Annotated in this window: 59 protein-coding genes (2 of these 59 running past the window's edge); 28 read left to right on the top strand and 31 right to left on the bottom strand. The window is 63.0% G+C overall.

Annotated features, from left to right (window positions below; all coding sequences use genetic code 11):
* Positions 1–131, bottom strand: the 5' portion of a protein-coding gene (locus AMK02_RS27985; RefSeq protein ID WP_064808182.1) for a class I SAM-dependent methyltransferase. Its footprint begins 931 nt before the window's first position; only the first 131 of its 1,062 coding nucleotides appear in the window; the start codon lies at positions 129–131; its stop codon lies off the left edge, out of view.
* Positions 132–328: 197 nt separating this feature from the next.
* On the opposite strand from AMK02_RS27985, the gene AMK02_RS27980 reads away from it, so the two are divergent.
* The 4 genes from AMK02_RS27980 to AMK02_RS27965 all read left to right on the top strand — a co-directional run bounded on the left by AMK02_RS27980 (position 329) and on the right by AMK02_RS27965 (position 3,988).
* Positions 329–646: a hypothetical protein gene (locus tag AMK02_RS27980; RefSeq protein WP_064808180.1), complete on the top strand. Its 318-nt coding sequence runs from the start codon at positions 329–331 to the stop codon at positions 644–646.
* Positions 647–907: a hypothetical protein gene (locus AMK02_RS27975; RefSeq protein ID WP_064808178.1), complete on the top strand. Its 261-nt coding sequence runs from the start codon at positions 647–649 to the stop codon at positions 905–907.
* A 12-nt stretch (positions 908–919) separates the two neighbouring features.
* A complete protein-coding gene (locus AMK02_RS27970) occupies positions 920–1,159 on the top strand; it encodes a hypothetical protein (protein ID WP_037145066.1) in 240 nt (79 codons plus the stop codon).
* Between the two features lie 267 nt (positions 1,160–1,426).
* Positions 1,427–3,988, top strand: a complete 2,562-nt coding sequence (locus tag AMK02_RS27965) for a GcvT family protein (RefSeq protein WP_064808176.1) — start codon at positions 1,427–1,429, stop codon at positions 3,986–3,988.
* 57 nt (positions 3,989–4,045) lie between these two features.
* On the opposite strand, the gene AMK02_RS27960 is transcribed toward AMK02_RS27965, so the two are convergent.
* A complete protein-coding gene (locus AMK02_RS27960; protein ID WP_064808174.1) occupies positions 4,046–4,783 on the bottom strand; it encodes a phosphatase PAP2 family protein in 738 nt (245 codons plus the stop codon).
* Between the two features lie 190 nt (positions 4,784–4,973).
* Here AMK02_RS27960 and AMK02_RS27955 point away from each other — a divergent pair, with 190 nt between their 5' ends.
* A complete protein-coding gene (locus tag AMK02_RS27955) occupies positions 4,974–5,516 on the top strand; it encodes a hypothetical protein (RefSeq protein ID WP_010017196.1) in 543 nt (180 codons plus the stop codon).
* An 8-nt stretch (positions 5,517–5,524) separates the two neighbouring features.
* On the opposite strand, the gene AMK02_RS27950 is transcribed toward AMK02_RS27955, so the two are convergent.
* The 5 genes from AMK02_RS27950 to AMK02_RS27930 all read right to left on the bottom strand — a co-directional run bounded on the left by AMK02_RS27950 (position 5,525) and on the right by AMK02_RS27930 (position 10,204).
* Positions 5,525–7,015 carry an HAL/PAL/TAL family ammonia-lyase gene (locus tag AMK02_RS27950; RefSeq protein ID WP_064808172.1) on the bottom strand — a complete coding sequence of 497 codons (1,491 nt, stop codon included), beginning with the start codon at positions 7,013–7,015 and terminating at the stop codon, positions 5,525–5,527.
* Entirely contained in the window at positions 7,012–7,788 is a 777-nt protein-coding gene (locus AMK02_RS27945) for an ABC transporter ATP-binding protein (RefSeq protein ID WP_064808170.1), read from the bottom strand. Before AMK02_RS27945 ends, AMK02_RS27950 begins: the two co-directional genes overlap by 4 nt.
* A 27-nt stretch (positions 7,789–7,815) precedes the next feature.
* Positions 7,816–8,520: an ABC transporter permease gene (locus AMK02_RS27940; RefSeq protein ID WP_004674851.1), complete on the bottom strand. Its 705-nt coding sequence runs from the start codon at positions 8,518–8,520 to the stop codon at positions 7,816–7,818.
* Between the two features lie 10 nt (positions 8,521–8,530).
* The gene (locus tag AMK02_RS27935; protein WP_064808167.1) at positions 8,531–9,256 is read right to left on the bottom strand and encodes an ABC transporter permease; all 726 of its coding nucleotides are present in this window, start codon (positions 9,254–9,256) and stop codon (positions 8,531–8,533) included.
* Positions 9,257–9,361: 105 nt separating this feature from the next.
* Complete coding sequence (locus tag AMK02_RS27930) at positions 9,362–10,204, bottom strand: transporter substrate-binding domain-containing protein (RefSeq protein WP_012490473.1); 843 nt, start codon at positions 10,202–10,204, stop codon at positions 9,362–9,364.
* 191 nt (positions 10,205–10,395) lie between these two features.
* On the opposite strand from AMK02_RS27930, the gene hutC (AMK02_RS27925) reads away from it, so the two are divergent.
* Positions 10,396–11,151, top strand: a complete 756-nt coding sequence (gene hutC / locus AMK02_RS27925; protein ID WP_064808165.1) for a histidine utilization repressor — start codon at positions 10,396–10,398, stop codon at positions 11,149–11,151.
* 26 nt (positions 11,152–11,177) lie between these two features.
* Here hutC (AMK02_RS27925) and hutC (AMK02_RS27920) read toward each other — a convergent pair whose 3' ends face one another.
* Together hutC (AMK02_RS27920) and AMK02_RS27915 are read right to left on the bottom strand one after the other, a co-directional pair.
* Positions 11,178–11,900, bottom strand: a complete 723-nt coding sequence (hutC, locus tag AMK02_RS27920) for a histidine utilization repressor (RefSeq protein ID WP_064808163.1) — start codon at positions 11,898–11,900, stop codon at positions 11,178–11,180.
* 61 nt (positions 11,901–11,961) lie between these two features.
* A complete protein-coding gene (locus AMK02_RS27915; RefSeq protein WP_064808162.1) occupies positions 11,962–13,308 on the bottom strand; it encodes a formimidoylglutamate deiminase in 1,347 nt (448 codons plus the stop codon).
* A 122-nt stretch (positions 13,309–13,430) separates the two neighbouring features.
* Here AMK02_RS27915 and hutI point away from each other — a divergent pair, with 122 nt between their 5' ends.
* The 6 genes from hutI to AMK02_RS27880 all read left to right on the top strand — a co-directional run bounded on the left by hutI (position 13,431) and on the right by AMK02_RS27880 (position 20,317).
* Positions 13,431–14,693, top strand: a complete 1,263-nt coding sequence (gene hutI / locus AMK02_RS27910; RefSeq protein ID WP_064808159.1) for an imidazolonepropionase — start codon at positions 13,431–13,433, stop codon at positions 14,691–14,693.
* On the top strand, positions 14,690–16,225 hold the full coding sequence (gene hutH / locus AMK02_RS27905) for a histidine ammonia-lyase (RefSeq protein ID WP_064808158.1): 1,536 nt from the start codon (positions 14,690–14,692) through the stop codon (positions 16,223–16,225). Before hutI ends, hutH begins: the two co-directional genes overlap by 4 nt.
* Positions 16,226–16,427: 202 nt before the next feature.
* Positions 16,428–17,234: an N-formylglutamate deformylase gene (hutG, locus tag AMK02_RS27895; protein WP_064808154.1), complete on the top strand. Its 807-nt coding sequence runs from the start codon at positions 16,428–16,430 to the stop codon at positions 17,232–17,234.
* Between the two features lie 24 nt (positions 17,235–17,258).
* Entirely contained in the window at positions 17,259–18,932 is a 1,674-nt protein-coding gene (gene hutU / locus AMK02_RS27890; protein ID WP_064808153.1) for a urocanate hydratase, read from the top strand.
* 5 nt (positions 18,933–18,937) lie between these two features.
* Positions 18,938–19,513: a HutD/Ves family protein gene (locus tag AMK02_RS27885; protein ID WP_064808151.1), complete on the top strand. Its 576-nt coding sequence runs from the start codon at positions 18,938–18,940 to the stop codon at positions 19,511–19,513.
* Positions 19,514–19,687: 174 nt separating this feature from the next.
* The gene (locus AMK02_RS27880; RefSeq protein WP_064808149.1) at positions 19,688–20,317 is read left to right on the top strand and encodes a J domain-containing protein; all 630 of its coding nucleotides are present in this window, start codon (positions 19,688–19,690) and stop codon (positions 20,315–20,317) included.
* A gap of 17 nt (positions 20,318–20,334) precedes the next feature.
* Here AMK02_RS27880 and AMK02_RS27875 read toward each other — a convergent pair whose 3' ends face one another.
* From AMK02_RS27875 to AMK02_RS27860, 4 genes are all read right to left on the bottom strand, one after another.
* Positions 20,335–21,036, bottom strand: coding sequence for a DUF899 family protein (locus tag AMK02_RS27875; protein ID WP_064808147.1), 702 nt, complete (start codon positions 21,034–21,036; stop codon positions 20,335–20,337).
* Positions 21,037–21,279: 243 nt separating this feature from the next.
* Positions 21,280–22,182 (bottom strand): NADP-dependent oxidoreductase, encoded by a 903-nt coding sequence (locus tag AMK02_RS27870; protein ID WP_064808145.1) that lies wholly within the window; start codon positions 22,180–22,182, stop codon positions 21,280–21,282.
* 87 nt (positions 22,183–22,269) lie between these two features.
* A complete protein-coding gene (locus AMK02_RS27865) occupies positions 22,270–22,668 on the bottom strand; it encodes a DoxX family protein (protein WP_049733018.1) in 399 nt (132 codons plus the stop codon).
* A 117-nt stretch (positions 22,669–22,785) separates the two neighbouring features.
* Positions 22,786–23,634, bottom strand: coding sequence for a DODA-type extradiol aromatic ring-opening family dioxygenase (locus AMK02_RS27860; protein ID WP_064808817.1), 849 nt, complete (start codon positions 23,632–23,634; stop codon positions 22,786–22,788).
* 128 nt (positions 23,635–23,762) lie between these two features.
* Here AMK02_RS27860 and AMK02_RS27855 point away from each other — a divergent pair, with 128 nt between their 5' ends.
* Positions 23,763–24,662 (top strand): LysR family transcriptional regulator, encoded by a 900-nt coding sequence (locus AMK02_RS27855; protein ID WP_064808143.1) that lies wholly within the window; start codon positions 23,763–23,765, stop codon positions 24,660–24,662.
* Positions 24,663–25,100: 438 nt separating this feature from the next.
* Here the strand turns inward: AMK02_RS27855 and AMK02_RS27850 are convergent, their stop codons facing one another.
* Entirely contained in the window at positions 25,101–25,283 is a 183-nt protein-coding gene (locus AMK02_RS27850; RefSeq protein WP_064808142.1) for a hypothetical protein, read from the bottom strand.
* Between the two features lie 70 nt (positions 25,284–25,353).
* Between AMK02_RS27850 and AMK02_RS27845 the strand changes: the two genes are divergently transcribed.
* Positions 25,354–25,995 carry an alpha/beta hydrolase family protein gene (locus AMK02_RS27845; RefSeq protein ID WP_064808140.1) on the top strand — a complete coding sequence of 214 codons (642 nt, stop codon included), beginning with the start codon at positions 25,354–25,356 and terminating at the stop codon, positions 25,993–25,995.
* On the opposite strand, the gene AMK02_RS27840 is transcribed toward AMK02_RS27845, so the two are convergent.
* From AMK02_RS27840 to pcaQ, 3 genes are all read right to left on the bottom strand, one after another.
* Positions 25,992–26,690: an RES family NAD+ phosphorylase gene (locus AMK02_RS27840; protein ID WP_064808138.1), complete on the bottom strand. Its 699-nt coding sequence runs from the start codon at positions 26,688–26,690 to the stop codon at positions 25,992–25,994. The two genes, AMK02_RS27845 and AMK02_RS27840, sit on opposite strands and share 4 nt — an antisense overlap.
* Positions 26,687–27,199: an MbcA/ParS/Xre antitoxin family protein gene (locus AMK02_RS27835; RefSeq protein WP_064808136.1), complete on the bottom strand. Its 513-nt coding sequence runs from the start codon at positions 27,197–27,199 to the stop codon at positions 26,687–26,689. The genes AMK02_RS27840 and AMK02_RS27835 overlap by 4 nt, the downstream gene beginning before the upstream one ends.
* A 72-nt stretch (positions 27,200–27,271) precedes the next feature.
* Positions 27,272–28,189, bottom strand: a complete 918-nt coding sequence (gene pcaQ, locus AMK02_RS27830) for a pca operon transcription factor PcaQ (RefSeq protein ID WP_064808134.1) — start codon at positions 28,187–28,189, stop codon at positions 27,272–27,274.
* Positions 28,190–28,672: 483 nt separating this feature from the next.
* Here pcaQ and pcaD point away from each other — a divergent pair, with 483 nt between their 5' ends.
* From pcaD to AMK02_RS27790, 8 genes are all read left to right on the top strand, one after another.
* On the top strand, positions 28,673–29,482 hold the full coding sequence (pcaD, locus tag AMK02_RS27825; protein ID WP_064808132.1) for a 3-oxoadipate enol-lactonase: 810 nt from the start codon (positions 28,673–28,675) through the stop codon (positions 29,480–29,482).
* The gene (gene pcaC, locus AMK02_RS27820; RefSeq protein WP_064808130.1) at positions 29,479–29,883 is read left to right on the top strand and encodes a 4-carboxymuconolactone decarboxylase; all 405 of its coding nucleotides are present in this window, start codon (positions 29,479–29,481) and stop codon (positions 29,881–29,883) included. Before pcaD ends, pcaC begins: the two co-directional genes overlap by 4 nt.
* 9 nt (positions 29,884–29,892) lie before the next feature.
* Entirely contained in the window at positions 29,893–30,642 is a 750-nt protein-coding gene (gene pcaH, locus AMK02_RS27815; protein ID WP_064808128.1) for a protocatechuate 3,4-dioxygenase subunit beta, read from the top strand.
* Between the two features lie 2 nt (positions 30,643–30,644).
* Positions 30,645–31,256, top strand: coding sequence for a protocatechuate 3,4-dioxygenase subunit alpha (pcaG, locus tag AMK02_RS27810; RefSeq protein ID WP_064808127.1), 612 nt, complete (start codon positions 30,645–30,647; stop codon positions 31,254–31,256).
* 198 nt (positions 31,257–31,454) lie between these two features.
* Positions 31,455–32,501 carry a 3-carboxy-cis,cis-muconate cycloisomerase gene (locus AMK02_RS27805; protein WP_064808125.1) on the top strand — a complete coding sequence of 349 codons (1,047 nt, stop codon included), beginning with the start codon at positions 31,455–31,457 and terminating at the stop codon, positions 32,499–32,501.
* Between the two features lie 324 nt (positions 32,502–32,825).
* Entirely contained in the window at positions 32,826–33,656 is an 831-nt protein-coding gene (locus tag AMK02_RS27800; protein ID WP_064808123.1) for an MBL fold metallo-hydrolase, read from the top strand.
* Between the two features lie 122 nt (positions 33,657–33,778).
* A complete protein-coding gene (locus AMK02_RS27795) occupies positions 33,779–34,153 on the top strand; it encodes a GFA family protein (protein ID WP_064808121.1) in 375 nt (124 codons plus the stop codon).
* A gap of 2 nt (positions 34,154–34,155) precedes the next feature.
* Entirely contained in the window at positions 34,156–35,025 is an 870-nt protein-coding gene (locus AMK02_RS27790) for an alpha/beta fold hydrolase (protein ID WP_064808815.1), read from the top strand.
* Here the strand turns inward: AMK02_RS27790 and AMK02_RS27785 are convergent.
* A complete protein-coding gene (locus AMK02_RS27785; RefSeq protein ID WP_064808119.1) occupies positions 35,013–35,786 on the bottom strand; it encodes a polysaccharide deacetylase family protein in 774 nt (257 codons plus the stop codon). The genes AMK02_RS27790 and AMK02_RS27785 overlap by 13 nt on opposite strands.
* Positions 35,786–36,874 carry a glycosyltransferase family 4 protein gene (locus AMK02_RS27780; protein WP_064808813.1) on the bottom strand — a complete coding sequence of 363 codons (1,089 nt, stop codon included), beginning with the start codon at positions 36,872–36,874 and terminating at the stop codon, positions 35,786–35,788. The genes AMK02_RS27785 and AMK02_RS27780 overlap by 1 nt, the downstream gene beginning before the upstream one ends.
* A 274-nt stretch (positions 36,875–37,148) precedes the next feature.
* Here AMK02_RS27780 and AMK02_RS27775 point away from each other — a divergent pair, with 274 nt between their 5' ends.
* Together AMK02_RS27775 and AMK02_RS27770 are read left to right on the top strand one after the other, a co-directional pair.
* Positions 37,149–38,864 carry an adenylate/guanylate cyclase domain-containing protein gene (locus tag AMK02_RS27775; RefSeq protein WP_064808117.1) on the top strand — a complete coding sequence of 572 codons (1,716 nt, stop codon included), beginning with the start codon at positions 37,149–37,151 and terminating at the stop codon, positions 38,862–38,864.
* Positions 38,864–39,742, top strand: a complete 879-nt coding sequence (locus AMK02_RS27770; protein ID WP_064808115.1) for an FkbM family methyltransferase — start codon at positions 38,864–38,866, stop codon at positions 39,740–39,742. Before AMK02_RS27775 ends, AMK02_RS27770 begins: the two co-directional genes overlap by 1 nt.
* Before the next feature lie 328 nt (positions 39,743–40,070).
* Here AMK02_RS27770 and AMK02_RS27765 read toward each other — a convergent pair whose 3' ends face one another.
* The 9 genes from AMK02_RS27765 to AMK02_RS27725 all read right to left on the bottom strand — a co-directional run bounded on the left by AMK02_RS27765 (position 40,071) and on the right by AMK02_RS27725 (position 48,582).
* A complete protein-coding gene (locus AMK02_RS27765; protein ID WP_064808113.1) occupies positions 40,071–40,970 on the bottom strand; it encodes an RDD family protein in 900 nt (299 codons plus the stop codon).
* Complete coding sequence (locus AMK02_RS27760; protein WP_064808111.1) at positions 40,967–42,043, bottom strand: stage II sporulation protein M; 1,077 nt, start codon at positions 42,041–42,043, stop codon at positions 40,967–40,969. The genes AMK02_RS27765 and AMK02_RS27760 overlap by 4 nt, the downstream gene beginning before the upstream one ends.
* Positions 42,043–43,362, bottom strand: a complete 1,320-nt coding sequence (locus AMK02_RS27755; protein ID WP_064808109.1) for a DUF58 domain-containing protein — start codon at positions 43,360–43,362, stop codon at positions 42,043–42,045. Before AMK02_RS27755 ends, AMK02_RS27760 begins: the two co-directional genes overlap by 1 nt.
* Entirely contained in the window at positions 43,362–44,318 is a 957-nt protein-coding gene (locus AMK02_RS27750) for an AAA family ATPase (protein WP_064808107.1), read from the bottom strand. Before AMK02_RS27750 ends, AMK02_RS27755 begins: the two co-directional genes overlap by 1 nt.
* The gene (locus tag AMK02_RS27745; RefSeq protein ID WP_064808105.1) at positions 44,305–45,579 is read right to left on the bottom strand and encodes a DUF4350 domain-containing protein; all 1,275 of its coding nucleotides are present in this window, start codon (positions 45,577–45,579) and stop codon (positions 44,305–44,307) included. Before AMK02_RS27745 ends, AMK02_RS27750 begins: the two co-directional genes overlap by 14 nt.
* On the bottom strand, positions 45,572–46,339 hold the full coding sequence (locus AMK02_RS27740) for a hypothetical protein (RefSeq protein WP_064808103.1): 768 nt from the start codon (positions 46,337–46,339) through the stop codon (positions 45,572–45,574). Before AMK02_RS27740 ends, AMK02_RS27745 begins: the two co-directional genes overlap by 8 nt.
* Before the next feature lie 3 nt (positions 46,340–46,342).
* Complete coding sequence (locus tag AMK02_RS27735) at positions 46,343–46,792, bottom strand: DUF805 domain-containing protein (protein WP_064808101.1); 450 nt, start codon at positions 46,790–46,792, stop codon at positions 46,343–46,345.
* 203 nt (positions 46,793–46,995) lie between these two features.
* Complete coding sequence (locus AMK02_RS27730; protein ID WP_064808100.1) at positions 46,996–47,442, bottom strand: DUF805 domain-containing protein; 447 nt, start codon at positions 47,440–47,442, stop codon at positions 46,996–46,998.
* A gap of 234 nt (positions 47,443–47,676) precedes the next feature.
* Positions 47,677–48,582, bottom strand: coding sequence for an NAD(P)/FAD-dependent oxidoreductase (locus AMK02_RS27725; protein ID WP_064808098.1), 906 nt, complete (start codon positions 48,580–48,582; stop codon positions 47,677–47,679).
* 130 nt (positions 48,583–48,712) lie between these two features.
* On the opposite strand from AMK02_RS27725, the gene AMK02_RS27720 reads away from it, so the two are divergent.
* Entirely contained in the window at positions 48,713–49,168 is a 456-nt protein-coding gene (locus AMK02_RS27720) for an Rrf2 family transcriptional regulator (protein WP_064808096.1), read from the top strand.
* A 17-nt stretch (positions 49,169–49,185) separates the two neighbouring features.
* Here the strand turns inward: AMK02_RS27720 and AMK02_RS27715 are convergent, their stop codons facing one another.
* Entirely contained in the window at positions 49,186–49,686 is a 501-nt protein-coding gene (locus AMK02_RS27715) for a GFA family protein (protein WP_064808094.1), read from the bottom strand.
* Positions 49,687–49,726: 40 nt separating this feature from the next.
* Positions 49,727–50,206 (bottom strand): class I SAM-dependent methyltransferase, encoded by a 480-nt coding sequence (locus tag AMK02_RS27710; RefSeq protein WP_064808092.1) that lies wholly within the window; start codon positions 50,204–50,206, stop codon positions 49,727–49,729.
* Positions 50,207–50,330: 124 nt separating this feature from the next.
* On the opposite strand from AMK02_RS27710, the gene AMK02_RS27705 reads away from it, so the two are divergent.
* Positions 50,331–51,506, top strand: a complete 1,176-nt coding sequence (locus AMK02_RS27705) for a DUF3095 domain-containing protein (RefSeq protein WP_064808090.1) — start codon at positions 50,331–50,333, stop codon at positions 51,504–51,506.
* On the opposite strand, the gene AMK02_RS27700 is transcribed toward AMK02_RS27705, so the two are convergent.
* Positions 51,496–52,833 (bottom strand): nucleotide sugar dehydrogenase, encoded by a 1,338-nt coding sequence (locus tag AMK02_RS27700; RefSeq protein WP_064808088.1) that lies wholly within the window; start codon positions 52,831–52,833, stop codon positions 51,496–51,498. The two genes, AMK02_RS27705 and AMK02_RS27700, sit on opposite strands and share 11 nt — an antisense overlap.
* A gap of 461 nt (positions 52,834–53,294) precedes the next feature.
* Here AMK02_RS27700 and AMK02_RS27695 point away from each other — a divergent pair, with 461 nt between their 5' ends.
* Positions 53,295–54,638 (top strand): adenylate/guanylate cyclase domain-containing protein, encoded by a 1,344-nt coding sequence (locus AMK02_RS27695; protein ID WP_064808086.1) that lies wholly within the window; start codon positions 53,295–53,297, stop codon positions 54,636–54,638.
* 155 nt (positions 54,639–54,793) lie between these two features.
* On the top strand, positions 54,794–55,065 hold the beginning of the coding sequence (locus AMK02_RS27690; RefSeq protein ID WP_064808084.1) for an ABC transporter ATP-binding protein. Its footprint extends 1,618 nt past the window's final position; 272 of the gene's 1,890 nt are visible here — the first part of the coding sequence; the start codon lies at positions 54,794–54,796; the stop codon falls past the right edge of the window.

The raw sequence follows: 55,065 nt of genomic DNA, 5'->3' as shown, positions 1-55,065 counted from the left end.
CCATCGGCCATCGTCTTGAACAGCCCCACCTTGTCGCCAAGCACGACCAAGGCCCCTGACACGGCGGCGCCGACATCGCCGACGAGACGGCCGACGAGCGCATCGAGTTTCTGCATATCTGGCTCACGCATTGTTACCTCCCGGGCGTGATAAAGGAGCATTACGTTAGACTTTGCTGATATGCAGTCAATCAACCCTGACGATCGCCCAATGAGGGTGCGCATCAAAGGTCGCAGCAATTTCATGGGCTTGCTTTCTTCGGGCGCGCTCACATCTTCATAGTGCTGCCCCAGAGCCAGATCAGAGTCTCAATGCCAGGTGGATATTCATGCTGTCTCCAGCCCAGTGCCGCGCCGCGCGTGCTCTCATCGCCTGGTCCAAGCAGGATCTGTCCGCAGCCTCCGAGGTAACCAAGGCGACGATTGCCGGCTTCGAGGCCGAGAGGCTTTTTCCGGACGAGCGAACGCTGCGGCATGTCAAGCGCGCCCTGGAAGACGCCGGCGTGCTTTTCATCCCGGAGAATGGCGGCGGCGCCGGCGTTCGCTTGGCAAGACCTGCATCGGCTTCTATAGACACTGACGAGACCGAGACGGTTCAATATGAAGAATATCTGAAAAACGACGCCCCTCCCGGCGCTGGCGGTTGAATGGCAAAGAAACAGAAGCTTGAGCACTCCGAATTGGCAGGGGAATTCACCGATGACGGAGTAACGGTGCTCGTCGACATCTTTCGAACCTCCGGCAGCAATGAGGACTGGACGATGGAAGTCGTCACCCAAGCGGAGGATCTGATCCGCTGGGAGGAGCCCTTTGTGACCGACCGGGAGGCCTTCGACGAATTCCTGGCAGTCGTGGAGCGGGACGGCATCCGATCCTTCCTCGACGATGAAGAACCTTCCGTGCATTGAAGGGCGGCCCCCATGAAAAGCATCAATGATCTCGTCGCCTCGGCGAAAACCGTCTGCGAGCGATACCGGGCCGGGCGGATGGAGCGCGAGACCGTGCGCGAGTGGGTTCTCCGGCTGGGCGCCTATCCCGCGCCGCACGGGGACCGCGTGCGTGACGCCGCCGAATGGTTCCGCCTTCACAATCGCGAACCTGTTTCCGAAGATATCGTGTTGGGGGACATCGACCGGCTCGAGGCGATTTCAGCACCGTGACGGGGGCGTGCGAGCTCTGTCTGGAATAACTTCAGCCCGATCCGGACTGGCGCAATTACGCCGTTACTCGACGGCGTAGGACCAATGACGATTGTGAGCCTTATGCATAATGGCTTATCCAGCTTCGAGAGGGAGAGGTCTGGAGTTTTGCAGCTTCGGCAAATGTGACACGCTCACGAGGCTGACATGGCTCCTGCATCTCACGCGAAGCGTAAGCCAAGCGCGGCTAGGTAGTTTTAATTCGTGCGGAAATAGAAGGAACAGCACGTGGCAGCATTTCCGGAAAAGGCAAAGGTCGTCATCATCGGGCTCGGCGGCATCGTCGGCGCCTCCATCGCGCACCATCTCGTCGAGCGCGGATGGGACGATATCGTCGGCATCGACAAGTCGGGCATCCCGACCGATATCGGCTCCACAGCCCATGCCTCGGACTTCTGTTACACCACCAGCCACGACTATCTGTCGGTCTGGACGACGCAATATTCGATCGATTTCTACGAGAAGATGGGTCATTACGCCCGCATCGGCGGCCTCGAAGTGGCCCGCACCGGCGACGATGCCTGGATGGAGGAAATCAAGCGCAAGCTTTCCTCGGCCCGCGCCTTCGGCACCCGCGCCCATTATGTCAGCCCTGCCGAGATCAAGGAAAAATTCCCGCTGATCGAGGAAGATCAGGTGATGGGCGGCCTCTTCGATCCGGATGCCGGCCTCGTCATCCCGCGCTCGCAGACCGTCGCCGGCAAGCTGGTCGATGCCGCCGAAAAGGCCGGCAAGCTGCAGGTGTTCGGCAACACGCCGGCGAAGTCGCTGATCGTCGAAGGCGGCCGCATCAAGGGCGTCGTCACTCATCGCGGCACGATCATGGCCGACCACGTCATCGTCTGCGCCGGCCTCTGGGGCCGCCTGATCGCCGAGATGGTCGGCGAAGACCTGCCGGTCATGCCGGTCGACCACCCGCTCACCTTCTTCGGCCCCTATAACGAGTTCGAAGGCACCGGCAAGGAAATCGGCTTCCCGTTACTGCGCGACCAGGGCAACTCCGCCTATATGCGCGATACCGGCGACCCGGCGACGACCGAAGGCGGCCAGATCGAGTGGGGCTATTACGAAGCCAACAATCCGCGCATGTGCCATCCGCGCGAGCTTCTCGAAAAACACGAAGCCCGCCTTTCGCCCTCGCAGCGCGACCTCGAGATGGAACAGATCATCGAGCCGCTCGAGCGCGCCATGGAACTGACACCGATCCTCGGCGAACTCGGCTATAACGAAGGTCACTCCTTCAACGGCCTGCTGCAGGTTTCCGCCGCCGGCGGCCCGTCCTGCGGCGAAAGCCAGAAGGTGCGCGGCCTCTGGTATTGCGTTGCCATCTGGGTCAAGGACGGCCCGGGCTACGGCAAGCTGATCGCCGACTGGATGACCGACGGCCGGACCGAAATCGACCACAACAGCATCGACTACGCCCGCTTCTATCCGCATCAGTTGACCGAAGAATTCATCGAAGGCCGCTGCTTTGAGGCCGCCCAGAAGATCTATTTCCCGGCCGTTCACACCCGCGAACCCTATCTATCCGGCCGCAACGCCAAGCGCTCGCCCTTCTACGAGCGCGAAAAGGAGCTGGGCGGCTACTTCATGGAACTGGGCGGCTGGGAGCGTGCGCACGGCTATGCCGCCAACGAGCACCTTCTGGAAAAATACGGCGACCGGGTGCCGGTGCGCGAGAACGAATGGGACAACCGCCATTTCTGGCGCGTCTCGAATGCCGAGCATCTGGCGATGAGCGAGGATTGCGGCATCGTCAATCTCAGCCACTTCCACATGGTCGATATCGAGGGGCCCGATCATGTCGAGCTGATGGAGTGGCTGTGCGCCGCTAAGATCGGCGGCGATGCCAACATCGGCAAGGGCGTTTACACCCACTTCCTCGACGACGAAGGCATGGTCCGCGCCGACTTCACCGTCTTCCGCATGGCCGACCGCTGCCGTCTCGTCAACGGCGCCGATGCCGGCCCGCGCGACCTGCACTATATGAGGCGCGTCGCCCAGGATCGCGGCCTTGACGTGACGATCACCGACGTCTCGGAAAAATTCGTGACGGTTGGCATCTGGGGTCCGAACGCCCGCGAGACGCTGAAAAAGGTCGTGGCCGATCCGGCCGGGCTCGATCAGGAAAACTTCGCCTTCGCAGCCATCAAGCCGATCGAAATATCAGGCAAGACGGTCACTGCCTTCCGCATCTCCTATGTCGGCGAGCAGGGCTGGGAACTGCACATGAAGTACGAAGACGGTCTCGCCGTCTGGGATGCGCTGCGCTCGACCGGCGTGATGGCCTTCGGCGTCGAGACCTATGCAAACTCGCGCCGCATGGAAAAGAGCCTGCGCCTGCAAAACGCCGACCTGCTGACCCAGTACAACCTGATCGAAGCCGATCTCGCCCGTCCGAAGGTCAAGGAAGCCGATTTCCGCGGCAAGGCAAAACATCTCGAATACAAGGCGCGCGAACACCAGCCGGCCATGCTCTGCACGCTTGTGATGACCGAGAATACCGACAAGTCGGGCGTCAAGCGTTATCCGCTCGGCAACCTGCCGGTCGTCGATCCCGCCACCGGCGAGGTCCTGGTCGACGAGCTCGGCCGCCGCTCCTACACCACCTCGATCGCCTACGGCCCGACGGTCGGCAAGAACATTGCGCTCGCCTACCTGCCCTGGTCCTATTGCCAGGTCGGACGCAAGCTGAATATCGAATACTTCGCCGAGACCTATCCGGTGGAAGTCGTCGGCGTCGGCTACAAGCCGATCTACGACCCGGACAACCTGAAGCCGCGCACTTAAGCGCTGAAATCGCTGTGGCGCCCCATGCGGGCGCCACAGTCGTTCTAAGCCTATGTCCTAGTCACCGTCGCCATTGCCGTTTTCGAGGCCATCGCCCGGGGCTCTGCTCGGGACGAAGCGTTTCGAGATCAGCCAGCAGGCGAGCGCCCAGAGCGCGCCCGCACACCATCCGGCGAAGACGTCGGTGGGATAGTGAACGCCGAGATAGATCCGGCTCAAGCCGATGATGACGGCGAGGAAAACGCCAGCGGCCATGACGAAGATCCGCGTCGAGCGGTAACGCTGCGTGCGGGCTAAGAGCGCGCCCAGCGTCAGATAGGTCACCGCCGAAACCATCGCATGGCCCGAGGGAAAACTGAGATCGCTGACCTCGACGAGATGCGGGACGATATCGGGACGCGGCCGGGCGACGAGGATTTTCAGCGTCGTGCTCGCCAGCCATCCTGTCAGCACCGAGGAAAAGACGAAGATCGCGATCGGCCAGCGCCGGTCAAGCAAGAGATAGACTGTGACGAGACCGGTCATCAGCGAGAGAACGGTGATGCCACCGAGACTGGTGATGTCGCCGACGGCATGCGTCAGCCAGCCGGGGCCGATCGGCACGCCAAGCTCACCCGGCCGTCGCAACGCCAGCAAGATCGTTTCGTCGAAACGGAGCGTCTCGCCTTCGAGCACCTCGCTCGTCAGCCGCTGCAGCACGAACAGCCCGCCGGCGATCGATGCCATGGTGATCAATGTCAGCGGTTCATATGCGCCGAGTCTCTTCCAAAATCCGCGTTGTTGAACCTCGCTCATCCCTGAGTTCGAACTCCCTTCTTATCATGCCGCTCTCCGCCAGATCGGCAAGGTGAGCCGCAAATTCAAGACCTTGCGACATTTGAGGCGTGTTCATAATGGCATCCGCTGCCCATCCCGGCGGTCCGGTAGCAAAAGCTCAACCTTCTTTTGCTATCGCTGGAGCGATTGACCTGGAGAGGTTTCGGCGATGAAAATTCTGACCGCGATGGTTCTGATGGCAGCCGCCCTGCCGCCGGTCTCGGCCTTCGGCGAGACCGAATGGATGGGCGGCGCAAGGCAATGGTCGGTCGGCTTTGCCAGCGAGCACCCTGCCTACTGCCGGCTGCAGTGGGACAGCGAACTGGGCAAGACGATGGAATTCCGCCAGAGCGCCACCGAAACCTTCTGGCTGGTCTCGAAGAACACATGGGACATTCCCACCGGCACCACGACCGAGGTGACGCTGACCGATCGAGCGGCAACGAAGGTGGTCGCCGCGGAATTCTTCGACAAGAACACGCTTCGCCTCTGGCCCAAAGGCAGCAAGGGCAGCGGCGGACTGAAGAAGATCATCAAGAATTCCTTTGCTGGAACGCCTGACGTGCAATTGACCTTTGCCGGCGACGAAGGTGACTGGACGCTGCCGCTTTCGCGGGTGGATCAGCTCTATCCAACCTTCGCCCAATGCCTCAAACGGCTCGAGGCCAGCGAGCCGGCCAAGCAGGATTCGGCAACAAGTAAACCTTTCTGACGAGTCGCCTAGACAGCCGGCGGCGCTGTCTCGCGGATCAGATTGCGTACGGCCTCGATATCGCCGTTCAGCGGCCGCTCGTCGCCATAATGAACCACATGTTCACGCACGGCTTGATAGAGGAGCTCCGTGCCTGCCGCCCGCGGCGCGGTTGCCGCCAGGAAATCATGCGCCTGGGCTGCGGCCATCAACTCGATCGCCAAGATATATTCGGCATTGTCGATGACGGCGAGCAGCTTGCCGGCGGCCGCCGTCGGATGGGCGAGAAAATCCTCCTGCAGGCCGGAGGTCAGGCCGCCGTCCATGGCCGCGGGCGCGGCAAGCCGACGGTTGTCGTTGCTCAGCGCGGCTGCGGTATATTGGGCGATCATGAAGCCGGAATGGCTGCCGGCATCGCTCGCCAGAAACGGCGGCAGGCCGCTGACCAGCGGATTGACCAGCCGGTCCATGCGTCGCTCGCTGATCGCGCCGATCTGCGCCAGCGCAACGGCGAGGCTGTCGGCCGCCTGCCCGAGCGCCGGGGCGACGGCATGCGCCTCGGAGGAAACGATCGGCTGCTCCGGCGTGCCTGAGACAGCCGGATTATCCGTCACCGAGGCAAGTTCCTGATCGGCGATGCGGGCGGAATTGTCGAACACGTCGCGGGCGGCGCCATGGGCATGCGGTACCGAGCGAAGGCTCAGCGCATCCTGGGTGCGCCGGCCGAAGGCGGCGGCGACGAGGCCGCTGCCCTGGAGGCGGGCGCGCAAGCTGGCTCCGACCTTTTCGATCCCGGCAGACGGGCGCAGCGCCAGCACCGCCGCGTCGAAGGCGGCGATCTGACAGCCTGCCGCTTCCAGCGTCAGCGCCGCGATGGCATCGGCCCAGTCGAGCAGCCGTTCGGCACGCAAAAGCGCTGCTGCGATCAGCCCCGTGGCGCAGGCCGTGCCGTTGACGAGGCTCAGGCCCTCCTTGGCGCCGAGCACCAACGGCTGCAGGCCGATCGCCGCCAGCGCCTCGCGGCCGCTCATGCGCCGACCGGCCACAGTGGCGCTGCCTTCGCCGATCAGGACGAGCGCGGTATGAGCATTGTGGGTGAGGTAACCGGCCGAGCCTTTCGACGGCACGTCGGGAATGCAGTCATGCTCCAGCAAGGCTGTGAGATGCTGGACGATCTCGCGCCGCACGCCGGAATGGCCGTGGGCGAAATTGGCGATCTGGGCGGCGATGATGGCGCGCACCTCCCGCCCGGCCAGCAGCGGCCCGACGCCGCAGGCATGGCTGAGCACGATGCTGCGCGACAACAGGCTCTGCGAGGCGCGGTCGACCACGGTATCGGCGAGCGCTCCGACGCCGGTGTTGACACCATAAGCGCGCACGCCCGTCTCGACGATGCTGGCGACGATGCGGCTTGCCTGCTCGACCCGCGCCCAGGCGGCCGGCGACAGCGCAAGCGCCTCCCCTGCCCCGACCCGCGCGACATCGCGCCAGGTCAGCACTTTATCGATGGTGATCGTCATTGCCCTGTTCCGAAATGGCCGATGAACTGGCGGAAAGCCGGCGACGCGCCGCCGCCGAACATATCGTCCGGCTTGCCGCTGCTTTCGACCAGCCCTTCGCGCATGAAGACGACGCGGTTCGAGACGTTGCGGGCAAAACTCATCTCATGGGTGACGACGAGCATGGTCATGCCTTCTTCGGCAAGCGCCCGCATGACGCGCAGCACCTCGCCGACGAGTTCCGGATCGAGTGCGGATGTCGGCTCGTCGAAGAGCATGACCTTCGGCTTCATCGCCAAAGCGCGGGCGATTGCGGCGCGCTGCTGCTGGCCGCCGGAGAGATGGGCGGGATAGGCATGGCGTTTGTCCGCGATACCGACCTTTTCGAGCAGCGCTTCGGCCTCGGCGATGCAGTCAGCGCGTGGCCGCTTCAGCACATGGATCGGGCCTTCGATGACGTTCTGCAGGATCGTCATATGGGACCAGAGATTGAAGGACTGGAACACCATGCCGAGTTCGGAGCGGATATGGTCGACCTGCTTCTGGCTGGCCGGCCTTGTCTTGCCGTTCTTGTGCACCATCTCGATGTGCTCGCCATCGACCCAGATCTCACCGTCGCTGGCGGTTTCGAGCAGGTTGATGCAGCGCAGAAAGGTCGATTTGCCGGAGCCGGAGGCGCCGAGCAGCGAAATCACATCGCCGTCCTCGGCATCGAGGGAAATGCCGCGCAGCACTTCGTGCGTGCCGAAGCTCTTGCGGATATTGCGGACCGAAAGTCGGGTTACGCCTGGCATGGTTGCTCCAATCGATTCAGGTTCCGCCTAGACCTTCAGCGCCTGCGGGATCGCGCGGCGGTGTCGGGACAGCGAATATTCGAGCAGAGCCATGCCCTGCAGGATGATGAAGTTCAAAACGAGATAGATGATCGCCGCGCAGAGGAAGACTTCCATCGTGCGGTATGTTTGCGAGATCAGCCGCTGGGCCACACCGGTGACCTCCCAGACGGTGACGAGGCTGGCGAGCGCCGTCGACTTCATCATCAGCACGATCTCGGTGGAATAGGCCGGCAGCGCGTGGCGGAAGGCGATCGGCGCCAGGATGCGGCGCACCATCAGGAAACCGGACATGCCGATCGAGCGGGCCGCCTCGATCTCCTTCGGGGAAACGGCGCGGATGCCGCCGCGGAAGATCTCCGCCGTGTAGCCGGCGGTGCAGAGCGCCAGCGACAGCACGGCGCAGACCATCGGCTCGCGCAGGAACGGCCAGAGGAAGGAATAGCGGATGACGCCGAACTGGCCGAGGCCGTAGAACACCAGGAACATCTGGATCAACAGCGGCGAGCCGCGGAAGACGAAGATATAGCCCTTGGCGAAACCCGACAGATAGCGGTTACCGCTGACCCGCATCGTGACGATGACCAGCGCCAGCAGACCGCCGAAAAAGATCGACAGCGAAAACAGGATCAGCGTCGTCGGCACCGCCTTCAGCAGTGTCACCATGGTCGAAGCGAGAAAGGTGAAATCCATCGTCGCCCCCTTATGCCTGGCCCATGGCGGAGGCCGGCATGCTGCGATTGGCGCGGCGTTCCGCGCCGTTGAAGATGCGGTCGGAAAGGCTGGTCAGGATCAGGTAGAGGCAGCCGCCGGCAATGAAGAACAGGAAATATTGCCGGGTCGAGCCGGCCGCCACCTGGCTGGTGCGCATCAGCTCGGCAAGGCCGGTAACCGAGATCAGCGCCGAATCCTTGAGGCTGAGCTGCCAGACATTTCCGAGGCCGGGAATGGCGAAGCGAAGCACCTGCGGGATGATGATGCGGCGGAAACGCATGCCACGATGCATGCCGATCGCCGAGGCCGCTTCGAGCTCACCCTTGGAGATCGCCAGATAGGCGCCGCGGAACACCTCCGCCTGATAGGAGCCGGAGATGATGCCGACGGCAAGCGCGCCGGCGGCAAAGGACGGCAGGCCGAGGAAACCCTCGTAGCCCATCGCCTTGCCGATCGAAGTGACGGCCGAGGAACCGCCGAAATAGATGAGATAGATGATCAGCAGTTCCGGCACGCCACGAAAGACGGTTGTATAGACGTTGCCCAGCGCGACGAGGAGAGGATTGCCGGAAAGCTTCGCGCCCGCGACGATCGCGCCCAGCACCGCGCCGATCGCCAGCGCCGTCGCGGTGACGGCCAGCGTCATCAAGGCAGCGAGAATGAGCAGCGCGCCCCATCCCGTCGAGCCGAAGCCAAGCAGTTCCAAGGTTGCCATAGCGTCCGTTCCCCGTCCGTGGCAGTGTTTTATCGATCGAGAATAACACGCGGTCTCCGGCGATAAAGCCGGAGACCGGCGCCTGCGGCCATAGGGCCGAAGCGCTTACTGCTGCGGGCTGACGTCGACCTTGAACCACTTCATCGAAAGGTTCTTGACCGTGCCGTCGGCGAGTGCCGATTTGATCGCCACGTTGAACTTGTCGCGCAGATCGGTGTCGGCCTTACGGATGCCGAGGCCTTCGCCCTCGCCCCAGATCGAACCGACGATCTCCGGGCCGGTGAAGTCGAGCGCGCCGTTGGCTGCCTGGAAGGCATTGGCGAAATAGACGGCGTCGTCGAATCCGAGGTCGATACGGCCATTCTGCAGGTCGAGGTCGCGGTCGGCGCCGGTCTTGTATTCGCGGATCTCGGCAATATCGCCGAAATTGTCATAGACGAACTTGGCGTAAACGGTCGCCGCCTGGATGCCGATCGTCTTGCCCTTGAACGCTTCCTTCAGCGCGTCGATCTCCTTCACGCCGGTCTGGCCAGGCGTCATCTTGATCGTGGCGCCGGTGCCGGCGGCTTTCGCCAGCGGGCTGTCCTTGGCGGTGGCGAAGGCGGCGGGCGTGGCGGCATAGGGAACGGTGAAGTCGATGACCTGCTTGCGCTCCTCGGTGATCGACAGCGCATCCATGATGACGTCGAACTTGCCGGCATTCAGCGCCGGGATCATGCCGTCCCAGTCGGAGGCGACAAGCGTGCATTCGATCTTGGCGCGCTCGCACAGCACCTTGGCAAGCTCCGGCTCGAAGCCGCCGAGCGTGCCGTCGGCATTGGTGAGGTTCCACGGCGCATAGGCGCCCTCGAGCGTGATGGTCGCCTTCGTCCAGTCCTTGGCAAAGGCGGGGGCGGCAAAGGCGGAAAAAGCGGCGACGCCGCAAAACAGGATGGCGCTAAATTTCATTGATGAATTCTCCTCTGGAGTTGAAACAGACCTTGCGGCACCGCCGATCTCCGCCGGCTTGCCCTTTCCGTCCTATTTTTATCTCGAGGACCGATTGGGAGGTTGTATATGGTACCATATGAGATATTTTGTGATATGCAAGAGGAAAGTCGATTATGTGGCAAATTGCATCCGTGCAAAAGGAATAGGCAATGAAGCGTTCCGGCGAGATGAAGCGCGACCTGGCGGGAAATGACAGCACGCCGCTTTACGCCGGCGTCAAGCAGGTGATCCTCGACCGCATCCACAGCGGCGAATGGCCGCCGAAATACCGCGTGCCGTCGGAAAACGAGCTGGTCGTCGAACTCGGCGTCAGCAAGATGACCGCCAACCGGGCGCTACGCGAACTTGCCAATGAAGGCGAACTCGTCCGCATCCAGGGCGTCGGCTCCTTCGTCGCCGAGCGCAAGGGTTATTCGGCACTGTTCGAGGTGCGCAACATCGCCGAGGAGATCGCCGAACGCGGCCATATCCATGAAGCCTCGGTCGTGGTTCTGGCCCGGGAAACCGCCTCTCCGGAGATCGCCGACGCCCTGGAGCTGGCAATCGGCGCCGCCGTTTTCCACTCGCTGATCGTCCACAGCGAAAACGGCGTTCCGGTGCAGATCGAGGACCGGTTCGTCAATCCGGAGGCCGCTCCCGAATATCTCGAGCAGGATTTCACGACGCTCACGCCGAACGCCTATTTGACCGCCGCCGCCCCGCTCAGCGGCTCCGAGCACGTCGTCGAGGCGGCGATGCCGCAGGCCTGGGAATGCAAGCTGCTGACCATCCTCAAGAGCGAGCCGTGCCTGACGATCCGCCGGCGCACATGGTCGGCGAAACAGGTGGTTTCGACCGCCCGTCTCGTCTATCCCGGCTATCGCTACCGGCTCGAGGCGCGCAGCGGCAAGATGTTCGAAGACTAAAACACCCGCGATGTTGTATATGGAACTTACTGCGACGCCGGTGTGAACCGCGCCACCAGTGCGTGACGATCGCCGGGATAGGTGAAGCGCACGTGGGTCACCGGTCCGGCGCCGCTCCAGGTGCGGCGCTCGACCACCAGGCAGGCGGTGTTGCGGGCGATGTCGAGGGCGGCCGCCACCTCGGCGCTGGCGGAAACGGCGTGAATCCGGTGTTCGGCGGTGCTCCACGGCACCTGGTTGAGCAGCCACGGCCCCGGCGCCACCGTCAGGAAATCGGCATCGGCCGCCTCCGGCACGGTCGCGAGGCTGATCAGCCGTTCCTCCAAACAGAAAGGCCGCGCGCCGGCATTGTGGATGCAGACCACTTCGACGACCGAGGACGCCAGAGGCAGCTCCAGCCGGCGGCTGTCTTCCGCCTTGGCCTTGCGGCTCGTCTTCTTCGACACCGCATAGGAATAAGGCAGGTTCAGCGACTGCACCTCGGCCTTGATGTCGTGGATTTCGAGAACCGCCGATTGCGCCTGCGGCTGTGTGACGAAACTGCCGGATTTCTTGCGGCGCTCGATCAGCCCAGCCTTGGCGAGCTGGGTCAGCACCTTGTTCACCGTCATCCGTGAGACGTCATACTGCGTGGCGAGATCGACCTCGAAGGGAATGCGATGCCCCGGCGGCCATTCGCCCGAGACGATACGGCCTTCGATGTCGCCCAGGATGCGCTGATGCAAGGTGGGATCCCTGCTTTGATTCATCGCCACGTTCCGATTGGTTTCCCGATCTAGTCCGAATGCCCCGCTCATGAAAAGCTCTTTTTCAGGCGGCCAGCAACTCACCCATCGCGGCAAGGAAGCGACGGTCGATGGCGTCACGCTTGCGATGGCGACCGCCCTCCACCTGCTTGCGGCCGCGCGCCCAGACGCAATCGACGGAGATGCCGCCGGCAAACAGCCAGTGATCGAGGATCTGATCGCCGGAGAGATAGGGAACGGCTGACGTATCGAGCGAAACGAGATCGGCGTGATGGCCCTCGACGAGACCGGCCGGGGCTTTCAGCGCCGCGGCGCCGCCGGCAAGCGCCTGGTTGAACAGCGACAGCGCCGTTGAACCACCGGGCGCAGCCACGACATTGCGGGCGCGCAGCGCCAGACGCTGCGAATATTCGAGCTGACGCAGTTCTTCCGACAGGGAGATCCGCACGTTGGAATCCGAGCCGATGCCGTAACGGCCGTCCTCTTCGAGGAACAGCGGCGCGGCAAAGGCGCCGTCGCCGAGATTGGCCTCGGTGATCGGGCAGAGGCCGGCGATCGCCCCGCTTTTCGCCATCCGCCGCGTCTCGTCCTCGGTCATGTGCGTCGCATGGATCAGGCACCAGCGTTCATCCACCGGCATATGATCGAGCAGCCATTCGACCGGCCGCGCGCCGGACCAGGCGACGCAGTCCTCGACCTCCTTCACCTGCTCGGCCACGTGGATATGGATCGGGCCGTCGCCCGCCATCGGCACGAGCTTCGCCAATTGCTCGGGTGTGGCGGCGCGCAGGCTGTGCGGCGCCAGTCCGAGTTCGGCGCCGTCGAGTCGGCCGGTCACGCCACGGCATCCCTCCATCAGCCTTTCGAAGCTTTCGAGCGAATTGATGAAGCGCCGCTGGCCGTCGATCGGCGCCGCACCACCGAAACCGGAATGGGCATAGAACACCGGTAGAAGCGTCAGGCCGATGCCGGTCTCCTGGCTCGCCGCACCGATACGTTCGGCAAGCTCGACGATATTGGCATAGGCCGCGCCGTCCCTGTCGTGATGGAGATAGTGGAATTCGCCGACGCGGGAAAATCCGGCCTCCAGCATTTCCGCATAAAGCTTGGCCGCGACCGCCTCGACATGGTCCGGCGTCATTGCCAAAGCGAATTTGTACATGACGGTGCGCCAGCTCCAGAAGCTGTCGTTGGTCGGGCCGCGCACTTCGGCAAGACCGGCCATCGCCCTTTGGAAGGCGTGGCTGTGCAGGTTGCCCATGGCCGGAACGATCAGGGCATGGCGCTCATCGCCGGGCGCGGCGGCGACGCCGACCTCGACCCGGGCGATGCGCCCGGCCTCGAGCGTCAGCCGCACGTCCTTCTGCCAGCCTTGCGGCGTCAGCGCCGTCCTCGCGTGAAGTATGGTCATGGCCTTTTCTCCCCTTCTGCCGCGCCGCCGATCTTTCTTTTCCAGAAGAGCGCGCAAAATTTCTCTTGTCACCTGCTTATTATGTATATACATGTTTCGGCATAAGGAAAGGCGCAAAGCTGATGACCGGGAACAATTTTTCTGACGAAACCCCATCCGCCGACGTCAGGCCGGTGCTGTGGCGCAATGCGCGGCTGGCGACGCTCGCGTCTGGCAGAGCCGGGCTCGGCATTGTCGAAAAGGGCGCCGTTCTGATCGAAAACGGCCGCATCGGCTTTGCCGGCGCCGAAAGCGAGCTGCCGGCATCGGCCATCGAACGCTCCGACATCGTCGATCTCGAAGGCCGCTGGGTGACACCCGGTCTCGTCGACTGCCACACCCATATCGTTCACGGCGGCAATCGCGCCCGCGAGTTCGAGATGCGTCTTGAAGGCGCGACCTATGAGGAGATCGCGCGGGCCGGCGGCGGCATCGTCTCCTCCGTCCAGGCGACCAATGCGCTGTCGGTCGAGGAACTTGTCGCCACGGCGCTGCCGCGGCTCGATACGCTGCTTGCCGAAGGCGTGACGACGATCGAGATCAAATCCGGTTATGGCCTCAACCGCAGCGGCGAAGTGAAGATGCTGCAGAGCGCCCGCCTGCTCGGCCATGTCAGGCCGGTGCGCGTCGCCACAAGCTATCTCGGTGCCCATGCGACGCCGGTGGAATATAAGGGCCGCAACGACGACTATCTCGACGAAATCGTGCTGCCCGGCCTCGACGACATGTATAATCTCGGCCTTGCCGATGCCGTCGACGGCTTCTGCGAAGGCATCGCCTTTTCGACGGCCGAGATCGCCCGCGTCTTCGACAAGGCCAAGGCGCTCGGCCTGCCTGTCAAGCTCCATGCCGAGCAGCTCTCCAATCTCGGCGGCGCCAAGCTGGCGGCCGCCTATGGCGCGCTTTCCTGTGATCACCTCGAATATCTCGACGAGCAAGGCGTTGCGGCAATGGCCGCTGCCGGCACCGTCGCCGTGCTGCTGCCCGGCGCCTTCTACGCCATCCATGAAAAGCAGAAGCCGCCGGTGGAGGCACTGCGCCGGGCCGGCGTGCCGATCGCGATCGCCACCGATTGCAATCCGGGCACCTCACCGCTTACCTCGATGCTGCTCACCATGAACATGTCGGCGACGCTGTTCGGCCTCACCGTCGAGGAATGCATCGCCGGCGCCACCCGCGAAGGCGCGCGCGCGCTCGGCCTCATCGGCGAGACCGGAACGCTCGAAGCCGGCAAATCCGCCGATCTCGCCGTCTGGAATATCGAGAGCCTTGCCGAGCTCGTCTACCGCATCGGCTTCAACCCGCTTCATACACGCGTCTTCAAAGGCGAAAGGAACGGTCGATGACCATTACGCTCCACCCGGGCTCCGTCTCGCTCAAGGATCTGGAAATCATCTATTGGACCGGCGCGCCGGCAAGGCTCGATCCCGCCTTCGATGCCGGCATCGCCAAGGCCGCCGCGCGCATCGCCGAGATCGCCGCCGGCAACGCGCCGGTTTACGGCATCAATACCGGCTTCGGCAAACTCGCCTCGATCAAGATCGACAGCGCTGACGTCGCCACGCTGCAGCGCAATCTCATCCTGTCGCATTGCTGCGGCATCGGTGCGCCGCTGCCGGAAAATATCGTCCGACTGATCATGGCGCTGAAGCTGGTGTCGCTCGGCCGCGGCGCCTCCGGCGTACGGCTGGAACTGGTGCGGCTGATCGAAGGCATGCTCGAAAAGGGCGTCATTCCGCTGATCCCGGAAAAGGGCTCGGTCGGCGCCTCCGGCGACCTCGCACCGCTCGCCCATATGGCCGCGGTGATGATGGGCGAGGCCGAAGCCTTTTTCGCCGGCGAACGTCTTTCGGGCGCCGAGGCCCTTGCACGGGCCGGGCTGAAACCGGTGGTGCTCGCCGCCAAGGAAGGCCTGGCGCTGATCAACGGCACGCAGACCTCGACGGCGCTGGCGCTCGCCGGCCTCTTCCGCGCCCATCGTGCCGCGCAGTCGGCGCTCATCACCGGCGCCATGTCGACCGATGCGGCGATGGGGTCCTCGGCGCCCTTTCATGCCGATATCCATACGCTGCGCGGCCATAAGGGCCAGATCGATACCGCAGCGGCGCTTCGCGGCCTGCTCGAAAATTCCGTCATCCGCCAGAGCCATATCGAGGGCGACGAGCGTGTGCAGGATCCCTATTGCATCCGCTGCCAGCCGCAGGTCGACGGCGCCTGTCTCGATCTGCTGCGCTCGGTCGCCCGCACCCTCGAAATCGAGGCCAATGCCGTCACAGACAATCCGCTGGTGCTGTCGGACAACTCGGTTGTGTCAGGCGGCAATTTCCACGCCGAACCCGTCGCCTTCGCCGCCGACCAGATCGCGCTCGCCGTCTGCGAGATCAGCGCGATCTCACAGCGGCGCATCGCGCTGCTGGTCGATCCGGTGCTTTCCTACGGCCTGCCGGCCTTCCTCGCCAAGAAGCCCGGCCTCAACTCCGGCCTGATGATTGCCGAGGTCACCTCGGCGGCGCTGATGTCGGAGAACAAGCAGATGTCGCACCCGGCCTCGGTCGATTCGACCCCGACCTCGGCCAACCAGGAAGACCACGTCTCGATGGCCTGCCACGGCGCCCGCCGCCTGCTTGGCATGACCGAGAACCTCTTCGGCATCATCGGCATCGAAGCGCTGACCGCGGCCCAAGGCGTCGAATTGCGCGCGCCGCTGTCGACGAGCCCGGAGCTTGGCAAGGCGATCGCCGCGATCCGCGCCAAGGTGCCGAGCCTCGATAACGACCGCTACATGGCGGGCGACCTCGCCGCCGCAGCCGAACTGGTGGCGACGGGCGCGCTGAACGCCGCAGTTTCCTCGGGCATTCTGCCGGTTTTGGAGGGTTGATGGTGATGAATGTGCACCTGGCACCCCCCTCTGCCCTGCCGGGCATCTCCCCCACAGGTGGGGAGATCGGCTGGGCGGACCCGCTCGCTCCAACATCGATTGTTTGGGGAAGTCTCATCTACTTGCCGATCTCCCCCCTTGTGGGGGAGATGTCCGGCAGGACAGAGGGGGGTAACGCCCCAGACGCCGGAGCGCTCTGCCCATGAGCACCCCCGTCTTCGAAATCCACCGGGGCACCTCCCCCGTCATCCTCGCCTTCCCCCACACCGGCACCGACGTGCCGCCGGCGATTTACGACCGCCTCAACGACAACGGCCGGATCCTCGCCGATACCGACTGGCACATCTACGAACTCTATGACGGCCTGCTGTCCGACGCGACGACCGTGCGCGCCACCTTCCATCGCTACGTGATCGACGCCAATCGCGATCCAGCGGGCGTCAGCCTCTATCCCGGTCAGAACACCACCGGCCTCGTTCCTGAGACGGATTTCGACGGCAAGCCGATCTGGAAGGACGGGCAGGCGCCCGACGAGGCCGATATCGCGGCACGGCTCAGGGATTTTCATGCGCCCTATCATGCGGCTCTTGCAGCCGAGATCGAGCGCGTCAGGGCCATCCATGGCGTGGCTGTCCTTTATGATTGCCACTCGATCCGTTCGCACATTCCCTTCCTCTTCGAAGGCAAGCTGCCGGATTTCAATATCGGCACCGATATGGGCAGGACCTGCGACGGCGCCATCGAGCAGGCGACGCTGACCGCCGTCGAAGCCGCGGCTGGCTATGACAGCGTGCTCAACGGCCGCTTCAAGGGCGGCTGGACGACCCGCCATTACGGCAAGCCGGAGACCGGCGTGCACGCGATCCAGATGGAGCTCGCGCAGTCGACCCATCTGCAGACCGAGACGCCGCCCTTTGCCTACGACACAGCCAAGGCGGACCGGCTTCGCATTCATCTAAAAGACATTCTGGTGCGCATCGAACAGATCGCCCCAGGCCTGAAACGATAACGATCACTCGACAGGGGAACCGCCATGAGCAATCCACGCCATAACATCCGTGAAATCCGCGCACCCCGCGGCAACGAGCTCAATGCCAAGAGCTGGATGACCGAAGCGCCGCTGCGCATGCTGATGAACAATCTCGATCCCGACGTCGCCGAAAATCCGAACGAGCTCGTCGTCTATGGCGGCATCGGCCGCGCCGCCCGCACCTGGGAGGATTTCGACCGCATCGTCGCCACGCTGAAGACGCTAACGGAAGAGGAAACCCTGCTCGTGCAGTCCGGCAAGCCGGTCGGCGTCTTCCGCACCCACAAGGATGCGCCGCGTGTGCTGATCGCCAATTCCAACCTCGTGCCGCATTGGGCGACCTGGGATCATTTCAATGAGCTGGATAAGAAGGGCCTTGCCATGTACGGCCAGATGACGGCCGGCTCGTGGATCTATATCGGCACGCAGGGCATCGTCCAGGGCACCTACGAGACCTTCGTCGAGGCCGGCCGCCAGCATTACGGCGGCAATCTCAAGGGCAAGTGGATCCTGACCGGCGGCCTCGGCGGCATGGGCGGCGCCCAGCCGCTCGCCGCCGTCATGGCCGGCGCCTGCTGCCTCGCCGTCGAATGCAATCCCGACTCGATCGATTTCCGCCTGCGCACCCGCTATCTCGACGCCAAGGCCCAAACGCTCGATGAAGCGCTCGAGATGATCGACCGCTGGACCAAATCAGGCGAAGCCAAATCCGTCGGCCTGCTCGGCAATGCCGCCGAAATCCTGCCGGAAATGGTCCGTCGCGGCATCCGCCCCGACATGGTCACCGACCAGACCTCGGCCCACGACCCGATCAACGGCTACCTGCCGAAGGGCTGGACGATGGCCGAATGGAAGGCCAAGCGCGAAAGCGATCCGAAGGCGGTGGAAAAAGCGGCGCGCGCCTCGATGCGCGAGCATGTCGAGGCGATGATCGCCTTCTGGAATGCCGGCATTCCGACCCTCGACTACGGCAACAACATCCGCCAGGTCGCGAAGGAAGAAGGCCTCGAAAACGCCTTCGCCTTCCCCGGCTTCGTGCCGGCCTATATAAGACCGCTGTTCTGCCGCGGCATCGGCCCCTTCCGCTGGGCCGCCTTGTCCGGCGATCCGGAGGATATCTACAAGACAGATGCCAAGGTGCGGGAGCTGACCCCCGGCAATACCCACCTGCACAATTGGCTCGATATGGCCAGGGAACGCATCGCCTTCCAGGGCCTGCCGGCGCGCATCTGCTGGGTCGGCCTCGGCGACCGCCATCGCCTGGCACTGGCCTTCAATGACATGGTCAAAAACGGCGAGCTTTCGGCACCGATCGTCATCGGCCGCGATCACCTCGACTCGGGCTCCGTCGCCTCGCCGAACCGCGAAACCGAAGCGATGAAGGACGGCTCCGACGCCGTCTCCGACTGGCCGCTGCTGAACGCCCTGCTCAACACCGCCTCGGGCGCCACCTGGGTATCGCTGCACCATGGCGGCGGTGTCGGCATGGGCTTCTCCCAGCACTCCGGCGTCGTCATCTGCGCCGATGGCACCGACGATGCGGCAAAGCGTCTCGAGCGGGTGCTCTGGAACGATCCGGCGACCGGCGTCATGCGCCACGCCGATGCCGGCTACGACATCGCCCTCGATTGCGCGAGGGACAAGGGCCTGCGCCTGCCCGGCATTCTCGGGAACTGAGCCCCATGCGGATCCTGCGCGCCGGCGATCACAAGCGCATGCCGTGGAAAAACGGCGGCGGCGAAACGGTGGAGATCGCCGTTTCGCCGGAAGCGGCCGGCCTTGCCGGCTTCGACTGGCGCGTCAGCATGGCAACCGTCGCCGCCGACGGGCCGTTTTCGATCTTCCCGGGCATCGACCGGACGCTTGTGATCCTCGACGGCAACGGCATGGTGCTCGACATCGAAGGCAGCATACCGGTGCTGCTGACGACGGCGAGCGATCCCCTCGCCTTCCCGGCAGATATCCCGGTGGCTGCCAGGCTCCAGGACGGCGCGATCACCGATCTCAACGTCATGACGCGCCGCGACGGTCTCGCCCACACGCTGATCCGCATCGACATCGACGGCGGCACGTCCGTGCCGCTGACGTCGTCGACATGCCTGCTGCTCTGCCATCGCGGCGCATTGTCGTTCAGGCGGGACGGTGAGAGCGGCACGCTTGCGGCCGGCGATGCGCTGCTGATTGCGGATGCGGCTGGAACCGCACTGGAAATCGACGGCGAGGCCAGATGTTATCTCGTCTCGATCGCCACGCCCTGATCTTCGCACAACGGCTTGAAAAAACGGGACAATCGAAAAATGGCTTGGGCCTTCGCAGCGACGATTGCGATTTCCGGCCATGGACGTCATTCCTACTTTTGGTCTAAACTTCGCCTTGCTGATGCAGAAGAAGACCTAGACTGTCCGGACGTGCCGGGTAGCAATGGAGCAGGCGTGACGGATCCCTACGATATTCTCGGAGTTGACCGCGATGCGGACGAGGCCCAGCTGAAGGCCGCCTATCGGCGCCTGGCGAAGGTTGCCCACCCGGATTCGGGCGGCGATTCGCAAGCCTTCGACAATCTGCAGAAGGCCTATGCGCTGCTTCTCGACCCGGTCCGCCGCAAGGTTTACGACGACACCGGCTATGATGTCGAGTTCGCCGATGCCGCCGAGCTGCAGGCGCTTGTCATCATTGAGAAGCTCGTCACCGACGCGGTGCTCGACGAGCGCGCGCCCGGAAGTTTCGATCCCGTCGCCGTGATGCAGGACAGCCTGTCGGAGGAACTGCGCAAGGCGCGGTTCAGCAAGAGTGAACTGGAACGCCACGCCTCACGCGTCGGCCTGCACCTGGAGCGGCTAGAAAAACAGTCCGGCCGCGATGTGCTCGCCCATATGTTCCGCGCCCGCATCGAAGCGATCGCCAAGGCGGTCGCGGAAACCGAGGCGAAGATCAAGGCGACCGAACGCGCCGCCGACATGCTGAGCGGCTATGTCTACGACATCGATCCGTCGCTGTTGCCGGAGGCCTCGGTCACAAACCTCGAATGGATCGAGCCCTCCAGAAACCGCTCCACCGGCTGACGAAGCGCGCTGACGCGTCAATAGGACAGCTTCGGATACCAGTCCGGCGCGCGGCCTTCCGGCGTCGTGTCGATCAAGGTCCAGAGCGGCATCAGGTCGGGGGCGCCGCGCGGGTCCTCGCCGGGATCCGAGGTGACGTCGCCCATTTCCTGGCTCCAGAAGTGGCGGATGGTGCCGTCGCGCCGTGTGAAGACGTTATAGGCAGGGTCATCGCCGCCGCCTTTGCCGATGGCGTTGTAGTCGCGGCTGTAATCGCCCGTCGTGTCGGAATAGAGCGGCAGGTGATGCCAGCCGCGTTCCTTCTTGAAGGCAAGCAGCTTTCCGATCGGCGAGCGGGCTACGACCGCAAGGGCGGCGCGCTGCTGGATGTCGGGCACCTCGCCGTCCCAGGCCGAGAGCAGCGAGGTGCACATCGGGCATGGGCGTTCGCGCTCCGGCCCGAACATGTAGCTGTAGACGATCAGCGTCTCCTTGCCGGCGAAGAGTTCGGTGAGCGAGATCGGCCCGTCGGCGCCTTCGAAGCGGTAATCCTTCTTCACCGCGCCGCCCGGCGGCAGCGCCCGGCGCTGTCTCGCGACGCGCTCGATGTGCCGGCGCAATTCGATCTCCTCGGCAAGCAGCGCGTCGCGGGCTCTGCGATATTCCTCGCTCTCGTTGGGAAAACGGACGCCGTTTTTTGCCGCGAGCACGGCGGCGGGTACCAGCTGTTGATCATCCATCACATATCCTCCTTCTATCGTCGCGCGTCTCTGGCGCTCAAAGGATGTGCCGCGATCGCAACGGATTTCCAGCACATCGTTAGAATGACGATCCGCAGATGCGAAAATCGACAGGACCGGCTGGAAAAATCCGCCTTCGAGGAGGAGTGGAACAGAAAACCGCGGTAGCGACCGAGGCGACCGGCATGAAGAACTTCATGCCGGTGCTACCGTTCGCGTGATGCCGTGCCGCTTCTCTGTCTTTCAGTGCTTGAGAACGACCTTCCCGGGAGCGCCTGCCGCAACCGCGTTTTGGGCGAGGCCGATCTGGTCCAGGGTGAAGGTGTAGGAAATCGGGATCACCAGCTCACCGCTGGCGGCGGATGCCAGAATAGCGTCGAGCATGGCCGCGTCGGTGCGGTGGTAAAGTTCACGGACGACAACGCGGCCTGCTGCATTGGCGCCTTCCGGCACCGGAACGATGCTCGCAACCGTGCCACCGTCGCGGACATGACCGATGAGGTTGCCGGCCACCGGGCCGGCCGTGCTGATCGCATAGTCGAAGCTCGAGCTTGCGGCGGCAACCGTGATGTCGAGCGCTTCGCCCGCCAGCCCCCGGCCTTCGTTCAGCCGCTCGGGCCGGACGCCGGCAACCGGCTGGGCGCCGATCTGCTTGAGGTATTGAATGGCGGACCGTCCGACCGTGCCGAGGCCACCGGAAACCAGAACCCGGTCGCCGGCCTTGACGCCGAGCGCTTCGACGGTCTGCCGGCCGGTAAGACCTGCCTTGACCAGCGAGGCGCCCTGCTCGAAGCCGAGTGCGGCGGGCAGCCTTGCGATGGATGTCGAGGGAACGACACCATACTCTGCATGGGCGCCTTTGCCGTTTGCGGCAAAATCGGCGACGACCCGCTCGCCGACCGCAAAACCGGTCACGCCTTCGCCGAGGGCCGAGATGGTGCCGGCGGCGTCACCGCCGAGCACGGCCGGCAGCGGAAGCGGGATATACTGGGCCATGAGGCCCTGGCGGAGAATGAGATCGAAAGGGTTGACGGCGGATGCCTCGATCTTGATCAGGACTTCGCCCGGTCCGGGCTTCGGCGCCGGAAGGTCCGCGATTTCGAACTGGTCGATATCACCGTAGGATTTGAGAAGTGCCGCTTTCATGGCGTCTCCAGAATTTCAGCGTTTCGTTGCGCCTATGCCCAACTGCCGCCCGACAGCCGGGCATAGGCGATTTCGGATGGCGCCGTCTCAGGCCGTGGCGGGACGACGCGTGTTGTCGAGCGTCCAGGCTCCGCCGCCGGCAAAGGCGATATAGAGGAAGATGAAGCAGAACAGGATGGCGCCTTCACCCATGTTCAGCGCGGGCCAGAAGCCATACGGCATGTGGCCCATGAAGTAGGCGGCAGCCATTTCGCCCGAAGCGATGAATGCTGCGATGCGCGTTTGAAATCCGACGAGCATCAGAGCAGAGGTGATCACCTCGATTGCGCCTGCAACCAGCAGGAGGGCGGGCAGCGGATAGGGTACGCCTTGAATCGGACCCGGAAACTGCAGAAATTTCATGGTGGCATGTTCGAGGAAGAGCAGGGCCGCCATGATACGCAGAAGTGCGAGGACGTATGGCGTCCATTTGCCGGTATTGATCATCGAGTTTCTCCAAAGAGGTTGATGGGAGGTCAGGCGGCGGAGGCCGCCTTCTTGAGTTCCTGATTTTCTTTCCAGAGCCTTATCGACACGGCGAAGACGGCCTGACGGTTCCGCTGGTCATTGCAGGTCTCCGTTCGACGGCGCGGCTGCGGGGACGCAGCCGAAACGGAAGCTCGATGCGGTGAGCCCGCCGGCGAAGTCCTTCTGATGATAGGTGGTGGCGCCGGCTTCGTTCTCGGCCGCGCCGACCACCACCATCAGCGGGATGAGATGGTCTTCGCGCGGATGCGCCGCCCGGGCAGCCGGCGCCTGCTGCCATTCGAGCAGCCGCTCGGTGCGCTTGTCGGATGGCGTGTGAACCAGCGTTTCCTGAAGCCAGGCGTCGAAGCGGCGGGACGGCTCATATCCGCCCGTGCCGCGCATGGCCGAAAGGTTGTGATAGCTGAGACCGCTGCCGATGATCAGGACGCCCTCGTCACGCAACGGCGCCAGCGCCCGGCCGACGCTGATGTGCAGCGCCGGATCGTAACCCGCATCCAGCGAAAGCTGCACGACAGGGATGTTCTCTTCCGGATAGAGCGGCTTCATGATGCTGAACGTGCCGTGATCGTAACCGCGGGTCGGATCGAGCGCCGCCTCGATGCCGTTCGCCCGCAGCAGATGCTGCACGCGGTTTGCGAGTTCGGGCGAACCGGGGGCATTGTAGGTGATGTGATAGAGGTGTTCGGGAAAGCCGTAATAGTCGTAGACCATGCCCGGCTTGACGCCCGACGATATGGCAAAACCTTTCTCCTCCCAGTGACCCGAGACCACGAGGATCGCCTTCGGCGCATCGCCGAGTTCGGCGCGCATATCGACCAGCGACTGTTCGAGCACATCGAAATTGCGGCGGAATTCACCCGTCATATAGGGCCAGGGGCCGCCGCCATGGCTGACGAAATAGGTCGGGAGTCTGGAATTTGTCATCGGAATTGTCCTTCGCATCATTGCCACGAGCATTGGAGCAGCGCTTCGATGGGAGGATTTTGATTTTTTCTCCGTTATTGATCAATGTGGCAGATATTGAAGAACCATTTCCTGGATGTTGATGATAAATGGATACGATGACGAGCCTGCGGGTGTTCTGCACCATCGCCGAACTGAAAAGCTTCACCGCTGCCGCCGATCGCCTTGGCGTTTCACCGGCAATGGCGAGCAAGCATGTCATGCAGCTCGAGAACCGGCTGGGGACGCGGCTGCTCAACCGAACCAGCCGCCATGTCAGCCTGACGGAGAGCGGCCGGCTTTATTTCAACCAGACCAGGGAGATGCTCGAACGGCTCGACGAGGTGGAAGATGCCATCGGCAATGTGACGGTGGCGCCCCGCGGTACCCTGAAATTGAGTGCGCCGGTTTGGGCGGCAACCGGCTATTTTACAGACATGCTGGCAGCCTATAACCGGCGCTACCCCGATGTCTGCCTGGACCTGGATCTCAGCGGCCGGCTGGTGAACCTGGTTGACGAAGGTTTCGATCTTGCGCTGCGGGCAACGTCGCAGGACCGGCTCGATCCCGGTCTCGTCGCCCGCCCACTGACGAATGTGCAGTTTCGTCTCATGGCCTCGCCGGATTACCTCGCGCGAACCGGGCGGCCTCAAAACGTCGCCGACCTCAACGGCCATGCATTGCTTCGCTACTCCGGCGTCAACCTCGGGGAAAGCATGTCGCTGGAAGGTCCTGACGGACCACACAAGATCACCTTCCGCACCGTGATGCTGAGCGACAACGAGACAATTATGCATCTCGCGGCCCTGCGCGGCATGGGCCTCGCCTTCCTGCCGGCGTGGATGGCTGAGCAGGATATCGAAGCCGGCCGCCTGGAAATCGTGCTTCCGGCCATTATGCTCGGCTTCAACAGCACACTTTACGCCGTCTATCCGAGCCGCAAATATCTCTCGGCCAAGGTCCGCACCTTCATCGATTTTCTGACGGTGAGCACGCGGGAGATGGGATAATCCTCGCCCTCATTGGAACCGTAGGCCATCTTGCCTCCAGCACGCCAGCAGCGCGAAAAACGGCGGCATGAAAAAAATCTCACTTCGGAATCCCGAAATTCCCCCGCTTCGGGATTCCGAAATTCGCCGCGTTTTCCGCCCCGTCGGCGTAAGAAAATACGCAGTGATTTCAATGATGCAGCCAATTTCGGGATTCCGAAGTGCTATATAGATTCTGGTGGGAGTTGCTCGCTACCGCCACCAGGCAATGATTCCACCCGAGGTGCGAGAAGCAAAAAGGGCGCTCGACCCTTGCGGGGAGCGCCCTTATCCTGTCGGACAGCGAACAGCTCGACGACGTCGATACCGGGCGCATCCATTTTTCAGGCAGGGCCGCTATATGGACGCTCGCATTCGTCATTTCAAGGGGTCTTTTGCATCATCGTTGGCGAACGGCTGCTAAAGGGCGACGCCGGTCACGGGATTGACCACCGGCCGCTCGCTTTTGTCGCCTTCCCCAGCCGACTGCACGGCCGGCGTCGCCATCGATTCTGCGTCGCCCGGCTCCGGTTTTTCGGGAACGGTTCCGACATCCTTGGGACGGCGCTGCTCGGGCTTTACGTTTTCGTCATTCGTCGACATTGTCTGTCTCCTTTCCAGAGAGGAAGTCGGGGCCGTCGACATGGTTCCGGCGGTGAATGGAGGACTGCCGATGTTTGAGAGGTTTCTGCTGCAGGGGCCGCCGGATGCGCGCGTCACCATCCTACTTGCCCATGGCGCCGGCGCGCCGATGGATTCGGCGTCGATGACAGCGGCGGCCGACGCGCTTGCCGGCGTCGGCTTTCGCGTCGCCAGGTTCGAATTCGCCTATATGGCCGCCCGCCGCACTGCGGAAGGCCGCAAGCCGCCGCCGCGCGCCGAAACGCTCAACCCCGAATATCAAGCGGCGATTGCCGCGCTCGATGCCGGCGGTCCCCTCATCATCGGCGGCAAGTCGATGGGCGGACGGGTTGCGAGCATGGTCGCCGACGATCTCTATGACAGTGGAAAGATCGCCGGCCTGCTCTGCCTCGGCTATCCCTTCCATCCACCTGGCCAACCGGAGAAGCTGCGTACCGGCCACCTCAAAAGGCTCGCGACACCCACGCTGATCTGTCAGGGTACGCGCGACGAGTTCGGGACAAAGGACGAAGTGCCGGGCTACGATCTCTCCGACAGGATCGAGATCCTCTGGCTCGAGGACGGCGACCACGACCTCAAGCCGCGCAAGAAAATCTCCGGCTTCTCCGCCGCCGACCACCTTGCGACGATGGCGAAGATGGCAAAGGCATGGGCCGAACGCCTACCGGTCTAGGCGCCGGCTTTCGGCGGTCGCCGTCGGGTGGAAAGCTTCCTCACATCGATGCGCCGGTCGGCGGCGAAAACGGTGATTTCGAAATGATCGGCCTGCACCACGTCGCGGATATTCCTCGGCCGGTGCGCCGCGACGTTCACCCCGCCTCGCAGCCGCACACTGTCATAGAGAATGCCGGCGCCGCCGCTTAAGCGCACCGCCTCGCCGAGCAGCTGCGATGCCGCATAACTCGTCCCGTCATAGATATCGGGCCGCAGCGCCTGTTCGCCGCGAATGTCGAGATAGTCACCGGTCAGGGTGGCGGCATAACTTCGATAGGTGCGCGCCATCGTCGCCACCCCACGCGCCACAGCCTCGCGCCGGAGATGATGACCGACCTCGGCGGCGGCCGTCTTGAGATTGTCGGCGGCATACCAGGCGCCGAGATCGGGACCGTTGAAGCGCATGCCGCCCGGTGCGACATGCAGGAACGCCGCCATCACGATACTGGCGTTCGCACTGCCGTAAACCCACTCGTTTTCGGGAAGCCGCCGGATGCGGTCGGCGACGAGCCGGTCGTTGGTCCATCCCACAAGTTCCATCACGGCTTCGAGATCGGCCGCCCTTGCCACCGTATCGAACAAACCGATTGGCGGAAATTGCGACGGGATCAGCCGGTAGGATGGGCGCGGCGCCTCGGCAAAACGATCGCTCACCGGAAGACGATGTCCGTATCTTCGTACGGCGTGAATGCCTCGTCGAGCCCGTTCGGCGGCATGTAGAGCCCGCCGCGCGCAGCGTCGAGGAACCGGCGCACGGTCATCAGCCCGTCCTGGGTTCCGCTTGTGACGATATCGAGTGGCGGATGGCCGCCGAAAACAGGCGCCTGATGCGGCGTGCGCAGCCAGTCGACGCCTGAGCGTTCGTCGGCAAACAGCACGCGGAGCGCCTGGTGGATGCCGAGCACGGCGGAGATGCGGGTCAGCGTATCGACATCGAGAGTGAAAGCGCCGTGCTCGCGCGCCTGCTTGGCCCAGCTGTGATAGGTCGAGCGGGAGGGATAGCCGAGCACGAGCAGGCGCTGCTCCTCGCTCAAACCCCAGAGATCGGCGATCGCCAGAAAGGTCCGCAAAGCCGGCGGACTCAGCCGCCTTCGATTGGCAGGTGCAAACCGCTCCGTTTCAAGCCGCTCCGGCTCCTGCTCCCTGCGTCTTGCCTGCTGCATTAGCAATCTCCTGTCTTAAACTAGATTTAGTCCAAATCTGGGCATCCGGCAAGGGAATTGGAAGAGGGGAGTTCAGGAAAGCTCCGCGGCCGCTTCCCGGATTGTCTGCATCAGGATCGATTGCGGCGCCGACGGCACGGCATCGGCCCGCATCGTAAGCCCGACCGGCCCTTTAGTCTCACCGGTATCGACCGGCAGCAGCGCCAGCCGCCCATCGGCGACATCGCCTGCTACCACGCCGTGGGAAATGATCCAGATGGCGTCGCTTGCCTTGAGAAAGGCACGGCCGAAGGAATCCGACACCGTCTCGATCTGGTTCGGCAGGCTGGAGATGCTGTTGGCAATGAGGAAATTTTCGACGACCGGCCGGATGATCGAGCCTCGCGTCGGCATCAGCACCGTATAGTCGCCGAAGCCCGAAAACAGCGATTGCCGGCTGTTCAGCAGCGGATGGCCGGCCCGGACGGCAAACACCACCTGTTCGGAATAGAGATGTTCGAAGGAGAAGCCTGCCATCTTCTCCGCCCCGGCCAGACGGCCGACCACGAGGTCGAGATCGCCGACGCGAAGCTCTTCCAGCAGCACGGCGTTTTCGCCGGTGACGATCTTCACCCGGCTTCGGGTATTTTCCTTGAGGAAGAGCTCCATCGCCCGCGGCATGATGCGCGATGATACCGTCGGCAGGGCGCCGATCCGGATCGGCGGCGCATCGGCGAACTGCTCCTGCGAGACGGAATCGAGACCCTGGCGCAGCGCCGTCAACGCGGCGCCTGCATGGCGCAGGAAGACCTCGCCGTAACGGGTGATCTTGATGCCGCGGCCGTCGCGCTCAACGACGTTGACGCCCAGCACCTGTTCCAGCTCGCGGATCGTCTTCGTCACCGCCGGCTGGCTGACATGCAGCAGTTCCGCCGCCTTCATGACGCTCTTCTGCCGCGCCACCTCGACAAAGGTCTGCAGATGGCGAAACTTGACGCGGCTGTCGATCATCTGTTTTCATAACTCCAGAGTTATCGAAAAGCCGTAAAATATCATTTTACCTAACCGGATCAACCATTCAGTTTTGTCGTCAAGAGATGGTGGCGAGAAGGCTAACCCCAAATTCCGTCACCTCGGGCTTGACCCGAGGATCCATGCCGCGGGTGTTGGTGGGCGCGTATGGACGCTCGGGTCAAGCCCGAGCATGACGGAGGGTGGGGAGGCATAAGGAGCCATTCGCGGCGTTGTCGCCTGTGGCCGGATTCCTGTGATGAGAATAGGAAAGAAAGTGCGGCTTGGTGAAACACGCGATGCGATGTGTCACTGTTGGACGAGATCAGTTTGGCGGGAAGGCTAACCCCACATTCCGTCATCCTCGGGCTTGACCCGAGGATCCATGCCGCGGCTGCTGGTGGGTGCCGTGTGGATGCTCGGGTCAAGCCCGAGCATGACGGAGGGGTGGTGTGCGCGGACTTGAACAGGGAGGAGAGCGGCATGCAATTCGCCCGCATAAACGACGTAACGATCCATTATCAGGTCATCGGCGCGCCCGCCGACCGGCCGGTGGTCGTCTTTATCAATTCGCTCGGGACGGATTTCCGCATCTGGCGCGATGTCGTGGTGCGACTTGCCGGCGACTATGCCGTCGTGTTGTACGACAAGCGCGGCCACGGCCTTTCCGATGTCGGCCAGCTGCCCTCGTCGATCGAGGACCATGCGACCGATCTTGCCGGCCTGCTCGATCTGCTGTCGGTGAAAAATGCGGTCATCTGCGGCCTATCGGTCGGTGGCCTCATCGCCCAGTCGCTGGCGCAGCGCCGGCCGGACCTCGTCGGCGCTCTCATTCTTTGCGACACCGCCCATAAGATCGGCACGGCAGAGAGCTGGAACGCCCGCATCGCCGCCGTCGAAGACAAGGGCATCGGCAGCATCGTCGACGCCGTCATGGAGCGCTGGTTCACGCCGGCCTTCCGCCGGCCCGAGAACACCGCCTATTCCGGCTATTGCAACATGCTGACGCGCCAGCCGGTCGAGGGTTATCTCGCCGCCTGCGCCGCCATCCGCGATGCCGACTTCACCGAAGCGGCGAAGGCGATCGCCGTTCCGACGATCTGCATCGTCGGCGACCAGGACGGCTCGACGCCGCCGGATCTCGTGCTCTCCACCGCGCGGCTGATTCCGGGCGCCCGTTATGAGGTCATCCGCGATTGCGCCCACATTCCCTGCGTCGAGCAGCCGGAGGCGTTGACGGCGATCATCCGCGCCTTCCTCACATCGATTTCGCCTGGAGAAAGCAGCCCATGAACGAGACCGCCTCCCCCTCCGAACGCTACCGGCAAGGCATGGCGACCCGCCGCGCCGTGCTCGGCGACGCCCATGTCGACCGCGCCGCGGCCGGCGAGACCGGCTTCGACCGCCCCTTCCAGGAGCTGATCACCGAAGCCGCCTGGGGTCATGTCTGGTCGCGCCCGGCGCTGACCAAGCGCGAGCGCTCGATCGTCACGATCGCCCTGCTGGCCGCACTCGGCCAGGATGAGGAGGTCGCCATGCATGTGCGTGCGACCGCCAATACGGGTGCGACGCGCGAAGATATCTGCGAGGCGCTGTTACATGTGGCGATTTATGCCGGCGTTCCCGCCGCCAATCATGCGATCAAGATTGCCAAGCAGGCCTTTGCGGAGATGGACGCCGAGAAGGCGGCCTGAGGGGGAGAAATGTCCGAACGAGCAAACAGCAAGCCGGAGACCGGCGCCTTCTTCGCCCGCGACCGCGCCTGGCACGCGCCGGCGCTGACCCCAGGCTACAAAACCTCGGTCCTGCGCGCGCCGCAGCGCGCGCTGCTGTCGCTCGACGGCACGATCTCCGAGACGACAGGTCCGGTCTTCGGCCATTCGATCATCGGCGAACTCGACAACGACCTGATCCTGAACTATGCGCGCCCCGGCGAAAGCGCCATCGGCGAGCGCATCATCGTCCACGGCCGCGTGCTCGACGAGCGGGCAAAGCCGGTTGCCGGCGCCCTGGTGGAATTCTGGCAGGCCAATGCCGGCGGCCGCTATCGCCACAAGAAGGAAACCTATCTCGCGGCGATCGATCCGAATTTCGGCGGCTGCGGCCGCGCCATCACCGATGAGGAGGGCCGCTACCATTTCCGCACCGTGCGACCCGGCGCCTATCCCTGGCCGAACGGCGTCAACGACTGGCGCCCCGCCCATATCCACTTCTCGATCTTCGGCCACGGCTTTGCCCAGCGGCTGATCACCCAGATGTATTTCGAGGGCGATCCGATGATCTGGAAATGTCCGATCGTCGGCACGATCCCGGACAAGGCGGCGATCGAGCAGCTGATCGCACCGCTCGATTGGGGCAACACCATTCCGATGGATTCACGCGCCTATAAATTCGATATCGTGCTGCGCGGCCGCCGCTCGACGATGTTCGAAAACAGGCTGGAGGGCAACTGACCATGCAGCAGCTCGGCTATCTCAAGGAAACCCCGTCGCAGACGGCCGGTCCCTATGTGCATATCGGCCTGACGCCGAATTTCTGCGATATAGCGGGCGTCTACGACAGCGATCTCGGCACAGTGATGCTCAACGACAAGACGCTCGGCGAACGCATTACCGTCACCGGCCGCATCTTCGACGGTGCCGGCGCGCTGGTGCGCGATGCCGTCGTCGAGATCTGGCAGGCCGACAGCGCCGGCCTTTACAACAGCCCCTCGGAACTGCGCGGCGCCGCCGATCCGAACTTCGCCGGCTGGGGCCGCTGCCCGACCCGCGCCGAGGACGGCGTCTACAGCTTCGAGACCATCAAGCCCGGCCGTGTCCCCTTCAAGGACGGCCGCAGACAGGCGCCGCACATCACCTTCTGGATCGTCGCCCGCGGCATCAATATCGGCCTACATACGCGGATGTATTTCCCGGAAGAGGCCGAAGCCAACGCGGGCGACCCGCTGCTGCTGCGCATCGAACATCGCGAGCGCGTCGCAACCATGGTCGCCACCCGCGACGGCACGATCTGCCGTTTCGATATCCATCTGCAGGGGCCTGACGAAACCGTGTTTCTGGATATTTGATTGTATGCGGGCTCTTTAATAGGAGAGCTTCGCGCAAGTGGCCCCCTCACCCTGCCCTCTCCCCGACGGGGAGAGGGGAACAGTGCCATACGAGATCGCCCGCTCATAAACACCAGGGCCGCGCCCCGAGTCCCTTCTCCCCTGGGGGAGAAGGTGGCGGCAGCCGGATGAGGGGGCCACCACCACAACGAGCCGACCATGACCGCATCGCCCTTCGACCACCCCTTCCTCTCCGACCTCGTCGGCGATGACGAAATCGCACCCTATTTTTCCGCCGAAGCCGAGATCCGCGCCATGCTCTCCTTCGAGGCCGCGCTCGCCAGGGCCGAAGCCGCGCACGGCCTCATTCCCGCAGAAGCCGCAAGGAAGATTGCCGAAGCCTGCACCGGTTTTTCTCCGGATCTCGCCAGCCTTCGCTCGGCAACGGCGAAGGACGGCGTCGTCGTCCCCGACCTCGTCAAGCAGCTGCGCGCTGAGGTCGGCGAGGAAGCGGGCAAAAACCTGCATCTCGGCGCCACCAGCCAGGACGTCATCGACACCAGCCTGATGATCCGCCTGAAAGCGGTGGCCTTCCTGTTTGCCGCCCGGCTTTCCGCCATCCTCGCAGCGCTCGACGGGCTCGACCGGCAATTCGGCGGCAACCGGCTGATGGGCCATACCCGCATGCAGGCGGCGATCGCGATCAGCGTCTCCGACCGTCTCAACACCTGGCGTGCGCCGCTCGCGACCTATCGCGACCGCCTGACCGAGCAGAGTTTTCCCGTCCAGTTCGGCGGTGCTGCCGGCACGCTCGACAAGCTTGGTCCACAGGCTGTGGCCGTCCGTGCTTCGCTCGCCCAGGAGCTCGGCCTCTCCGACACCAGGCAATGGCAGAGCGCGCGCCTGCCGATCGCCGATATGGCCGGCCTGTTCGCCTCGATCTCCGGCAGCCTCGGCAAGATCGGCCAGGACATCGCCCTGCTCGCCCAGATGGGCGGCGAGATCGAAGTCTCAGGCGGCGGCACCTCCTCGGCGATGGCGCACAAGCGGAATCCGGTTGCCGCTGAAGTCCTGGTCTCGCTCGCCCGCTTCAACGCCACGGCGCTCTCCGGCATCCACCAGTCCCTCGTCCATGAACAGGAACGCTCCGGAGCCGCCTGGACGCTCGAATGGCTGCTGCTGCCGCAAATGACGATGGGAACCGCTGCGAGCCTGCGGCTTGCCCGAGAGCTGACCGGAAATATCAAGCGGCTTGGTACGGGCTGAGGCCGCAGCTGAAGGCTGGCGCGGCGGCAAAGGAATGCGGCGGGATGGCCACAAGCATAGCGATTTGCTTTTTCAATCGTGCGCAACCATCTAATAGGCATGACTTGCGGAAAACGCCCCGCCCGAGCAGCCCATTTACCGAAAACCAACCATACTGGGTTGCTTTCCGAAGCGAAAGCCGATTGCTTAGGAGAATATACTTCTTCTTCCGCTAGCGGTTAGGAGAATGAAAGGGGGCGCAGGCAAACCCGTGGAATTCTGCTGCTTCGCATCGGGATAAACTACGATTACGATGGCGATGCGGGAAGGCCGGTTTGAAAAACGATGACGACAGAACTGTTTCAGATAAAATTTTGGGGCGTCCGCGGCAGTATTCCCGTATCGGGCCCCGAGTTCGATCGCTACGGCGGTAACACTTCCTGCATCGAGATTCGCTGCGGAAAACATCGGTTGCTTTTCGACGCAGGTTCCGGCCTGCGCGAGGCGGGGTTGTCGCTGCTGGCCGACGGCGTCAGTGACGTCGATCTGTTCTTCAGCCACTGCCATTACGACCACATCATCGGCCTGCCCTTCTTCAAGGCGATCTATTATCCCTCGATCAACGTCAACATCTGGTCCGGCCATCTCGACGGCAAGATGAGCACGCGTGAGATGGTCGAGCAGTTCATCAGCCCGCCCTGGTTTCCGGTGAAGACCGACATCTGTCAGGCGACGATGAACTTCCGCGATTTCCATGCCGGCCAGATTCTGACCCCGCATGAGGGCATCGAGATCAAAACCTTCACGCTGAACCATCCGGGCGGCGCTATCGGCTACCGCATCGAATGGCAGGGCCGTTCGATCGCTCTGATCTACGATATCGAGCATATCCCCGGCAGCTATGATCCGGTCTCGCTGGAGATGATGCAGGACGCCGATCTCGTCGTTTACGATTGCACCTACAATGAAGACGAGATGCAGCGCTTCAAGGGCTTCGGACATTCGACCTGGGAGCACGGCACCGAACTGGCCAAAATGGCGGGCGCCAAGCGCTTCGCCCTGTTCCACCACGCGCCCTCTCGCACGGACGAACAATTGGCCGAAATGGAAGCGCAGGCCGAGGCCGCCTTCCCCGGCGCCTTCGCCGCCCGCGACAATCAGACGGTAGTGATTTAGAACACCAAGTCTCCTGCGCCGGCGCAAGCAGGCGCCGGCCCGTTCGCGCTTTGCTGACGGAACAGATGCCGGGTCCGACCGTTTCCCCGGCAGCGCAAGATCGATGAAACGGGGTACCAACCATGACCGTGCTCTCCGGACAATGCCTTTGCGGGCAGGTGAAACTTTCTGTTCGTGGCGAACCGCTGCGCGTCGGCATTTGCCACTGCACCGACTGCCGAAAGGAAAGCGGTTCGGCCTTTACCTTTTACGGGGTCTGGCCCGCCAGCCAGTTTGAACAGTCCGGTGAAACGGGCGAATTCCACGGCCGACGCTTCTGCACCGGCTGCGGTTCGCGGCTGTTTTCCGCCGATGATCAAGAGGCGGAAATCAAGCTTGGCATCCTCTCACAGGCGCCGACGCCGCTGGTGCCGCGCTATGAACTTTGGATCAAACGCCGCGAGACGTGGCTGCGACCCGTGGAGGGCGCAGAGCAGTATGAAGAGGACCGAATGTGAACCTGGCCACGCTCGTCCGGCATAAGCTCGTTACGATCGCAGGCATCGAGATCTTTTACCGTGAGACTGGTCCGCCTGATGCGCCGGTCCTGTTGCTGCCGCACGGCTATCCCTGCTCGTCCTACGAATTTCGCAATCTCATGCCGCGCCTTGCCGACCGCTGGCGGCTGATCGCTCCGGATTTTCCCGGCGCGGGCTATAGCGGCACGCCCGATGATTTCGACTACAGCTTCGGTGGTTATGCCGCCTGGCTGGAGGCTTTTATCGGCGTGCTCGATGTCGACCGCTTCGCCCTCTATCTCCACGATTTCGGCTCGCCGATCGGAGCGCGGCTGGCAATCAGAAACCCCAGCCGCATCGCGGCGCTGATCATCCAGAACGGCGATATTCCCTATGAGGATGCGCTCGGCCCCAAGTATGCTGACATCGAGGCGACATGGGCGCTGCCGCACGCGGAGATGAGGAAGGCGCTGGCGGAAGCAATCAGCGAGGAGACGTTTAAGGAGGAGTTTCTCAACGACCTGCCGCCGCCTCTGGCCGACACGATCCCGCCGGATCTCTGGAGGCTGCACTGGTCGCTGATCACGCCGCGGCGCAAGGAAATCGCCATCGACCTGATCGCCGGATTGAAGGAGAACCGCGCCTGGTTCCCCGAGCACCGGAAATATCTCAGACAGTACCGGCCGCCGACCCTGATCGTCTGGGGGCCGAACGACCACTATATGCCAGAAAAGTCGGCACGCGCCTATCTCCGCGATCTGCCGGAGGCCGAACTGCATCTGCTCGACGGCGGGCATTGGCTGTTGGAAACGCATTTGGATGAGGTTGCAGAACTCATGCGGGATTTCCTCGGGCGTGTTCACGCCGGATGATCGATAGCCCAATCTTGCAGGAGTTCGGGCGCCGACGACCAAGCGACGGCAGGATGATCGGCCGTCGCCGCAAACAAGGCCGACAGGAAATCCCAGGCTGCATGATCATGCACCAGATGATGGGTGAGCACGCCGATCGGCTCGTCGTTGCCGGCAAACCGATCGCGGAGTTCGGCAACCAATTCGGCCACCAGTTCCTCCGCGCTGCGGCCACCGCGCGTGCCGTGCCAGTCGATAATGTCGATATGGGTGTTGAGAAGCGGGATCGGCCCGCCCTCTCTTGCCCGCCCGTACACCGAGAGCGCTGCAAAGCCGAGTTCGGGCAATGCCGGGATCAGCGTGGCGTCGATCCGGTTCCACGGCGGCACCAGCACCGGCACGAAGCGTGCAGGATGGAGCCGCTTCAAGCGCTGCCATCCTGCACGCAACTCGCCGAGCACCACCTCGGCCGGCCGTTCGCCGCCGAGTTCCTGTTTCTTGCGCTCCTGCCCGGCGTGATTGCTGTGCGACCAGCCATGCACAGCGACAGCAACGCCCGCTTCCGCCGCCAGCTGCGCAGCCAAGGCCTCGCCGGTCAGGGCAGGAATAACGGCAAGGGTCAGCGGAATCCCGTTCCCGCCGGTCAGCGCCAACAGCTGCTTCAGATCAGGCGTCGGCTCGACGGCGTCGTCGTCGCGCAGCCAGAGCCGCGCCACGCGACCAGCGGCACGCCAGCGGTCGAGCTCGCGGCGCAGCGGTTCCCAGCTCATCCCTTCGCTCATCACCTCACTCCTGTTCCTGCGCTGTTGCGCAAAATCTCGTCCAGGGCGCGGGCAGCCGTCGCAAGCGAGCGCTCCTCGAGCACGAAGCGCCGCGCCGCCTGTCCCATCGCGTCGCGTTTTTGCCCGTCGCCAAGCAGGGCCGCGATGGCCCCGGCATAGGCGGCGACATCGCCCTCTGGCGTCAGCAGGCCGGTGACCCCGGCCTCGACCACGGCAGGCACGCCCGCCGTTTGCTGCGCCACGACAGGCAGGCCGGCGGCCTGGGCTTCGAGATAGGCAAGGCCATAGGCCTCGCCGCAGCCGGGCCAGACATAGATGCCCCCGCGCGCGAGCAGGCTGGCGATCTCAGCTTCACCTTGCTCGCCCAGCCATTCGATGCGGCCGGCAAAGCCGGCAAACAGTGCCTCCACCTCCCGGCGCATCGGCCCATCGCCGATGACCGCCAGGGTCCATGGCCGGCTTTCGATCAGCCGCAATGCTTTTGCGAGCATCGCGTAACTTTCCATCTTGTCGCCGGCCCGCATCATCGCGACGGTCATCAGCCGGCTGGGATCGGGCGCCGGCCGCACCGCCTCGAACAGCGCCGGGTCGATGAACGGCTTGAGAGCTGCAAGCCGCGCCTGCGGAAAGGCGGCGGAAAGCCCGGCCTGATCACGCTCGGTGAAGCTGATATTGACCGCCGCCTGCATGACCGCCTCGCCCACGCGTTTCTGCCGGGCCGCCCAACCGGTCCGGTCTCGTTTTGCCGCATAGGAGGCCTCGGCCGTGACATAGGGAATGGCGAATTCGACTGAGATCACCGGCCCGAAGGAATCGGGGGATTTGTAGTAAGGGTGGTAGCAGAACCAGAGATCCGGCCGGGGCTCTTCTTGCCATTTCACCCGCAGCCGCGCCAATTCGGCTGAGATCGCGGGTTCGAGCGCCGCGGCCGCCTCGGGCGTCGCGGCATGGGTGCGGAATTCGGAGACGACCTCGACCTGATGCCCGGCAAGCTGCAATGCCCGGATCAGCAGCCGCGCCATCAGCCGGTCGCCCGAGGGCACCGGATGGTTCGGCGATTTCATCGGCGCATAGAAGGCGACCCGCATGCGCATCCCTCGCATAGACACACTGTTTCCAATCAGTTTCCACGGGCGATCATAGATTATTCGAATCCGTAACCAAATCAGTTAGATGGATGAGGAGGTCGCATTCAGCCCGCCCATGGTTTGCGCCATCGTAGCCGGCGGCGAAAAAATCCCTTATTGCTGCCTTCCCGAAAACTTGCGCATAAGCATATGCAATGTGATCGCAATGGAAGCAATTCCGCCTCTTTCCCCCCTCTCTATGGGCCTGCGATTGCATCGGCAAGAACGGGAATGAATGACGACGGTCTCGGCCACAGGGATTTTTTCGGAACGCTCGATCAGAAGGGCAAGGCTCGGTTCCGGGCTGGTCATCTTTGTCTTCGTCCTCTTGCATTTGTCGAACCATGCGCTCGGACTCGTTTCGATTGCCGCAGCCGATAAGGCTCGCCACCTTTTCCTGGCCCTCTGGCGCAATCCCCTCGGCACCGTCCTGTTCTATGGATCGGTCCTCGTCCATGTGACCCTGGTGCTGCGCGCCATCTACATCAGGCGCAGCCTGGTCATGCCCAAGGGGGAAGCAACCCAGATGGTGCTCGGCCTGCTGATCCCGCTGCTTCTCATCGATCACGTCATCGGCACCCGCATCGCTCATGAACTCTACGGCTATATCGACAACTACGAGACGATCGTCGGCATGTTGTGGCTGCGGACGCCGGCGACGGGCGTGCGTCAGGCACTCGGCCTGATCGCGGTGTGGTTCCACGGCTGCATCGGCATCCATTACTGGCTGCGTTATCGCCCCTGGTACGGCGGTTTCGCACCGCTGTTGCTGGCGCTGGCGATCCTCGCGCCGGTGCTGTCGCTGCTCGGCTTCGTCGAAATGGGCCGCACACTCGCCGACCCCGCCTATCAGCTGACCTCGATCGAGCCTTACGCGACCACGGTGAATTCCCACTATGTCTCCGACCCCGCGATTCGCAGCCAAATCGCCATGGTCCGCGCCGGACTCTACGGCGCCTTCTCGGCCTCGCTGATCATCGTCGTTGCCGCCCGCACCCGGCGCAGGCTGAAGGAGCGTCTCGATCAGGTCGCCGTGCACTATCCGGGCGGCGAAGTGATCCGGGTGCCGCGTGGGTTCACGGTGCTGGAGGCGAGCCGGCTCGGCGGCCTGCCGCATTATTCGGTCTGCGGCGGCAAGGGCCAGTGCTCCACCTGCCGGGTGCAGATTCTTGGTGATTACCAGAAGCTGCCGCCGCCCGACAAGCTGGAACAGACGACACTGAAACGCATCAATGCCGGCCCTGATGTCCGCCTCGCCTGCCAGCTTCGGCCGGATGCCGACGTCGCGGTCGCGCCCCTTCTCGTACCAGCCGTCGAGGCGGCTATTCCCGCCAACAGCCAGGAGACGAGCCCTGGCCGTGAGCGTGAAATCGTCGTGCTCTTCGTCGATATCCGTCATTTCACCACGCTGACGGAAACCCGCCTGCCCTTCGACGTCGTCTTCCTGCTGAACCGCTATTTCGCCATCATCGGCAAGGCGGTGGAGCAGGCGGGCGGCCGGCTCGACAAATTCATCGGCGACGGCGCCATGGCGCTCTTCGGCCTCAACGCCGCGCCGGAGGAGGCCTGCCGCCAAGCGCTCGACGCGGCGGCGGCGATCGTCGCGGGAATCGAGAAACTCGCCGCCGAACTGGCCGAAGAGCTGACGCTGCCGCTGCGGATCGCCATCGGCATCCACACCGGCCCGGCCGTCGTCGGCACGATGGGCTACGGCCGGGTCCGCAGCATGACGGCGATCGGCGATACGGTGAATGTCGCGAGCCGGCTGGAAAGTGCGGCCAAGGAATTCGACGCGGCGATCGTCTTCTCCGAGCCGGTTGCCAGGCTTGCCGGCGCCGATCTTGCCGATGTCGAAAGCCGTGAAATCAGCGTGCGCGGCCGCGCCCTGCCCTTGAAAGTCTATGTCGTTCCGAGAGAGAAAGCGGCAGAACCGCTCGAAGGAAAAGCCTAATGCCCGGCAAGCCGTGGCTCACCGCCAAATATTGGAGCCGCCGCCTGCGCAAGGCGCGCAATCGCGCCGCCTCGCGCTTCTTCGACAGTCGCCTCGGCCGTCGCCTGCTGATCGAGAATATCGGCCCGCGCGTCGTCTCGATGACAGTCGATGCCGGTGATCACCTGATGACCTTCTCGCCTTCCGACTATATCGGCCGCAAGGTCTTCCGTAAGGGCCACTTCGAGCGCGACGCCGTCGACCGACTGATCGTCATCCTGCGCGAGCGCGGCCTACTCAGAAAGGATGCGACGCTGCTCGAGATCGGCGGCAATATCGGCACCCAGACGATCTATTTCGCCTTGAGCGGCACCTACGCCGATATCGTGAGCGTCGAGCCCGATCCGCGCAATTTCCCGCTGCTTGAACTCAACATCCGCCAGAACCGGCTGGAGGAGAAGGTTCGGCTCGTCAACTGCGCCGCGGGGGAGCACGCAGGCGAGATCGACTTTTTTCTCAACCTCAATAATCACGGCAAGAGCAGCGCCATTCGCCAGAGCCCGACCGACCGGAAGATCAGCGTGCCGGTGAAGCCGGTCTCCGAAATCCTCGCCGGCCTCTCGATCGATCCGACCGCAATCGGCCTTGTATGGATGGATATCGAAGGCTACGAGCCGGTCGCCTGCCGCTCGATGCAGCCGCTGCTTGCCCGCCGCGTGCCGCTTCACATGGAATTCACGCCGCTGTTCTACGGGCGCGAGGGAACGAAGGCGTTCATAGCCATGCTGTCAGGATTTTACGAAGATTGTGTCGTGCTGTTCGAGGATCGCGAGGTGGAGATGAAGGTGCGGGATCTGCCTGACGAGTTCGATCAGTACAATGTGCTGTTTTTGCCCTAGGCTTACGCCCTAAAAGCGGACCATTGGCGCCGTGCCGTGCAGCCCTGCGGGCCACCCGCTGGGGAGAAGAGCGAGCAAGCCGCACCGGCATGCCTGCACGAAACAACGCCTACTAAAGGGGCCCCGCCCAAGCTGGCGATGACGAACCGGCGTTCTCCCTTCTTCTCCCCAGCGGGGAGAAGGTGGCCCGCAGGGTCGGACGAGGGGGGCATCAGGGCACGCCTTTCATTTCGGGGCGGCGTATTCCGGCGTCGGCGTCCGTGAATTTCCGCGGTCAATTGGCTGCAGCTCAAAACCACGATTCTTTCACGTTTCGATCGGTAGACCCTCAAACGAGTTTCTTCGCCTCCGTCCGCGTATGCTCATGATACTTGTTCTCCCGCAGCGTTCCAAAAAGCTTTAAGCTCTCCAGATGCTCGCGCTGAGCGCGGTAGAAGTCATTGAGGAATAGGAGCTCCTGGCCCGGCCTCACAACGTCTTCATACCGGATCTTTCGAGTAATGGTTCGCACGATCTGTATGATCTCTTTATGGTCTGACGTCTTCACCGAGTCGCGAAGCACATCCTCCAGCGTCTGCAGCTCATATTTGCCGTAGACATCGAGATGTTCCGGCTGGAAATCGAAGGCCGGCTGCGACGAGGCGGCGGCGGGTGCGGACAAAGCAAGGTCCGCGAGCAGCACGGAGCGCGGCGTGTCCACGACCAGCGTGCCGGCAATGATATCGCCGAGCCGTTGCCGGCGTCGGTTTGCCAGCGGAACGACCACCACCACCAGAAGCCAGAGGCCTGCCAGACCGTTCTCCCAAGCTCCCTGGGTTTCCATGCCCGCCAATAGGCCCATCGGACCGAAGATCTCGACCTCCTTCATGAGGTTGCGTGCGGTCACCTGGTGCGGGGTGAGCCGCCGCCCGTCCATGTTGACGACGCGGATACCGGTAATTCTTTTCCCGAGCGTGCGGCCGTTCCAGATGAGCTCGGACAGGATGTAATAAGGGGTGCGCAAGAGAAAGCCGAGCAAGGCGGCGAGCATCAGATCGGCGCTCACCGGCAGAAACCCCGTGAAGATGATAACGGCCGCGCAAATGAAGATGATGAGCGCCGTAAAGAGGATGTCGAGGAATTGCGCGCCGAAGCGGCTCGCCAGCGAGGCGATCGCGAAATTGATCGGCACTCCTTCGGGCGGGATGAACTGTTCGGTGCGCCTGCCGTCCGTCACTGGCCGATTCATCGCTTCGGCCCCCGCGAAATCTTGCTTTCGCGTCCGCTGAACAGCAGCCAGCTCACCCAGAAGACACCCATACCCCAGCCGATGCCGAGGCGCCATATCGGCTCCTGGATCGTCTGGCGAAGAACCCCTTCGATGAAGGCTGCCACGATAAGCATCAGAGCCGCGAGGATCGCGAGTTTGACGGCATCATGCGCCTGGTGGCGCAGGGCTTCCCTGCGCGTTCGCATACCCGGAACGAGAACGGCAAGGCCGAGCCTTGCACCGCCCGCACAGGCAATGGCGATTGCTGCAAGCTCGGTCACCCCGTGAATCGAGAGCCAGGCGAAGATGTCATAGCCCAGCCCCTTGCGAGAAAACATCGCAAAAAACGCGCCCAGCATCAGGCCATTGTAAAAGGTCAGGATGAAGCTCGGCACCGACATGAAAACGCCGAGCGCAAAAATGAAGACGACGATGGTGGTGTTGTGGGAAAAGAGAAATGCGGAAAATGCCGCGAGCCTGTCGCTCGCATGCCGTTCATCGCCGTAAAGCGTCGAGCGGAGAAAATCGACCGATGCTGCCGGGGTGCGCTGATCGGCCATGTCGGGCGGCACGAAGGTATAGAACCAGCTCGGGTCGTGGGTGAAGAGCCTGTATCCGGCGGCCGCCCCGAGGATGAGAGCCAGGAAGCCGATGAACAGGGGCAATGCCGATCGGCGCACCGCCTGAGGAATGCCCTGGACCAGCAGGCGGGTAATCAGCCCCCCGAGACTTTCCTGCGGCGCATAGACGACCAGATAGGCTCGGGCGCAGAGGCTCTCCAGATAGGCGACGAGGGCGCGATCGAGGGAAATGTCACGCGCGACGCTCAGCGAGTTCATCGCCTGCCTGTATCCGGCGGCGAGGTTGCGGACATCGTCATAACCGAGCATCGCTGCGCCACCCTTCTCCGCCCGCGTCACGAGCTCGTCCAGCTGACGCCAGTGCGCCTCGCGCTCCATGCGAAAGCGCGCCGAGCGCAGCAAATCGGTCTGGATGGCGCCGACGTTTACCGACGCGCCCGTCTCTGTCCTGCTGTCGATCCCAAGATCCATCATATCATCTCGCGGGATTTGATTTCGATGTAGCGCGCAATGAGATCCGAAGTCAGCGCCTCCGGCGTGCTGTCGAGGCAGAGTACGCCGAGACGCGCCAGCTTTTCCATGACAGTGCGCCTCTCCTGAACGATCTGACGCGCTGCCACGGAGCGGGCGACCGCGTCCAAGCTGATTTCCTCCGGTTCCGTCAGCTTTGCGAGCATCGGATCGCGCAAGGCGACATAGACGATGAAATGATGCCGGGCGAGGACCTGGATGTTCTCGATCATCAGCTCCGCCGTGATGCTGTCGACGAAATCGGAGAATATCACGACCAGCGAACGTCGCTTCAGCCGTCCCGACAAATGCGTCAGTCCGAGCGTATGATTGCTCTCCTGGGTCTCATAGCGTAGCTCGGCGCATTTCGTCTGAAGCCGCGGAAAGGCCGCTCTTCCGGGCAAGGCAGGCACGAACAGCCGCGGGCGGCTATCGAAGCTGTAGAAGCCCACGAGATCGCCGGCAAGCCCGGCCCCCCAGCACATCGCCAAGGCGGCGTTGATGGCGCGATCGAGCTTGGTGAAACCGCCGAGCTGCTCGGCCATCAGCCGCCCGGAATCGATGCACAGGATGATCTGATGGTTTCGTTCGGCCCGCATCTCGCGCACGACGAGATTGCGCATCCGGGCGGATCGCTTCCAGTCGATGCTGCGGGGGTCCATGCCGCTGGCAAACTCGCGCAGCTGATGGAATTCCGATCCTTCGCCGCGCAGCCGCAAATCCTTCTGGCCGGCTTCCAGCGGCAGGATCTGGGTCCTTATCGCTCCCGACAGGACCGGCGATATGTCAGGCAGGACGGCGATCTCCTTTTCCACCGGCATCTGCGCGATAATGTCCAGCAGCCTCAGCCGCGATGGCCATTTCAGCCACAGCACATGGATCGCATACCGCCCCCGTCGCGTCAGACGAAGATTCACGGCGGCTCTGACATGGCTTTCTCCGGCGACGGACGCAGCACGCGCCAATCTGCCTTCGCCGACGGCAAGCTCGGGAGCACAATCGATCCGAATCTCGACATTGTCGGGCACCGCGTCCTTCTGCGGCCGGATCGCCACCGCAAATACAGCGGTGTGACCGACAAAACCTTGCGGCGGCAGATCGAATTCCACCCTCATCCGGCCCGATGAGGCCGACATCGCCAGATCGCCTGCCGTCAATGCCGCAAGCGCGACCCACAGCATCAGCAGCGGATAACCCATATCGCGCCACCATACGCTGACGAAGACCGTCACCGCGGCCAAAATCAGAACGAGCGCGATCAGGTAACGGGATGGCCGCATTAACGAGGCGCATCCACGCGGTTCATGATGCTGCGCAGCACCTCGTCGGGGGTACGGCCATCGATTTCGGCCGAAGGCGAAAGAACGATGCGATGGCGAAGCGCGGGCACCAGCAACGCCTGGATATCGTCCGGCAAGCCGTAATCCCGGCCTTCGAAGGCCGCCCGCACTCTGACCGCCGAGGCAAGGGCGTCGGCAGCGCGCGTGGATGCGCCGTAGAGAATATCGGGATCGGAGCGCGTGGCGCGCACCAGATCGACGACATAGGTCAGGGTCGTCTCATCCAGATGGATGGCGTCGATCAGCGCCCGCCCCTCGGCAAGCGCTGCGCTGGTGACAAGCGGACGGATGCCGGCATTGCGCATATCCGATTTCAGCGCCTGCCTGGCGTGCTTGGAAAGGATGGCGATTTCGGTGTTGCGGTCGGGGAAATCGACGACGAGCTTGAACAGGAAGCGGTCGAGCTGTGCTTCGGGCAAGGGATAGGTGCCCTGCTGCTCGATCGGATTCTGCGTGGCAAGCACAAAGAAATCCGACCCCAGCAAATAATCGGTCCCATCGATCGTCACCATCCGCTCGTTCATCGCCTGCAGCAGGGCGGATTGCGTCTTCGGCGGAGCGCGATTGATCTCGTCGGCCAGAAGGATGTCGGTAAAGACGGGGCCCTTGGTCAGGTGGAATTGATTGGTCTGGAAGTTGAAGAGATTGACGCCGAGCACATCGCCCGGCATCAGGTCGGGCGTGAACTGGATACGGCGATAATCCAGCGCCATGGCCGCGGAAACCGAGCGGGCCAGCAGGGTTTTGGCCGTGCCGGGAGGCCCTTCGACAAGGCAGTGCCCGCCGGCAAAAATCGAAATCAGAACGAGATCGATGATCGCGTCCTGTCCTTGCACCACCTTGCCTATTTCCCCACGAACCGTAGCGATAAGATCGCGAAACTCACCTAGATCCAAACTCAAAGCTCCCTAGCAATTTTCTGAATGTCTCGAGATTGCGATGCAGATCCGAGCGCGTCATGATATGTCCGCGTTCGATCAGCGCCTCGGCTGCGGCGTGCAAGGCCTGTGCGGCTGCCTTGTCTTGACGCGCCAGGCGTTGGAACAATCGTGCGATGCCTGCCTGATTGCCGGCGCCGGAGCCGAAGAGCAATTGTGCCTTATCGGCGAGCAGATGCAGCACGAACTGTCCCGTCATCCGGCCGTCATTGCCCGAAAGCCGCAAGAGCCGCGCCGTGGCTTCGATCGCGGCGGTCTTGGACAATTCGATATTTCCGGAGACCTCACGCAAAGGCGGCCCGAAGCGATAGGCGCCCCGCCAGAAGCAGATCGCCGCCACAACCAGCACGGTTCCCCAGATGGCCGATAAGGGATAGGCGAAAAAGCGCTTCAGATCGGTGGTGGAGCGCTCATAGGATTGCCCCTCGTCGACGGTTGCCTCGCTATCGAGAGGTTCGCCCGATGTATCCAGATAGATCGGCCGCGACTCGCCGGCGGCGCGGAGAGACTGGACCAGTGAGACGGCAAAGGCGGCGTTATCGGCCAACGCCAGTCCGTGGTTATTCAGCAGATCGGGATCCGACAGCAGATAGACGGTGGGATCGGCCGCGCAGTGCAGAAGCAGCACACCCGATGGCGTACCCACGACCTCCCCGCAGCCGCTCGGCAGGCTCGACCGCTCGAAGGTTTGCGCCCGATAGAGGGCAATCTTGATCGGCTGGCCCGGTTGCAGCTGCGGCTGCGCTTCCTCAAAACTTGTCTCACTGCGGGCGAAGCCAAAATCCGAGTAGCCGATCTTGTCAAGTTCATTGCTGATGTCGGCGAGATCAATCAGCCCCGATTTGCCGGCGACGCCTTCCGTCGATACGCTGCCGCGCCATTTCGGCAAAACGATCAGCGTCGGCAGGGCGTATCGGTCTGCCTCCACAACGGGGTTTTCCGGGTCCAGACCGTCCGTTTCATCGTGTGACCGAGGTGTGACAGCCTCGCCTTGGCGTATCGACAGGGGAACGATGCGCAGCGAGATTTTGGAACGCGCCTGGACAAGATGAGGGTCGGAACGGACGACCGGGATACCCTTGGTCTGCAGCCACAATTCCAGCCCCTTGCTGCCAAGAGGCGAACGGTCGTAATCGCTGCCCCGCGACACCGCAAAGACCGCCAGTGCAGCCAGCGCGAGCACCAGCCCCAGGATTAAAACGGGGGCGGATTTACGCATGGGCCACTCTGCCTGCTGCAAGCAGATCGCGCCCGGTCGCAAGAAGAACGCTGAAATGGTTCTCCGCAACGGTGCGGCCACCGTAATGAACGAGTTCCACCGCCGTCAGGAAGCTGGCAAGCCGCTCGCGGCCGGGCATGGTTTTCGGCAAGCGGGCAAAGACGGCACGTTCCGTATCGGCGCGGGAAAGCCGCGTATCCGTGATGTCGGCGGCGTGGAGCAGACAATGCCTGAGCAGCAGGACAAGCGCCTGCCTTCGATCGGCCATGGCCGCAATCCGCTGCAGGAAATCGCTTGGCTTTTCCTCAACCTCGTCGGCGCCGGTCCGCCAACTTTCCGGCGCCTCCTGGCGCTGCTTGATGTCGCTCGGAGCAGACGACAGCAGGACGCCGCCGTTTCCGAAACGCATCCACAAGCCGATTGCCGCTGCCAAGCCGACGAGCACGACGGCAACGGCCAGAGGGCCGCCGCTGATCACCGGCTCCCGCGGGAAAGATGACGGCGCGCGTCGCAGCGGCGGCTTGTCTTGAGACGACGTCGTACCCGACGCCGCTTTGGCCTGATCGGACGCATCGCCGTAGACGAGCGTGCAGCGCAGGCCGTTCAGCAGGCACTGCGAGGCATATTCCGTCCCGACGGCGCTGATCGGCTGATGGCTGTCGGCGGGCTGACCGCCGCTGTCCTGCGCCCAGACGGGCGGAAATGAAACCGAGGCGGCGAGGAAAAGGGCCGCCAGCAGGCCGGCGTTGCGGGTGGTCATGCTCTAGGCAAAGACCTCTGCTCGCGCTTCGGGACGCAGCGGATCCGGCCCGAACTTGTTTGGACCTTCCGTGCCCTTCCTCGCGGAAAGAACCGCAACTGCGATGCCCGTAGCCCGACCGATAAAGGGAACAGTGCCCGCCAAAATAATAATTGCGAGGTACCACCAACCGGACATGTTGCAATCATGAAAGCGGCGAACCTGAAGGGAGAGGATCGGCAAAACCAATGCAAGCCCCAACAATCCGCCGATGGCCCCGAAAATAAAGATCACCGGCGAAGATTCATTCTGATTAACGGAAAAAGCGCCGCTCAAGGCGGCCAGAATTACAAGTATGATCGCTATAAGCATATAGAATAGCTGAAACCACCAATACTCCGAGCGGGAGGCCCTCCCAGAGAAAGTTGCATATTTCTTCGTTAGAACTGTTCGAACAGCTTCAGTAAACCCCATATTAACCCCTCAATCCTGCTTGCTGCAGCACAGCGAACCTTACATCGCCTTGCCACAATAGTCACTTCTATGAAAACAGCTACAATTCAAACGCATAAATTGCAATAAGCCCCCTTCTTGAAAGGGGGCGTTATGCAGGCGGAAAACTGAGCCCGTAGGCAGCAGCAGAGCTAAGGGCAGGCCGGAGTGCGGGTGGCCACGCGCTAGGCAAAGACCTCAGCTCGCGCCTCGGGGCGCAACGGATCAGGTCCGAACCTGTTGGGCCCCTCGGTGCCGGGAAGCACACTGATCACGAGGACTGCGATACCCGCAATGAAACCAACGTAGGGAACGAAACCACAGACAAACAGTGCGAGATACCACCAGCCGGAAATGTTGCGATCATGAAAGCGACGAACCTGAACGGCCACCTGTGGCAAAAACATTGCGAGCCAAATCAATCCGCCGATGAATAAGAGAAGGGCGACTGGGGGTGGAACGCCGTCTCGAAGATCGGAAAAGCTGGCGGTCACAAGACAAGCGAGCCCGATTGCGAACAGCACTAGAAAATAGAATAAGACAAACCACCAATATTCCGAGCGGGAGGCCCTGCCGGAGAAAGTTGCATATTTCTGCACCAGCGCCATTCCGGCAGCCTCAGCAAACCCCACTTTAACGCCCCATTCTTATTTGCCGCAAATCTGTTGATGTCTCACCAGCGTCGGAACGAAGATCATTCCGCCGGAAAGTGACTATAATTTAAACGCAAAAATTGCAATATGACCGGGTTGGCGCAGCCTTAGAAACCGCGCTTGTACTTTTACCACCCAGCGATCCGCGCAGCTGGGCCTCGGGTCTCTAGCCCACTGGTGTGAACTCGACCGGTATTGCTGACTGCGCCTGCGTTAAGCCGCGGGCTGCACGATAAGCGACTGATGGCAGTGCACGCCAGCGAGGACACCCGAGGCGGAGGCGAGCGTGCCGCTGTGCATGGAGCTTGCGGCATCGCCGGCGGCGAAGACGCCCTTGACGCTGGTCTCCTTGTTTTCGCCCGCGCGGATGACCGGCCCGAAGGCACCGTCGTCGAAGGCGCAGCCGAGCTGTTCGGCGATGGGGCTCGCCATCGCCGTCTTCGGCGCGACGAATATGGCGTCGAGCGGAACGATACGGCCATCGGCGAGACGCACCGCCTGGAGTTTCGGGCTATCGCCCAACAGCTCCACGATCGGGCTGCGCTCGATGCGTACCCCACGGGCAGTCAGCCGTGCCAGCTGCTCTTCATCGGGCTCGAACAGTGCCTGGGTGAAGAAGGTGGTCGCGCCCCAGTCCGGGATCATCATGGCGGAATGGGCCGAATGCGGATGGTTTGCAAGGACACCGAGTTCGCCGCCGCTTACCTCATAGCCGTGGCAATAGGGGCAGTGCAGCACCGACCGGCCCCAGCGGTCGCCAAGGCCGGGGATGTCGGGCAGCGTGTCGCTGACGCCGGTTGCGAGAATGAGGCGGGCAGCGCGTTCTTCACCGCCGCCTTCGACGGTGACGACGAATTCCTCGCCCTCCTTCTGGGCGCGGATAACTTTGGCGTCGCGCAGCGTTATGTTCGGATAAAGCGAAAGCTGCCTCTTCCCCTCACCCATGATCGCCGCCGGCGCTTGACCGTCCTGTCCGAGAAAACCGTGCGAAGCCTGCGAAAATCGGTTTCGCGGCGCGCCCGCATCGACGAGCAGAACCCGCCGCCGCGCGCGGGTGAGCTGCATGGCTGCCGACAGGCCGGCAAAATTGCCGCCGATGACGATGACTTCGTAGGACATGCGCTGACTCCTTCGATATTGGCTCATGAATCATCATAAGTTACATGAAACGGAGCAGTCAAGACTCATGTCACTTGTCTTGTTACAAACTGGCTGCGATAATGGCGCGCTCGGTCGACAGGATAGAACCATGCGCAACGACAGCCGCCTTTCCCGCATGCTGCACGTGCTGATCCACATGGATCGGCATCAGGATGCGGCGACCTCCGAAATGATTGCAAAGATGCTGAACACCAATCCCGTCGTCGTCCGCCGCACCATGGCGGGGCTTCGCCAACAGGGCTATGTGCGTTCGGAAAAGGGCCACGGCGGCGGCTGGACGCTGGTGCGGCCTTTGTCAGAGATCACCCTGCTCGACGTCTACAACGCGCTTGGCGAACCGCACGTCTTTGCCATCGGCCCCGCCGACGATCAGCCCAAATGTCTGGTCGAACAGGCGGTGAATAACGCGCTGGCCGATGCGATGAAGGAGGCGGAGGCGCTGCTTTTGAGGCGGCTAGGCAGCGTGACGCTGGAGGAAATTGCGGCTGAATTCGAAGCAAAACTGACGGCGCGTTCGGCTGCGGCTTATTCCTGTGCCTCGTGAGCGGACGCTCCTAGGACTCAGCCGTCACGCCCCCTCACCGTCCACGAGGCGGTATCGCGATCGGGGTGCTGGTTGTTACTCGCCCTGATCGCCGCGGCCCAGTCGGCGCCGTTGGTTTCGGTTGCACCGGTATTTTCTATGTCCGTGATCGTCTCGAACCATGCCACCATGTTCTCGGTGCAGGTATTGGCAAGCGGCGCGAAGGGATGAGGATTGTCCAGCGAACCGATCATCAGGTTGGTGCGACCGTTTTCCAGGTGGTGGAAGAACAATGGGGTGCCGCAATTGGCGCAGAAGCCGCGCTCGACAAGCTCCGAGCTCTTCCAGACGCTCGGCTTGCCGCGTGTCCAGCTGAGCGCATCGTCGGGCGCGGCGACGAGCGCGGCAAAGATGTTGCCCGAGGCCTTCTGGCACATGCGGCAATGGCAGAGATGCGAATTGTCGAACATGGCGGTGGCGTGGTAGCGCACGGCACCGCACTGGCAGCCGCCACTCACTTCCGTCTCGATGCGTTTCATTTTCTCCTCCTTCAAGAGGCGGGTGGGGCTTACTCTCCCCTCACACCCGCCGATACAGAAAATACCGTCCTTCCTTGATCCCCTCCGGCAGCGGCAGTGCGGTGAGCTCCGGATGCTCCAGCGGCAGACCGCTGACCGCGATCCCGTTCGGAGCGAGCACGCCGGCCATCAGCTGCGGCAGCCAGGTCAGCGTCACGGCGTCAATCTCGTCATGGCCGGTGCCGATATCGGCATGGGCAAGGGCTGCGCCGATGCCGAGGAAGGCTTGGCCGGAGTCGCGGATGTTGCCGGTCACCATATCTTGCGGCTCTGGGGTCGAGGCCGAATAAGAGCGGACCTCCCAGTCAAAAGCGATGATGCGGCGGTCGGGGAATTTTTCGCGCAGATGATCATAGGTGCGGCCGTTGCCGAGGCCGAACTCCAGCACCGGACCTTCGATGTCCTCGACCAAATCGGCGATTGCGTTCAGAATGTCGCGTTGGGCCGTCAACCGGCGAATGAAGCTGTCGAGGCGGCTCATCGAAATCCGTATCCGTGATGAAAATCGTGAGCGCGTGCTAACACATGAAACCTTGCCAAGTCGATTGCCGTAAATGGGAATTGGCGTTGCAGCAGCGATATGTGTCTGTGCTAAAGTCGATGACATGACAACTGAGACCGACGAAGAATTCTTTGCGAACGTGCCGCTCTTCAGCGCCTTCGAGGGCGTGACCGATGCCGACAATTACCGGCCGCTGCCGGAGGGATGGGTGCTGGCGCTTGCCGATATCGTCGGCTCGACACAGGCGATCGCCGGCGGCCGCTACAAGGACGTCAACATGGCCGGCGCCAGCGTCATTTCGGCGGTGCTGAATGCCGTCGGCAAGGGCGACTATCCCTTCGTCTTCGGTGGCGACGGCGCGCTGATCGCGCTTCCGGGTTCGCTGGAGAAGGCGGCGCGCGATGCGCTCGCCGCCGTGCAGGTCTGGGTCGAGGAGGATCTCGGCCTGATGCTGCGCATCGCCATCGTGCCGGTCGCCGATACCCGCGCCGAGGGCCTCGACGTCCGTGTCGCGCGCTATTCCGCAAGCCCGCACGTCACCTATGCGATGTTCTGGGGCGGCGGCACGAGCTGGGCGGAACGACAGATGAAGCTCGGCCGCTACGGCATCGAGCGCGCCGCTCCGGGAACGCGGCCGGATCTCACCGGCCTTTCCTGCCGCTGGAGCCCGATCGAGGCCGAGAACGGCGAGATCGTCTCGATCATCGCCGTGCCCGGCGAAGGCCGGCCGGGCGAAGAATTCCGCGATCTCGTCAACGGCATCGTCGCCATCACCGCCGAGCAGAACCGCGGCAGCCATCCGGTGCCGGCCGACGGCCCGAAATTCGCCTTTTCGCTGAAGGGTATCAATCGCGAGGCCAAGGCGACTGCGCCGGCCGGCCGGCGTCTGTGGCAGAAGCTCTTCATCTTGCTGCAGCTCGCCATCGTCGTTGTCTGCTACAAGCTCGGCGTTCCGCTCGGACGCTTTGATGCCCGCCGCTATAAGGGCGACGTCGCCGGCAATTCCGATTTCCGCAAGTTCGACGATGGACTGAAGATGACGGTCGATGTCGACGCCGCCCGCTTGAAACGGATCGAGACGCTGCTGGAAGAAGCGCGGGCGAGAGGCATTGCCCGCTACGGCCTGCATCGCCAGTCCTCGGCGCTGATGACCTGCTTCGTGCCGACGCCGATCTCGCGCGACCACATGCATTTCATCGATGGCGCATCAGGCGGTTATGCCGTCGCCGCCAGCCGGATGACGGGCAAATCGCTTTCGGCCGTTTCCGTCACGCCTTGATGACGTGAGAGGCCGAGAGGCCGAGGCGGTCGAAGACGTTGCGCGTATCGACGATCAGCGCCGCAGTTTTGGCGAGCATCGTATAATCGATCCTGTCATGGTCGGTCGCGACCAGCACAGCATCGTAGCCGGCCACCGCCTCCGGAGTCAGCGTCACCGACTTGCGGCCCTTCAGGGCCTGGTGTTCGCGCGTCGGCGGGATCTCGGCGACGAAGGGATCGTGGTAATCGGCCCGTCCGCCGCGCTCCTCGATGATCTCGATCAGCCGCAGCGACGGGCTCTCTCTTATATCGGCGACGTTCTTCTTATAGGCGAGCCCCAGCACCAGCACCCGGCTGCGGCTCAGCGCCTTGCCGGCGCGCATGTCGAGCGCTTCGGCCAGTTTGCCGACGACATAACGCGGCATCGCCGAATTGATCTCGCCGGCAAGCTCGATGAAGCGGGTCGGCAACTCGTATTCGCGCGATTTCCAGGTGAGGTAGAAGGGATCGATCGGGATGCAATGGCCCCCAAGGCCGGGGCCGGGATAGAAGGGCATATAGCCGAACGGCTTGGTCTTGGCCGCGTCGATCACTTCCCAGACGTCGATGCCCATCGCCGCGTAGACGGTCTTCAGCTCGTTGACGAGGGCGATGTTGACCGAGCGGAAGATGTTTTCGGTGAGCTTGACGGCCTCGGCCGTCGCATTCGAGGAGACAGGAACGACGGTCGAAACGGCAGCGCCGTAGAAGGTCTTCATCAGAGCCAAGGCCTCGGGCCCGTCGCCGGCGACGACCTTCGGGATGGTCGCGGTGTGATAATGCTGGTTGCCGGGATCCTCGCGCTCCGGCGAGAAGCCGACAAAGAAATCGGCGCCGGATTTCAGGCCGGAGCCTTCGAGGATGACCTTGACGATATCGTCTGTGGTGCCGGGATAGGTGGTCGATTCCAGCGCGACGAGCTGGCCGGAGCGCAGATGTTCTGCGATCGAGCGCGAGGTCGCCTCGACGAAGGAAAGGTCGGGGTCACGATGTTTGGTGAGCGGCGTCGGCACGCAGATGATGATCACGTCGCACTCGCCAAGGCCTGCGAAATCCGTGGTCGCCTGGAACCGCCCCGCCTCGATCTCGGCGGCGAGCGCCTCGTTGCTGACGGCGTCGATATAGGAACGGCGGGCCTCGAGCGCCACCATTTTTGAGGGATCGATGTCGAAGCCGGTGACCGCAAAACCGCTGCGCGCGACCGCAATCGCCAGCGGCAGGCCGACATAACCGAGCCCGATGATGCCGGCACGCGCCGCGCGGGTTTCGATCTTCTGCAAAAGCGTGTCGAAGGTGGAGGTGGCCAAGGCGGGCTCTTTCAATTGGGGAATTCAGGAAGCTGATCTAATGCATGATGGCGGGGAATTAAACCCGGGGCTTCTTCCCCGGCGGCAATGCCGTCTGGTTGGAGCCAATGAGGGGCCGGCCTCACCAATCTCTTAGCCAGATGAATCCCTTTAGCCGGGTGTGGCGAAAATGCCCCGGCGGCGGCCTTTGCTGCAACTTCGGCGCACAAAAGCGTCCGCCTCCCATTGTTTCGCATCTGCAGCATCCCTATCTGAGTTTGATATTGAACCATCGAGAAAGGACTTCCCGTCCGGTCCCCGCTCGGGGAACTCAGGGGCGCTGCTGCCGGGCTTTCGGCGGATCGTTGACAAATATTACCGCTCGTACATCCTGATTTTCTTGTGACCTGCGCATGAAAATGCGTCGGCCGAGGGACTTTTGGCTCTTAGGGATGGCGTGCCTTATGAGGATCATACCGCGAATGAGCACGATCGAATCCAGCGTGTCCTCCATCCTGTTGGACCGGGTCGCCGAATGGCTGACGCATTCCTCGCTGGCAGGCGACGACCTTGAAAACATCGTGCGCGGCTTCTGCGAAAGGCTTGCCTCCGCCGGCCTGCCGATTGCGCGCGTGCACCTGACCTTTTCGATGCTGCATCCGCTCTACGATGCGCTGAGCTTCACCTGGCGGCGCGCCAGCGGCGTCACCATCGAGGGTTTCCGCATGCCGGCCGGGCAGAAGCCGGACCGCTTCCTGCAGAGCCCCTATTATTACCTGCTCGACAACAACCTGCAGCACATCCGCCGGCGGCTCATGCAGGAAGGGCCGGCCGAATTCCCGATTTTCGAGGACCTGCGCAAGGACAGGATGACCGATTATCTCGCCTTCGTGCAGCCCTTCGGCGACGATTCGGTGCAGGGCATGATGGGCTCCTGGTCGACCGATCACCATGACGGTTTTACCGACGACATGATCGACGCGCTGCTCCGGATGCAGAACCATCTGGCGGTCGCCGCCAAGATGGCGGTGCTCGGCAAGCTCGCCAACAACATGCTGACCACCTATCTCGGCGGCGACGCCGGCAAGCGGGTGCTGAACGGCCAGATCCGCCGCGGCGACGGCGAAACGATCCGTGCGGCCCTCGTCATGGGCGACATGCGCGAATCCACCATGTATGCGGAAAAGGAAGGCCGCCAGGCCTATATCGATACGCTCAACCAGTTCTTCGACGCGATCGCCGCCCCCTTCAACCGCAATGGCGGCGAGATTCTGAGCTTCCTCGGCGACGGCTTCCTCGCCGTCTATCCCTGCGGGCGTCACAAGGATCCGTCCAAAATCGCCTGCGAGGCTGCACTTTCGGCCGTCTATCAGGCACAGGCGCGGGTGGCCGAACTCAACCGCGACCGCGAGGAAAAGGGTCTGGCCAGGATCGGTTACGGCATCGGCCTGCATGTCGGCAACGTCATGTTCGGCAATGTGGGCCTCAAGGACCGGCTGACCTTCTCCGCCTTCGGATCGGCGGTCAACGAGGTGCAGCGTCTGCAAATCCTGACCAAGAAATACGGCCGCGAGGTCGTCGCCAGCCAGGCCTTCGCCGGTTATTGCGGTGGCGAATGGACGACCCTCGGAGAGGAGAAGCTGCGCGGCATCCGCCAGAAGGTGACGGTGCTCCAGCCACGCGCCCCGGCCCCGGAGATCCATGTCGACGAACATTTCCGCGAGGCCGTGCAGAACGGACTTTCCGAAGCCGAGCAGGTCATTCTGCTGCACCGGGATGCGAAGAAACAGGTCAAGCGCACCAGCATGGAGAAGTTCATCCAGTAAAACGCCAGGTCGGCACCGATAAAATTGCGTGTTTCGTCCGCACCACCACGGCGAAAGGCGGCAATATCCCCTTGATTGTCATCAGCTAGACACCCCGTTTGCGGTACGATAGTGTGCCCTAACGGGAACATAGAAGACTGGGGAATTTCATTGGTATGGCGTCCGCTGCCGATTTGTTGCGTATTGAGAACCTCGATGTCTCTTTCTCCGTTTTCGGCGACCGGCTGCGCGTCGTAAAGGAAGCCAATCTTCGTATCCTCCCGGGCAAGGTCACCGCTCTCGTCGGTGAATCCGGCTCGGGCAAATCGGTGATCAGCCAGGCGATCATGGGCATTCTGCCCAATCCCGCCAGGGCCTCGGGCAGCATCCTCTTCACCGACCCGCTCGACGGCAGCACGACTGATATCCTGTCGCTCTCGCGCGACAG

This window comes from Rhizobium sp. N731 (assembly GCF_001664145.1).
Taxonomy (GTDB): Bacteria; Pseudomonadota; Alphaproteobacteria; order Rhizobiales; family Rhizobiaceae; genus Rhizobium; species Rhizobium esperanzae.
This window is presented reverse-complemented; position numbering and strand designations above follow the sequence as displayed.

Bases quoted from the DNA above. Each gene is read 5' to 3' on its own strand.
- hutC (WP_064808165.1), top strand. From the start codon at position 10,396: ATGAAGCGTTCCGGCGAGATGAAGCGCGACCTGGCGGGAAATGACAGC.
- AMK02_RS27765 (WP_064808113.1), bottom strand. From the start codon at position 40,970: ATGAATCGGCCAGTGACGGACGGCAGGCGCACCGAACAGTTCATCCCG.
- AMK02_RS27870 (WP_064808145.1), bottom strand. From the start codon at position 22,182: ATGAAAGCGGCACTTCTCAAATCCTACGGTGATATCGACCAGTTCGAA.
- AMK02_RS27695 (WP_064808086.1), top strand. From the start codon at position 53,295: ATGAGCACGATCGAATCCAGCGTGTCCTCCATCCTGTTGGACCGGGTC.
- pcaG (WP_064808127.1), top strand. From the start codon at position 30,645: ATGCAGCAGCTCGGCTATCTCAAGGAAACCCCGTCGCAGACGGCCGGT.
- hutU (WP_064808153.1), top strand. From the start codon at position 17,259: ATGAGCAATCCACGCCATAACATCCGTGAAATCCGCGCACCCCGCGGC.
- AMK02_RS27780 (WP_064808813.1), bottom strand. From the start codon at position 36,874: ATGCGGGTCGCCTTCTATGCGCCGATGAAATCGCCGAACCATCCGGTG.
- hutI (WP_064808159.1), top strand. From the start codon at position 13,431: ATGACCGGGAACAATTTTTCTGACGAAACCCCATCCGCCGACGTCAGG.
- pcaQ (WP_064808134.1), bottom strand. From the start codon at position 28,189: ATGATCGACAGCCGCGTCAAGTTTCGCCATCTGCAGACCTTTGTCGAG.
- hutC (WP_064808163.1), bottom strand. From the start codon at position 11,900: ATGAATCAAAGCAGGGATCCCACCTTGCATCAGCGCATCCTGGGCGAC.
- AMK02_RS27845 (WP_064808140.1), top strand. From the start codon at position 25,354: ATGTTTGAGAGGTTTCTGCTGCAGGGGCCGCCGGATGCGCGCGTCACC.
- AMK02_RS27770 (WP_064808115.1), top strand. From the start codon at position 38,864: ATGCCCGGCAAGCCGTGGCTCACCGCCAAATATTGGAGCCGCCGCCTG.
- AMK02_RS27865 (WP_049733018.1), bottom strand. From the start codon at position 22,668: ATGATCAATACCGGCAAATGGACGCCATACGTCCTCGCACTTCTGCGT.
- hutH (WP_064808158.1), top strand. From the start codon at position 14,690: ATGACCATTACGCTCCACCCGGGCTCCGTCTCGCTCAAGGATCTGGAA.
- AMK02_RS27715 (WP_064808094.1), bottom strand. From the start codon at position 49,686: ATGAAACGCATCGAGACGGAAGTGAGTGGCGGCTGCCAGTGCGGTGCC.
- AMK02_RS27785 (WP_064808119.1), bottom strand. From the start codon at position 35,786: ATGAGCGAAGGGATGAGCTGGGAACCGCTGCGCCGCGAGCTCGACCGC.
- AMK02_RS27720 (WP_064808096.1), top strand. From the start codon at position 48,713: ATGCGCAACGACAGCCGCCTTTCCCGCATGCTGCACGTGCTGATCCAC.
- AMK02_RS27940 (WP_004674851.1), bottom strand. From the start codon at position 8,520: ATGGATTTCACCTTTCTCGCTTCGACCATGGTGACACTGCTGAAGGCG.
- AMK02_RS27740 (WP_064808103.1), bottom strand. From the start codon at position 46,339: ATGACCACCCGCAACGCCGGCCTGCTGGCGGCCCTTTTCCTCGCCGCC.
- AMK02_RS27850 (WP_064808142.1), bottom strand. From the start codon at position 25,283: ATGTCGACGAATGACGAAAACGTAAAGCCCGAGCAGCGCCGTCCCAAG.
- AMK02_RS27745 (WP_064808105.1), bottom strand. From the start codon at position 45,579: ATGCGTAAATCCGCCCCCGTTTTAATCCTGGGGCTGGTGCTCGCGCTG.
- AMK02_RS27760 (WP_064808111.1), bottom strand. From the start codon at position 42,043: ATGGATCTTGGGATCGACAGCAGGACAGAGACGGGCGCGTCGGTAAAC.
- AMK02_RS27875 (WP_064808147.1), bottom strand. From the start codon at position 21,036: ATGGATGATCAACAGCTGGTACCCGCCGCCGTGCTCGCGGCAAAAAAC.
- AMK02_RS27855 (WP_064808143.1), top strand. From the start codon at position 23,763: ATGGATACGATGACGAGCCTGCGGGTGTTCTGCACCATCGCCGAACTG.
- AMK02_RS27705 (WP_064808090.1), top strand. From the start codon at position 50,331: ATGACAACTGAGACCGACGAAGAATTCTTTGCGAACGTGCCGCTCTTC.
- AMK02_RS27955 (WP_010017196.1), top strand. From the start codon at position 4,974: ATGAAAATTCTGACCGCGATGGTTCTGATGGCAGCCGCCCTGCCGCCG.
- AMK02_RS27805 (WP_064808125.1), top strand. From the start codon at position 31,455: ATGACCGCATCGCCCTTCGACCACCCCTTCCTCTCCGACCTCGTCGGC.
- AMK02_RS27835 (WP_064808136.1), bottom strand. From the start codon at position 27,199: ATGCAGCAGGCAAGACGCAGGGAGCAGGAGCCGGAGCGGCTTGAAACG.
- AMK02_RS27915 (WP_064808162.1), bottom strand. From the start codon at position 13,308: ATGACCATACTTCACGCGAGGACGGCGCTGACGCCGCAAGGCTGGCAG.
- AMK02_RS27795 (WP_064808121.1), top strand. From the start codon at position 33,779: ATGACCGTGCTCTCCGGACAATGCCTTTGCGGGCAGGTGAAACTTTCT.
- AMK02_RS27755 (WP_064808109.1), bottom strand. From the start codon at position 43,362: ATGCGGCCATCCCGTTACCTGATCGCGCTCGTTCTGATTTTGGCCGCG.
- AMK02_RS27800 (WP_064808123.1), top strand. From the start codon at position 32,826: ATGACGACAGAACTGTTTCAGATAAAATTTTGGGGCGTCCGCGGCAGT.
- AMK02_RS27885 (WP_064808151.1), top strand. From the start codon at position 18,938: ATGCGGATCCTGCGCGCCGGCGATCACAAGCGCATGCCGTGGAAAAAC.
- AMK02_RS27710 (WP_064808092.1), bottom strand. From the start codon at position 50,206: ATGAGCCGCCTCGACAGCTTCATTCGCCGGTTGACGGCCCAACGCGAC.
- pcaD (WP_064808132.1), top strand. From the start codon at position 28,673: ATGCAATTCGCCCGCATAAACGACGTAACGATCCATTATCAGGTCATC.
- pcaC (WP_064808130.1), top strand. From the start codon at position 29,479: ATGAACGAGACCGCCTCCCCCTCCGAACGCTACCGGCAAGGCATGGCG.
- AMK02_RS27945 (WP_064808170.1), bottom strand. From the start codon at position 7,788: ATGCCAGGCGTAACCCGACTTTCGGTCCGCAATATCCGCAAGAGCTTC.
- AMK02_RS27735 (WP_064808101.1), bottom strand. From the start codon at position 46,792: ATGGGGTTTACTGAAGCTGTTCGAACAGTTCTAACGAAGAAATATGCA.
- AMK02_RS27725 (WP_064808098.1), bottom strand. From the start codon at position 48,582: ATGTCCTACGAAGTCATCGTCATCGGCGGCAATTTTGCCGGCCTGTCG.
- pcaH (WP_064808128.1), top strand. From the start codon at position 29,893: ATGTCCGAACGAGCAAACAGCAAGCCGGAGACCGGCGCCTTCTTCGCC.
- AMK02_RS27860 (WP_064808817.1), bottom strand. From the start codon at position 23,634: ATGACAAATTCCAGACTCCCGACCTATTTCGTCAGCCATGGCGGCGGC.
- AMK02_RS27950 (WP_064808172.1), bottom strand. From the start codon at position 7,015: ATGACGATCACCATCGATAAAGTGCTGACCTGGCGCGATGTCGCGCGG.
- AMK02_RS27970 (WP_037145066.1), top strand. From the start codon at position 920: ATGAAAAGCATCAATGATCTCGTCGCCTCGGCGAAAACCGTCTGCGAG.
- AMK02_RS27775 (WP_064808117.1), top strand. From the start codon at position 37,149: ATGACGACGGTCTCGGCCACAGGGATTTTTTCGGAACGCTCGATCAGA.
- hutG (WP_064808154.1), top strand. From the start codon at position 16,428: ATGAGCACCCCCGTCTTCGAAATCCACCGGGGCACCTCCCCCGTCATC.
- AMK02_RS27975 (WP_064808178.1), top strand. From the start codon at position 647: ATGGCAAAGAAACAGAAGCTTGAGCACTCCGAATTGGCAGGGGAATTC.
- AMK02_RS27960 (WP_064808174.1), bottom strand. From the start codon at position 4,783: ATGAGCGAGGTTCAACAACGCGGATTTTGGAAGAGACTCGGCGCATAT.
- AMK02_RS27930 (WP_012490473.1), bottom strand. From the start codon at position 10,204: ATGAAATTTAGCGCCATCCTGTTTTGCGGCGTCGCCGCTTTTTCCGCC.
- AMK02_RS27935 (WP_064808167.1), bottom strand. From the start codon at position 9,256: ATGGCAACCTTGGAACTGCTTGGCTTCGGCTCGACGGGATGGGGCGCG.
- AMK02_RS27980 (WP_064808180.1), top strand. From the start codon at position 329: ATGCTGTCTCCAGCCCAGTGCCGCGCCGCGCGTGCTCTCATCGCCTGG.